Source organism: Streptomyces sp. CB02923 (assembly GCF_001905005.1).
Taxonomy (GTDB): Bacteria; Actinomycetota; Actinomycetes; order Streptomycetales; family Streptomycetaceae; genus Streptomyces.
In genome coordinates, this window is sequence record NZ_LWKZ01000002.1 from 54808 (window position 1) to 110889 (window position 56082).

Below are 56082 nucleotides of genomic sequence, written 5' to 3' on the forward strand. Positions count from 1 at the left end.
AGGACGGCACGGTGCTGCACGCCGAGCTGGCCTTCGGCAACGGTGTGGTGATGCTGGGCTCGAAGGGCTCCGGCGGAGCGTATGAAAAGGCACTGGGAGACGGCAGCCCGGTTGGTGTGTACGCGACCGTCGCGGACCCGGACGCCCATCACCGGAGGGCCGAGCAGGCCGGGGTGGAGATAGTGCTGCCGCTCACGGACCAGGACTACGGCTCCCGTGAGTACACGGCCCGCGATCTGGAGGGCAATCTCTGGACCTTCGGGACGTACGCGCCCGCGGCGCCGCAGGGCTGAGGGGGCGCCGCAGGGCTGAAGGGGCGCCGCAGGGCTGAAGGGGCGGGGCGCCGGTCGCCGCGGCCCGGTCCCGGACGCCCATGCCGGGCCCCCACACCCGGGGGCGTGACGCCCCCGGGAGCGTCACGCTCCGCCGGTGTGGACCTGGAAGGCGGCGCGGCGGACGGCCTTGGCGAGGGCCGGGTCGGGGTGGGCGGCGGCCAGGGCGACCAGTACCTGCACGGTGCGCGGGTGGCCGACGGCCCGTACCTCCTCCAGTAGGCGCGGGACCGAGCCCTGGACGGCCGAGTCGAGGTGGCGGACCAGCAGCTGGCTCTCGCCGTGGTCGGCGACGGCCGCGGCGGTGTCCACCCACAGCCAGGTGGACTCCTCGCGGGTGAGCACGTCCGGCGCGGTCTCCGGGTCGCCGCCCTCGTGCTCGACCAGCCAGAGCAGGGCGTACGGCCGCAGGGCCGCCTCGTCGGCGGCGGCGCGCACGGCCGGCTCGGCGGGCGCGCCGACGGCGCGCAGCGCCTCGAAGGCGAGGCCGCGCAGCAGTGCGTCCTCGCCGCGGGCGACGCCGAGGAGTTCCTCGACCGCGCTGCCCGCGGACCGGGCGGCGAGCCAGGCGCGGTATTCGGCGCGTGCCGGGCCGGGGGTCAGCCGGGCGCAGCCGCGCAGCATCGCCTCGGCGGACTGCTCGATGTTGCCCGCCGGGCTCTGTGCGGCGACGCAGATCTGCTCCAGTTTGACCCAGACCGACCAGTTCCCGAGGGGGGTGAGCAGGGCTTCGCGTTCGGCGGGCACGCCGGTCTTCGCGCCGTCGCGTACGACGAGCGCTCCCACGGCGGCGAGGCCGTCCAGCGACCAGTCCAGGAGCACCGCGAGTGACACCCCCGCGGTGTCACCCGCCGCTCCGGCCCGGTCCGGCTTCGGGCCGTCCGGTTTCGGGCCGTCCGGCTTCGGGCCGTCCGGTTCGGGGCTGTCCGCTTGGGGGCCGTCCGCCTTGAGGGCGCCCACTTTGGGGCCATCCGCTTCGGGGCCGTCCGCTTTGAGGCCATCCGCTTTGAGGCCATCCGCTTTGGGGCCGTCCGGCGCCGGGTGCGGTTCCCGTCCGGTCCGGGCGGGGCCCGGGTCCGCGCCGCGGTCCGGTCCGTACGGCACCTCGCAGCGCTCGGTGCGGAGTTCGGCGACGCGCTGTTCCAGCATGTCCAGCAGGACCGGGAGCCGGACCGGACCGGCCGACAGGTGGAGCAGGGACAGCAGTTGCGGCACGGCCTCGACGACCTCGGCGACGGCGGTCGGCCCGGCGCCGGGCGGCGCGGGGCGCGCCAGCGACCAGGCGTCGAAGAGGGCGACCCAGCCGCGCAGGGCCGCGGTGTCGTCGCGCTCCCAGGCGCGCAGCCGCCAGCCGGGGCGGGCCACGCCGCCGTGCAGTTCGACGAGTCCGGCGAGCCGGGCCAGGTCCCAGTCCGTACGGACCTGGTCCGGTGTCAGCCGCAGGTCGTGCGCCGCCTGTTCGGCGACGTCCGCCGGGAGGGCGCCGTCCGTTCCGGCCCGCAGCCCGGCGCCCGCGCCGTGCTCGCCGTCGGCCCAGCGGGCGAGCCGTACGGCGCCGGCCAGGCCGGCGCGGGCCTGCCGCGCCAGTTCCGCGGGCGGCGGGGTGCCCTGGGGCGGCCGGGGCGCCGGCCGGGCGGCCCGGGTGCTCACCGCTCGGCGGGCGGCGGCAATCGGTTGACGGGGGACGAGTCGGAGCCGGGAGTCGCGCGGAGTACGGGACGTCACAGGGTGCAGTCTTCCCGCTGACGGCCCGAAAGCCCAATCGGAACGGTCGGTACGTTCCGGCGGCTCGTCGCACGAGGGGCGCACGGGGCGGTCGGCGCGGGCCGTACGGGCGGGTCACCGGAGGCTGTACGGGGAGTGGCCGCAGGCCGTACGGAGGGTCGTCCCAGGGTGTGCCGGGTGTGGCCACCGGCTGTACGAGCAGGTCCGCACGGGCTGCCCCGGGTCCTGCGGGCCACATGGACAGTCCGCCACATCACGGGCAGGGCACTATGGACCATGCCGGACACGGCAGATCGTACGTCAGGCGACAGACCGGTCAAGGTGCGGCGGGCCGTGCGGGACGCGGGTGCCCGCCCGTGCGGATCAGCTCTGCGGCCTCCCCGAAGGCACGTGACAGCGGCTCACATGAGGGGTGTGAGAAAGCGGCGCAAAGTCTCCTCGTACGTGGCCGGATCGGCGTTCCACATGGCGGCGTGCGGGGCGTGCGGCACCGGGTGAAGCGTGATCAGGTCCGGACGGCGGGCCGCCAGTTCGCGGGAGGCCGCCCAGGGGGCGAGGGTGTCGTGCGGCCCGTGGATCAGCAGGGTCGGCACGGTGAGCAGGTCCGGGGCCCCTGCTTCGGCCGGACGGCCGGCGTGCAGCCCGGTGCTGCCCTCGGCGGCGCGGACGGCCAGCGGGAGCAGCGGGCGGGGGACGTGGCGGGCGGCGGCCAGGGCGCGGACGGTGGCCCGCCAGTCCAGGACCGGCGAGTCCAGGACAAGGCCGGCGATGCGGTCGCGCAGCGCGGAGCCGGCGGCGGCGCGCAGGGCCATGGACGCGCCGGTGGACCAGCCGTGCAGGACGACACGTTCGGCGCCGTACTGGACGGCGTAGCGGATCGCGGCGTCCAGGTCGCGCCACTCGGAGTCGCCGAGGTGGCTGATGCCGTCGGCGGTGGGCGGGGCCCCGATGTCGTTGCGGTAGGCGAGGTCGAGGACGGGCAACTGCTGGTCGGCGAGGAACGGCATGACCACCATGGGGTGTTCCCGGGTGGTGCCCAGGCCGTGAGCGGTGATGACCCAGGTGTCCCGGATGCCCGGCACGAACCAGGCGGGCAGGGCGCCCAGTTCCCCGGGGATGTCGACGTCGGCGCAGTCGATGCCGAGCGCGTCGCGTGGGTTGCCGATGTGCACCTGGGGGGTCAGGCGCATCCGGGCGCCCGGCTGGAGGGTGCCGTGGGTGACCCCCTCCAGGCGGCGGACGACCGTGTCCGCCGGGTGCGGCACGTCGTCCAGGAGGGGGCCGACGACGGCGTGGCTGCCCGCTCCGGTGAGGCCGTAGGTGCCGGGCCGCAGCGAGGCGAGGCTGCGGGTCAGGGTGATCCGCCCGGGGCCGGTGGCGTGCACCGTGAGCCGGGGGTCGCCCGGCAGCGGCCGGTCGAGAGCGGGTTTGAGGACCATGTCGCTGGCGTACCGGCCGGCCGCCACCGCGGCCGCGCCGGTACCGATCACCGTGGTGGCGGCTGCTGCCGCGGTACCCAGACGCATCCTCCCCAGTGTGGGCGGGCACCGCGGCCGCGGCCAGTGGGCGGGAGCGGCCGGGTGACGGCGGGCGCGGCGGCACGCGGCCGGATGCGGCCGGATGCGGCCGGGCCGGGCGGAAACCGGGCAGGCGGAGACGGGACAGGTGGAAACAGGCGGGCGGAAACCGGGCAGGCGGAAACGGGCGGGCGGAGACGGGACAGCCGGGTCCGGCGGCGTGCGTCAGCAGCGGCGTACGCCAGCAGCGGCGTGCGTCAGCGGCGCTGCCCGTAGCCGCGCAGCCGCTCGCCGGCCGCGTCGACCTGTTCCGGCGTGAGCAGGGCGGGTTCGCGGCCGGGCAGCGAGCTGGCGGCGAGCCAGACGCGGCACATCCACTCCAGCTGGGCGGTGCGGTCGTACGCCTCGTCAAGGGTGTCGCCGTACACGATGGTGCCGTGGTTCCGCAGGAGGCAGCCGGTGCGGTCGCGCAGTGCGGCGAGCATGTTCCCGGCCAACTCCTCGGTGCCGTAGAGGGCGTACGGGGCGACGCGCACGGGGCCGCCGAGGGCCGCGGTCATGTAGTGCACCGGCGGGAGTTCGGTGACGAGGGTGGAGACGGCGGTGGCGTGCGCGGCGTGGGTGTGCACGATCGCGGTGGCGCCGGTGGCGCGGTAGACGGCCAGGTGCATGGGGAGTTCGCTGGTGGGCCGCAGCGTGCCGTGGGCCGGGCGCCCGTCGAGGTCCACCGCGGTGAGGTCGCCGGGCCCGAGCCGGTCGTAGCGGACGCCGCTGGGGGTGACCAGGACGAGGTCTCCGACGCGGACGGAGACGTTGCCGGAGGTGCCGACGACGAGCCCGTCGGTGACCGTGCGGCGGGCGGTGGCGACCAGTTCGTCCCAGGCGCGGCCGATGGCTTCCCGGTCCGTCATCGTGTGCCTCCGGTGTGCGGTGCGGGCGGGGCCCGGCGGGGGGCGCGCGGATGTGGTGCGCGCGGGGCTGCCGACACCGTACGGGCCGGGTGCGGGCCTGTGGGGCGGATCCTCGTCCTCCGGTATCCCCCATGTCCGACTGGGGGCGTACGGGCACGGATTGACCGAGCATCAACCGTCTTGCGGGGATCTCCCGGTACCCTTCCGGAGATTTGTCATGCACGTTGCCATCCGGGGGAATTCCGGGGGGAACCATGGCCCGTGACCGCAATCGCCTGCCCGGCCCGCAGCACCCGTCCAGCCGTCCGGACGCCCCGCTGCGCGCGCTCCGCCATCCGCGCGGCCTCCGCCGTCCACGCGGCCACCTGCGCCGACTGGCCGCCGGAGCCCTGGCCCTGGGCACGCTCACCGGCACTCTGTACAGCGCCCTGCCCACAACGCCCGTCGCCGCAGCCGCCGGAAAGCCGACCGGGCACGACATCTCCTCGCACCAGGGGAACGTCGACTGGAGAGACGTCCGGGCCAAGGGCGGCCGGTTCGTCTACGTGAAGGCCACCGAGTCGACCTGGTACCGCAGCCCGCACTTCCCACGGCAGTACCGCGGCGCGCGCAAGGCCGGTCTGCTGCACGGCGCCTACCACTTCGGCGTGCCGAACGCTTCCTCCGGCCGCGCACAGGCCCGGCACTTCCTCCGCAACGGCGGCCGCTGGAAGGCGGACGGCTGGACGCTGCCGCCCGCGCTCGACATCGAGCACAATCCGTACGACCGGGAGCACGCCTGCTACGGGATGAGCGGGACCGCGCTGGTCCGGTGGGTCCGCGGGTTCAGCAACGAGGTGCTGCGCCAGACGGGGCGGCGGCCGGTGATCTACACGACGGCCCGGTGGTGGAACGGCTGCACCGGCGGCAGCCGGGCGTTCGCCGTCACCCACCCGCTGTGGCTGGCGAACTGGCACAGCACTCCGGGTCCCCTGCCGTCCGGCTGGGCGTACCCGAGCTTCTGGCAGTACGCCGGGGCCGGTGCGCTGCCGGGCGACCAGAACAAGTGGAACGGCACGGCCGCACAACTCAGGCGCTTCGCCCGGGGCTGACACATCGGGAACCCGGAGCCGGCACGCCGAGAACCCGGGGCTGACACACCGGGAACCCGGAGCTGACACGCCGAGAACCCGGAGCCGGCACGCCGGAAACCCGGCCCTGGTACACCTGGAACACGCGGGTCTGCTGTGCTGGTGCGCATGGGGCCCGGGTGACGGTATGGACGCCTCCGCGCTACCCCTGCGGGGGCGTCACTGCGGCGCCCGTTCCAGTTCACCTTCCGTTCACCCGTCGTCCGTACGGTCCCGAGCGTTACTGACCATCGAACTGATTGCCTGGGTGAATGGAACACATCACGCTTCTCATCGGGATCGTGATCGTCACGGCCTTGGTGTTCGACTTTACGAACGGCTTCCACGACACGGCCAACGCCATGGCCACCACCATCTCCACCGGGGCGCTCAAGCCCAAGATCGCGGTGGCGATGTCGGCGGCCCTCAACCTGGTCGGCGCGTTCCTGTCCGTGGAGGTGGCCAAGACCATCTCCGGCGGGATCATCGACGAGACCGCCGGCATCAGACCAGAAGTGATCTTCGCCGGGCTGGTCGGCGCCATCGTCTGGAACCTGGTCACCTGGCTGGCCGGGCTCCCCTCCAGCTCCTCGCACGCCCTCTTCGGCGGTCTGATCGGCGCCACCCTGGTGTCCGTCGGCGCGAGCGGCGTGCACGGCGGCGCCGTGGTCATGAAGGTCCTCATCCCGGCCGTCGCCGCCCCGATCGTGGCCGGTCTGGCCTCGATGGCCGCGACCCGGCTGACGTACCGGCTGGCCCGCAACCGCGCCGAGGAGGACACCGCCAAGGGCTACCGCGCCGGGCAGATCGCCTCGGCCGCGCTGGTCTCCCTCGCCCACGGCACCAACGACGCCCAGAAGACGATGGGTGTGATCACCCTCGCGCTGATCACCGGCGGTGTGGTCGCCCCGCACGCCGACCCGCCGCTGTGGGTCATCGCCTCGGCCGGTCTGGCCATCGCGCTCGGTACGTACCTGGGCGGCTGGCGGATCATCCGCACGATGGGCAAGGGCATCACCGACATCCGGCCGCCGCAGGGCTTCGCCGCCCAGACCGGCGCCGCGGCCACCATCCTGGCCTCCTCCCACCTCGGCTTCGCGCTCTCCACCACCCAGGTCTGCTCCGGCGCGGTCATGGGCTCCGGGCTGGGCCGCAAGGGCGGCGTCGTGCACTGGTCCACGGCGGGCCGGATGGCCGCCGCCTGGGGCCTGACGCTGCCGGCCGCCGGGCTGGTCGCGGCGGGCGCCGCGCTCCTGGCCGACCAGGGCGACTGGGGCATCGCGGCCGTCGCCGTCCTCGCGCTCGCGGTCTGCGGCGCGATCTGGGTGGCGTCCCGGCGCAAGCCGGTGGACCACACCAACGTCAACGAGGGCCCTGCGGCGGAGCCCGCCGGTGTCGTCACCGCCGCTCTGCAGGCCGTCTCGCCGCCGCCCGCCGGCCCGGTCGTGGCGCAGCCCGCGACGGCCGTCGTCACGGTCCCCGCGCCCGCGGTGGCCGGCGCGCCGCTCGCGGACCCGGTCGGTACCGCCCCGGTGATCGCCGAGCCGGTGGCCGCCCATCCGCACGACACACACGCCCAGCGCCGCGCCAAGGCCGGCTCGGCCGCCGGCTGACCGGGCCGTACGGCTCCCACGAAGGAACGAGAACGCAATGAGCATCGACTGGGCAGCTCTCGGCGAGGTCTTCGGCGTCACGCTGTTCGTGACGGTCGGGATCGTGGGCCTGTTCACCCTCGGCATCGTCGGCACGTCCCGCACGCCGCGGACGGAGGGCGCGCCGGCCACCGGCGGCGGCGCGGCGCGGGCCGGGGCGTACGCCTGCTTCGCGCTGTGCGCGGCGGCCGTGGCGTACGGGATCTACCTGATCGTCGCCGCCTGACCCGACGGCACGGCACACCGGGGCGTCCGGTGGGCGCGGCATCCCGCCGCGGCCACCGGGCGCCCCGCCTTCGTGCCCCGGTGCCGTGCCCCTCGCCGTGTCCCGTCGCTGTGTCCTTGGACACAGGCGCTGCCACAGGTCTGCGCCGCAGGTCAAGCGCGAGTTGACGGGCTTCGCGGAGCGTGGTGGACTGCCGGAGCCATTCGGCGACAGATGAGGAAGTCCGGTGAGAATCCGGCGCGGTCCCGCCACTGTCACCGGGGAGCGCCCCTCCACCAAGGGCCACGGTCCGCGTCCCGCGACGCAGGTTCCCGTACGGACTGGAAGGCCGGGGGAAGCGCCGATCCGGGGAGCCAGGAGACTCTCGTCGCCGTACCCGTCGAACCAGGGCGCGGACCCTGAGTGAGGACCTACCGCCATGCCCGGCCGCAGTTCGAGATCGCTTGAACCTTTCCCCGTACTGCCCCTCCGAGGCGTGACGGCGGTCTGATCCGATGCGTGCCGAACACGCCGGCTACGCGTGCGGCGCGGCCCTCGGTTTCCTCGGCGACCTGGTCGTGGGCGACCCCCGGCGCGGTCACCCCGTGGCCGCCTTCGGGCGGGCAGCGGCCGCCGTGGAACGCCGTCTGTGGCGCGACGACCGCGGGCGCGGCGCCCTGCACACCGCGCTGTGCGCGGGCGGGACCGCCGCCGGTGCCGCGCTGCTCGACCGCGCCGTACGCCGCTCCCCCGCCGCCCTGCCCGTCTCCGTCGCGCTGACCGCCGCCGCCACCTGGGCCGTCCTGGGCGGCACCTCGCTGGGCCGCGAGGCGCGGGCCGTCGGCGGCGCGCTCGCCGCGGGCGACCTCGACGTGGCGCGCGAGCGGCTGCCGCACCTGTGCGGACGTGATCCACAGGCCCTGGACGGGCAGCAGATGGCGCGCGCGGTGGTCGAGTCCGTCGCCGAGAACACCTCGGACGCAGTGGTCGGTGCCCTGGTGTGGGGCGCCGTCGCCGGTGTGCCGGGCCTGCTGGCCTTCCGCGCGGTCAACACGCTGGACGCGATGGTGGGTCACAGGTCGCCGCGCTACCGCCGCTTCGGCTGGTCCGCGGCCCGCCTCGACGATGTGGCCGGCTGCCCCGGCTCCCGGCTGACCGCCGCGCTGGCGGTGCTGGCGGGGCCGGACCGGCGGGGCGCGTGGCGCGCCTGGCGGCAGGACGGCCCGTCCCACCCGAGCCCCAACGCGGGCCCGGTGGAGGCCGCGTTCGCGGGAGCGCTGGGCGTAAGGCTGGGCGGCACCCTGGCGTACGGCGGCCGGGTCGAGCACCGGCCGGTGCTCAACGGCGCCGCCGGGCGGCCCGTCGCGGTGCCGGACATCGAGCGGGCCGTGACACTGTCGCGCCGGGTGAGTGTGCTGGCGCTGGCGGCCACGGTCGCGGGCCGGTGCGCGGCGGGGGCCGTGCGGCGGGCCCGTACGGCCGGGAGGGCCAAGTGAGCAGCGTACGGCGGACGGCGAGGAGTGCCACGTGAACGGACCGGGTCAAGCAGCGCTCGGCGGCGGGCTGCTGGTGGCGGGCACCACGTCCGACGCGGGCAAGAGCGTGGTGACGGCGGGCATCTGCCGCTGGCTGGCCCGCAAGGGCGTCAAGGTGGCGCCCTTCAAGGCGCAGAACATGTCGCTGAACTCGTTCGTGACGCGCGAGGGCGCGGAGATCGGGCGGGCGCAGGCCATGCAGGCCGCGGCGGCGCGCGTCGAGCCGAGCGCGCTGATGAATCCGGTGCTGCTGAAGCCGGGCAGCGACCGCAGCAGCCAGGTCGTGCTGATGGGCAGGCCGGTGGGCGAGCTGAGCGCGCGCGGCTATCACGCGGGGCGTCAGGAGCAGCTGCTCGGTACGGTCACGGACTGCCTCCAGGAGCTGCGGCGTACGTATGACGCGGTGATCTGCGAGGGCGCGGGCAGCCCGGCGGAGATCAATCTGCGGCGTACCGACATCGTGAACATGGGCATCGCGCGGGCCGCCCGGATACCGGCCGTGGTGGTCGGCGACATCGACCGGGGCGGGGTGTTCGCCTCGTTCTTCGGCACCACGGCGCTGCTGTCCCCGGAGGACCAGGCGCTGGTGGCGGGCTATCTCGTCAACAAGTTCCGGGGCGATGTGACGCTGTTGGAGCCGGGCCTGGACATGCTGAAGGAGCTGACCGGGCGGCCCACCCTCGGGGTGCTGCCGTTCGCGCACGGGCTCGGCATCGACGAGGAGGACGGGCTGCGGGTGTCGCTGCGCGGCGCGGTCCGCGAGAGCGTCGTCGCGCCGCCGCACGGTGCGGACGTGCTGCGCGTCGCCGTGGCCGCCGTGCCGCTGATGTCGAACTTCACGGACGTGGACGCGCTTGCCGCCGAACCGGGCGTCGTGGTGCGGTTCGTGGACCGCCCGGAGGAGCTGGCCGACGCCGACCTCGTCGTGCTGCCCGGCACCCGCGGCACCGTCCGCGCGCTCCAGTGGCTGCGCGAGCGCGGCATCGCCGACGCGGTACGGCGGCGGGCCGCGGAAGGCCGCCCGGTGCTCGGCATCTGCGGCGGCTTCCAGATGCTGGGCGAACGCATCGAGGACGAGGTCGAGTCGAAGGCCGGAACGGTCGACGGGCTGGGCCTGCTGCCCGTACGCGTACGGTTCGCGGCGGACAAGACCCTGGCCCGGCCGTCCGGCGAAGCGCTGGGCGAGCCGGTCGAGGGCTACGAGATCCACCACGGCGTGGCCGAGGTCACCGGCGGGGAGCCCTTCCTGGAGGGCTGCCGGTCCGGAGCGGTCTGGGGCACCCACTGGCACGGCTCCCTGGAGAGCGACGGCTTCCGGCGGGCGTTCCTGCGGCGGGTGGCGGCCGACGCGGGCCGCGCGTTCGTCCCGGCGCCCGACACCAGTTTCGCCGCGCTGCGCGAGGAGCAGCTCGACCGGCTGGGCGACCTCATCGAGGAGCACGCGGACACGGAGGCGCTGCTGCGGCTCATCGAGGACGGCGTACCGGCGGGACTGCCGTTCGTACCACCGGGGGCGCCGCCGATACCGCCACCCCGCACACCGGCCGCACCCGGCTCCGACGCACCAAGCGCGGTCTCCCCCGCGCCCGCACACCGCACGTCCCTCGAAGGGGGTACTTCTTAATGGCATCGGTCCCTTACCCGTTCACCGCGGTCGTCGGCATGGCCGACATGCGGCTGAGCCTGCTGCTCAACGCCATCTCGCCGGCCATCGGCGGGGTGCTCGTCCGCGGCGAGAAGGGCACCGCGAAGTCGACGATCGTGCGGGGCCTGACGGCGCTGATGCCGGACGTTCCCGTCGTCACCGGCTGCCGCTTCTCCTGCGACCCCGCCGCGCCGGACCCGGCGTGCCCGGACGGCCCCCACGAGTCGGGCGGCGCCGAGGAGCGCCCGGCCCGCATGGTCGAACTCCCCGTCGGTGCCTCCGAGGACCGGCTCGTCGGCGCGCTGGACATCGAACGGGCCCTGTCGGAGGGCGTGAAGGCGTTCGAGCCGGGCCTGCTGGCGGACGCGCACCGCGGCATCCTGTACGTCGACGAGGTCAACCTCCTCCACGACCACCTCGTGGACCTGCTGCTGGACGCCGCCGCCATGGGCGCCTCCTACGTGGAGCGCGAGGGCGTCTCCGTACGGCACGCCGCGCGCTTCCTGCTCGTCGGCACCATGAACCCCGAAGAGGGCGAGCTGCGCCCGCAGTTGCTGGACCGTTTCGGGCTGACCGTGGAGGTCGCCGCGTCCCGCGAGCCGGACCAGCGGGTGGAGGTCGTCCGGCGGCGGCTGGCGTACGACGCGGACCCGGCGGGTTTCGGGACGCGCTGGGCCGTCGAGGAGGGCGAGCTGCGGGAGCGCATCGCCGCCGCGCGGGCGCTGCTGCCCGACGTGGTCCTCGGGGACGCGGTGCTGCGGCAGATCGCCGCGGTGTGCGCCGCGTTCGAGGTGGACGGCATGCGTGCCGACATCGTGATGGCGCGCACCGCCTGCGCGCTGGCCGCGTGGGCGGGCCGTACGGACGTCCGCGAGGAGGACGTACGGCAGGCCGCCCTGCTGGCGCTCCCCCACCGGCGCCGCCGCAATCCCTTCGACGCCCCCGGCCTGGACGAGGACAAACTCGACCAGACGCTGGAGGAGTTCGCCGCGGACCAGGACGACGACCCGGAGCCGGACCCGGACGGCGGCCCCGACGGGCCGGGCGGCGGGCAGCCTCCGCAGGACGGCGACGGCGGTACGGACGGGCCACAGGGCGAGGACGCCCAGGCACCGCAGGAGCAGCCGCAGGAACAGCCCCACGACCAGCCGCAGTTGCCCGAGCAGCCGCAGGCCCCCGAGGCGGACCCCGCACCGGCCGACCCCCGGGCCCGGAGCGAGGAGCGCGGCGAGGACGCGCCCGGTGAAGGCGGCGAGACGGCCGCCGTCGGCGCGGGCGAGCCGTTCCGTACGCGGCGGCTGGACGTGCCGGGGCTCGGCGAGGGCGCGGACGGCCGGCGTTCGCGGGCCCGTACCGCGCACGGCCGGACCACCGGTGCCCGGCGTCCGCAGGGCACCCTGACCAAGCTGCACCTGGCCGCGACCGTGCAGGCCGCCGCGCCGCACCAGATGGCGCGCGGGCGCAGCGGCCGGGGGCTGGTGGTGCGCCGGGACGACCTGCGGGAGGCCGTGCGGGAGGGCCGTGAGGGCAACCTCGTGCTCTTCGTCGTGGACGCCTCCGGTTCGATGGCGGCGCGCAAGCGGATGAGCGCGGTCAAGGGCGCGGTGCTCTCGCTGCTGCTCGACGCCTACCAGCGGCGCGACAAGATCGGCATGATCACTTTCCGCGGGTCGGAGGCCGAGCTCGCGCTGCCGCCGACCTCGTCGGTGGAGGCGGGCGCCGCCCGGCTGGAGACGCTGCCCACCGGCGGCCGGACGCCGCTCTCGGCGGGCCTGCTCAAGGCCCACGAGGTGCTGCGCGTGGAACGGCTGCGGGACGCCTCGCGCCGCCCGCTGCTGGTCGTCGTCACCGACGGGCGGTCCACCGGCGGCCCCGAACCGCTGGTGCGCACGTCCCGCGCGGCACGGCTGCTGGGCGCGGAGGGCGTCGCCTCGGTGGTCGTGGACTGCGAGGCGGGGCCGGTACGGCTGGGGCTGGCGGGCGAGCTGGCCCGTGACCTCCAGGGCACCGCCGTCACCCTCGACGAGCTGCGCGCGGACAGCGTCTCCGCGCTCGTCCGCGACGTCCGCGGGCAGGGCAACCACCACACCACCCGGAGGGCCGCGTAATGCCGCAGGGACAGCCGACCGTCGTACCGGACGACGGACTCACCACACGCCAGCGCCGCAACCGCCCGCTGGTCCTCGTGCACACCGGCCCCGGCAAGGGCAAGTCCACCGCCGCTTTCGGGCTGGCGCTGCGGGCCTGGAACCAGGGCTGGCCGGTCGGGGTGTTCCAGTTCGTGAAGTCGGCGAAGTGGAAGGTGGGTGAGGAGCGGGCGCTGCGGGTACTCGGCGACACCGGCGAGGGCGGCACGGTCGCCTGGCACAAGATGGGCGAGGGCTGGTCATGGGTCCAGCGCGACTCCCAGTTCAGCAACGAGGAGGCGGCCCGCGAGGGCTGGGAGCAGGTCAAGCGGGACCTGGCCGCCGAGACGTACAAGCTGTACGTGCTCGACGAGTTCGCCTACCCGATGCACTGGGGCTGGGTGGACCCCGCCGAGGTCGTGTCCGTCCTGCGCGACCGGCCGGGCAACCAGCACGTCGTCATCACGGGCCGCAACGCGCCGCAGGTGCTGTGCGACCACGCGGACCTGGTGACCGAGATGACCAAGGTCAAGCACCCGATGGACGCGGGCCAGAAGGGCCAGCGGGGCATCGAGTGGTGAGCGCGGCACCCCGCCGCGCGGCGACCCGAAGGACGGCGCCGGGCACCCCGGCGCCGGGCACAGCAGGACCAGGAGCAGTCACCCCGTGAGCACGATCCCCCGGCTCGTCATCGCCGCGCCCGCCTCGGGCAGCGGCAAGACGACCGTCGCCACCGGCCTGATGGCGGCCTTCACCGAGGCCGGGCTCACGGTCTCCGCGCACAAGGTGGGTCCCGATTACATCGACCCGGGCTACCACGCCCTGGCGACGGGCCGGCCGGGCCGCAACCTGGACGCGTACCTGTGCGGCCCCGACCAGGTGCCGCCGCTGTTCCTGCACGGGTCGGCCGGTGCCGACCTGGCGGTGATCGAGGGCGTGATGGGGCTGTACGACGGCGCCTCGGGGCTCGGCGAACTGGCCTCGACCGCGCAGGTCGCCAAGGTGCTGCGGGCGCCGGTGGTGCTGGTCGTGGACGCCTCGGCGCAGTCCCGGTCGGTGGCGGCGCTGGTGCACGGCTTCGCGTCCTGGGACCCGGAGGTGCGGCTGGCCGGGGTGATCCTGAACAAGGTCGGCTCGGACCGGCACGAGGAACTGCTGCGCGCGGCGCTGGACGAGGCGGGCGTGCCGGTGCTGGGCGCGCTGCGCCGGGCGCCGCAGGTGCAGACGCCGTCGCGGCACCTGGGCCTGATCCCGGTCGCCGAACGGCAGGCCGACGCGGTGGAGTCGGTACGGGCGCAGGCCGCCCAGGTGCGGGAGGGCTGCGACCTCAAGGCGCTGCTGGCGCTGGCGCACAGCGCGCCGGAGCTGCCCGGCACGGCCTGGGACCCGGCGCTGGCCGTCGCCCGGAGCACGGACGGCGCGGCCACCGTCCCCGGCAGGCCCGTGGTGGCCGTCGCGGGCGGCGCCGCGTTCACGTTCTCGTACGCCGAGCACGCCGAACTGCTGACGGCCGCCGGGGCCGAAGTGGCCGTCTTCGACCCGCTGCGCGACGAGCGGCTGCCGTCCGGGACGCAGGCGCTGGTGATCGGCGGCGGCTTCCCCGAGATGTACGCGGCCGAACTGTCGGCCAACGAGCCGCTGCGCCGCGCCGTGGTCGACCTGGCGGCCTCCGGCGCGCCGGTCGTCGCGGAATGCGCGGGGCTGCTGTACCTGTCGCGGTCCCTCGACGGCAGGCCGATGTGCGGGGTGCTGCCCGCCGACGCGCGGATGTCGGAGCGGCTCACGCTGGGCTACCGGGAGGCGGTGGCGCTGAGCGACAACGCGCTGGCGGTGGAGGGCACACGGGTGCGCGGCCACGAATTCCACCGTACGGTGCTGGAACCGGGCGCGGGCGCGTCCCCCGCCTGGGGCATGACCCACCCCGCGCGCCGGGTGGAGGGCCACGTGCAGGACGGGGTGCACGCCTCGTACCTGCACGTCCACTGGGCGGCCGAGCCGTCGCTGGCCCGCCGCCTGGCCGCGAGCGCCGCTGTCCGCCCGCCGCTGGAGGCCCGCTGTGGCTGACGCCGTACTGGACCATCTGGTCCTCGCCACGCCCGACCTGGAGAGCACCGCCGCCGAGGTCGCCGCGCTGACCGGCGTGCGGCCGGTGCCGGGGGGCGGCCATCCGGGCCTCGGCACCCGCAACGCGCTGCTGGGCCTGGGCAACGGCGCCTACCTGGAGATCATCGGTCCCGATCCCGCGCAGCCCGCCCCCGAGGCGCCGCGCTGGTTCGGCATCGACGTGCTGCGCGGGCCGCGGCTGGCCCACTGGGCGGTACGGGTACACGGCATCGCCGGGCACGTCGCGCGGGCCCGCGCGCTGGGTTACGACCCGGGCGAGCCGGTGGCGATGTCCCGCCGTACGCCGGACGGCGGGACCCTCTCCTGGACGCTGACGCCGCCGCGTACGGGCGGCGGGCTGGTGCCGTTCCTGCTGGACTGGGGCGACGCGCCGCACCCGGCTTCCGGGCAGGGGCTGCCGGTCGTGCCGCTGCGGTCGCTGTGCGGTACGCATCCCGACCCGTCGACGATCCAGGCCGAGCTGACCGCCCTGGGCGCCACGCTCAGGGTCGAGGCGGGTGACGAGCCGGGGCTGACGGCCGTGCTGGACGGGCGCAACGGGCCGGTGTCGGTCGGTGTGGGAGCCGGCGCGCCGTGACCGCCGTTCCCGGTGCCGTGCACGCCCGGCGCACCGGCTCAGCCCGCGAGGCCGACCACCAGCCAGATGAACCCGACGCCCGCCACGGTGCACAGCAACGTGGACAGCGCCGGGTGGTCGTGGTGCGCCTCCGGGAGGATGTCGGAGGTCGCCAGGTAGAGCAGGACGCCGCCGAAGAAGCCCAGGTAAATCCCGAGCCATTGCTCCGGAAGGGTGAACAGCAGCGTGGCGGCGGCACCGGCCAGCGGGGCGAGCGCGTCCGCGCCGAGCATGGTCAGCGCCCGGTTGCGGGCGTTCCCGTACAGGCTGGTGATCGTGTACGTGTTGAAGCCGTCCGCGAAGTCGTGGGCGATGACGGCGAGCGCCACGGCCACCGCCATCTCCCGGCCGACCTGGTAGGCCAGGCCTATCGCGAAGCCGTCCATGAAGCTGTGCACCACCATGGCCGCGGCGGCCGTCAGACCGACCTGCGGCACCCGTTCCTCCGGGTCCATGCCGTGTGCCGCCTTGCGGACCGCCAGCAGCCGTTCCACCGCGTGCGCGGCGAGGAAGCCCAGGACGAAGCAGAGCAGCGCGGCCGGAACGCCGTGCACCTCGCCGCCCGCCGCCTCCAGCGCCTCGGGCAGCAGGTCGAGGCCGACCACGCCCAGCATCAGGCCGCCGGCCAGCCCCAGGACCAGGTGCCGGCGGTCGGTGACCCGGTGGGCGACCCAGCCGCCGACCAGGGTCATCAGGAACGCGCCCAGCGCGATGACCACCGGCACGGTCTCACCCCTTCCCCGGGGTTCCGGACCCCCTCACTCCTGCTTACTGACCGGCCGCGCATCCCGCATGTCCGGAACGCGGGGCGGGCCCGGTGAGCGCCGCACCGGTCGTCGTCGGCGTCGGCGCCCGCCGGGGCGTCCCGGCCGCCGAGGTGCTGGCGCTCGTCCTGGACAGCCTCGCCGCCGCGGGTCTGGCGCCGGACGCGGTCACCGCGCTCGCGACGGTGGACGCCAAGGCGGCGGAGCCGGGGCTCACCGGGGCGGCGGAACGGCTCGGTGTGCCGCTGCTGGTGTATCCGGCCGCGGTGCTGGCCGCCGTACCCGTACCGCATCCGTCCGCGGCGGCGCTGGCCGCCACCGGGACACCGAGCGTCGCGGAGGCCGCCGCGCTGGCCGGCGCGGGCGGCGGTCCCGGCGCCGCCCGGCTCGTCGCCGGCAAACGCACGTCGGTGCCCGGGGCGCGGGCCACCTGCGCCGTGGCGCGGGGCGGCGCCGTGCCCGCACCCGGCCCAGTACGTACCAAGGAGACGTTGTGACCACCCCGCCGTCCGCCGCCCCCTGCGGCATACCCGGCCCTCACCTGCACGAACCGGACCTGCGCCATCACGGGGACGCCGAAGTGCGCGGCGCGGACGCGGCGCTGACCGATCTCGCGGTCAATGTGCGCGCCGGTACGCCGCCCGCCTGGCTCAAGGCGCGCATCGCGGCCTCGCTGGACGGGCTCGCCGCGTATCCGGACGGCGGCCCGGCCCGCCGGGCGGTGGCGGCGCGGCACGGCCTGCCGCCGGAGCGGGTGCTGCTGACGGCAGGCGCGGCGGAGGCGTTCGTGCTGATCGCCCGTGCCGTGCGGGCCCGGCGGCCGCTCGTCGTGCACCCGCAGTTCACCGAGCCGGAGGCGGCGCTGCGCGACGCCGGGCACACGGTGCGGCGGCTGCTGCTCACCGAGCGGAACGGCTTCCGGCTGGCCGCGGACGCGGTCCCCGACGAGGCGGACCTCGTCGTCGTCGGCAACCCGACCAACCCCACCTCCGTCCTGCACCCCGCCGAGGAGATCGCCCGGCTGGCGCGGCCCGGCCGCACGCTGGTGGTGGACGAGGCGTTCATGGACGCGGTCCCCGGCGAGCACGCGTCGCTGGCGTCGCGTACGGACGTGCCGGGGCTGGTGGTGCTGCGCAGCCTGACCAAGACGTGGGGCCTGGCGGGGCTGCGGATCGGGTACGTACTGGCCGCTCCGGAGATCATCACGGACCTGGAGCGGGCCCAGCCGCTGTGGCCGGTCTCGGCTCCCGCGCTGGCCGCGGCCGAGGCGTGCTGCGAGCCTCCGGCGCTGGCCGAGGCGGCGGACGCGGCCCGGCGGATCGCGGCGGACCGGGACCATCTGCTGGCCCGGCTGGCGGCGGTGCGCGGGCCCGACGGCCAGGGGGTGCACGCGGCGGCCCCGGCCGAGGGGCCCTTCGTCCTGGTGCGGCTGCCGGACGCGGCGGCCGTCCGCACCCGGCTGCGCACGCTCGGCTTCGCGGTGCGGCGCGGCGACACGTTTCCGGGGCTGGGCCCGGAGTGGCTGCGGCTGGCGGTGCGGGACCGGACGACGACGGACCGCTTCACGGAGGCCCTGGAGAAAGCCCTGACGGGCTGACCCCCGGCCGTCGGCAGCCCCCGGCAGCCTCAGCGCATCAACGCGCCGCCGTTGACGTCGTACGTGGCGCCGGTGACGAATGTTTCCTCCGACGCCAGGAAGACGGCGACGCGGGCGACCTCCTCCGGCGTGGCGATCCGGCCGAGCGGCACCTGCGCGGTCAGCCCGGCCAGCGATTCGGCCGGGACGGACCGGACCATCGGCGTGTCGATCATCGCGGGCGCGACGGTGTTGACGGTGATGCCGTCACCGGCCAGCTCGGCGGCGAAGACCCGGCTCAGTGCGATCAGGCCCGCCTTGGAGGTCCCGTACGCGGCGCCGGTGGGCCGGGGGGTCTGCCCGGCGATCGAGGCCATGTTCACGATGCGTCCGTAGCCGCGCTCGCGCATGTCCCCGGCGACGGCCCTGGTGAGGAAGAAGACGGCGCGCAGATTGACCGTGAACACCTCGTCCCACTCCGCCGGGGTGATCTCCCACAGGGACGCGGCCAGGGGCCGGGCCGCGTTGTTGACCAGGACGTCCACGGGGCGCCAGGCGCGGACCGTGCGGTAGGCGGCCTCGGTGGCGGCGAGGTCGCGCAGGTCGGCGTGGACCGGCAGGACACGTTCGCCGTCCGGGTCGAGGCCGGTGGCCAGCGCGCGGTTGGCGGTGTCGTCGCGGTCCAGGGCCGCGACGTACGCGCCTTCGGCGTGGAAGGCGCGGACGAGGGCGGCGCCGAGGCCCTGGGCGCTGCCGGTGATCAGTACGGTGCGGCCGGAGAGGCCGGTGTCGAGCACGGTGTGCTCCTTCCGGGAGTCGGACGGACGGGGGTGATCACTCGGTGCCGAAGAACAGCGGGCGCCCGGCCCGCGCCTCGACGCGCAGGTAGCGCCACAGGCGTACGCCCCCGGCGCCCACCTCCGTGTCGCGCACGATGCCGCAGATCTTCGACACGGTGTCCAGGTCGGGGACGTCGGCGAGGATGTACGAGGTCCAGGGCCAGGCGGTGGAGGCGCCGACCATGAGCTGGTCGTCGTCGAGGGTGCCGAGGACGCGGACGCCGAAGCGGTCGGCGAGCCGGTCGAAGGCGGGCGGGATGGCGGCGGCCACGGCGGCCCGCTCCTCGTCCCCGGCGTTGAAGAACTCCTGGGTGACGCCGATGCAGAAGAGCGTGCGCAGCGGGGTCGGTGCGGCGGCTGACATGGTGGGACCTCGTCTCGTACGGCGGCGGGAGGACGCGTGCCCGAAGGGGGCGGGCGGCGGAGGCGCGGCGGCTTGCCTCGCGCAAACAGTTAGAGGATCGTCGAAGCGTCGACGGTCCGGACCGTATCACTCACTTAGAAGGCTCTCTAAACATGGCTCCCTCGGAGACCGCCCGCAGCACGCCCCCCACCGCCTCTCCCCCGGCCGATCCCGACCAGCCGGACACCACCGCCATCCGCCTCGGCCCGCTCCTCCAGGCGTTCGGCGACCCGTTGCGCCAGCACATCGTGCGGCGGCTCGCGGCGGACGGCGAGGCGGGCTGCGGCGACATCGACCTGCCGGTGACGCGGGCCACCGGCTCGTACCACTTCCGCGTGCTGCGGCAGGCGGGCTGGACGCACACCCGCCGGATCGGCCGGGAGCGCTACATCTCGCTGCGCCGCGAGGACCTGGAGACGCGCTTCCCCGGCCTGCTGACGGCACTGCTCAAGGCGGCGGATGAGGACGCCGCCTGACCACCTCGCCCGTACGCACGAAGGCCGCCCCGTCCACCATCCGAAACCGGTTGTCTCGTACACGCAGCCCGGCGCTAAGGTGCCGCCGTGCCGACCGAACAGCTGAGCCCGCGCCCCGCACCCGCCGGTGACCTGCCCGCCTCCGACCGGGCGGCGCGGCGGGCCGTCACCGTCTTCCCCCTGCTGGTCATAGCGGCCGGCGCGGCCGGGCTGCTGTGGCCCGCCCCGTTCACGGGCTGGGCGCCCGCGGTGCCGTGGCTGCTCGGCGTGGTGATGTTCTCAATGGGGCTGACGCTGACGCCGCCGGACTTCACGGCGGTCGCCAAGCGGCCCTGGGCGGTGGGCCTGGGCCTGGTCGCCCACTACGTGATCATGCCGGGACTCGGCTGGCTGATCGCGACCGTCCTGGACCTGCCGCCGCAGCTCGCGGCCGGCGTGATCCTGGTCGGCTGCGCGCCCAGCGGCACCGCCTCCAACGTCGTGACCTACCTGGCCCGCGGCGACGTCGCCCTGTCCGTCTCGGTGGCGACGGTCTCCACCGTCCTCGCGCCGCTGATCACACCGCCGCTGACGCTGCTGCTCGCCGGGCAGTTCCTGGACGTGGACGCCGGGGTCATGGTCACCGACATCCTCAAGACCGTGCTGCTGCCGGTGCTCGGCGGGCTGCTGGTCCGGTTCGTCGCGGGCCGCTGGGTCGACCGGGCGCTGCGCGCACTGCCGTGGCTGTCCGCCGTGACGATCGCGGCGATCGTGCTCGTCGTCGTGTCCGGCAGCGCCGCCCTCATCAAGGACGCGGCCGCGCTGGTCATGGTCGCGGTCGTCCTGCACAACGGCCTGGGCCTGGCCCTCGGTTACGCGGCGGGCCGGCTCGCCCGGCTGGGCAAACCGGCCGGACGGGCCATGGCCTTCGAGGTCGGCATGCAGAACTCCGGCCTCGCGGCATCCCTGGCCACCGCCCACTTCAGCCCGGCAGCGGCACTCCCCGCAGCCGTCTTCTCCGTATGGCACAACATCTCGGGCGCGGTGGTGGCGGCATGGATGGCCCGCAGCGAACGCGAACGCTAGCCGCCACACCACACGGACCCGGCCCTCCGGACTCCGTCCTGCGGCCCGCCCCCTCCCGCCGTACAGCGACCAACAGCCGGTGGGGGCAGGCGTCCCCCACCCCCGTACGTGTCAGCCGAACACGCACGGGAGGGTCCGGAACCGTAGGACGAAGTCCGTAGGGGCCGGACCCGCACCACTCCCGACCCGCCCGCAGTCCAACGGACTTTCGGAGCCCGACGGCGGGCCGAACTCCGTGGCCGACTGGCCCCCACGTGCCGGGCGACGCCCGCCGGAGACCGGACACGGGAACGGCCCTCCGGACTCCGTCCTACGGCCCGCCCCCTCCCGCCGTACGGCGATCAACGGCCGGTGGGGGCAGGCGTCCCCCCACCCACGCCGCGAAAGCCGAACACGTACGGGAGGGTCCGGGACCGGAGGACGAAGTCCGCAGGGCCCGGACCCGCGCCACGGCGGGTGACCGCCACACCCGGCCGGCCCCCGGCCACCGCACACCGGAAAAACCGACCCGCAAGCGGGTCATCCCACCACCCGCCCCCGCAACACCACCCGCTTCGGCGCAGCCAGAACCCGTACGTCCGAGCGCGGATCCCCCTCGTAGACGACGAGGTCCGCCGGGGCACCTTCCTCCAGGCCCGGCCGCCCCAGCCACCGCCGCGCGCCCCACGTCGTCGCCGCGAGCGCGTCCACCGCGGGGATTCCGGCCTTGGTCAGTTCGGCGACCTCCTGCGCGATCAGGCCGTGTGCGAGCGATCCGCCCGCATCGGTGCCGGCGAAGATGGGCACCCCGGCGTCGTACGCCGCGCGTACGGTGTCGTAGCGGCGCTCGTGCAGGCTCCTCATGTGGCTCGCCCAGGCGGGGAACTTCTTTTCACCACCGGCCGCCAGGGTGGGGAAGGTGGCGATGTTCACGAGCGTGGGGACGATCGCGACGCCGCGTTCGGCGAACAGCGGGATGGTCTCCTCGGTGAGGCCGGTGGCGTGTTCGATGCAGTCGATGCCCGCTTCGACCAGCGGGGCGAGGGTTTCCCCGGCGAAGCAGTGGGCCGTCACCCGGGCCCCGAGGCGGTGCGCCTCGGCGATGGCCGCCTCGACGGCGCCGCGCGGCCAGCAGGCCGACAGGTCGCCGGTCTCGCGGTCGATCCAGTCGCCGACCAGCTTGACCCAGCCGTCGCCGCGCCGGGCCTCCCGCGCGACGTAGGCGACCAGGTCCGCGGGCTCGATCTCGTGGGCGTAGTTGCGGATGTAGCGGCGGGTACGGGCGATGTGCCGGCCGGCCCTGATGATCCGCGGCAGGTCCTCGCGGTCGTCGATCCAGCGGGTGTCGGACGGCGAACCGGCGTCCCTGAGCAGCAGCGTTCCCGCCTCCCGCTCGGTCAGCGCCTGCTTCTCGCTCGTCGCCTCGTCGACCGGCCCGTGGGCGTCGAGCCCGACGTGGCAGTGGGCGTCGACCAGGCCGGGCAGCGCCCAGCCCTGAACGGTCGTCACCTCCCGCGCGCCCGTCGGCCGTTCGTACGTCACCCGGCCGTCGACGACCCAGAGTTCGTCGCGCACGTCGTCCGGCCCGGTCAGGACCCTGCCCTTGATGTGCAGCACCACGCTCTCACTCATGGCCGCACTGTATGACGCGCGGTACGGCGGGCGGCACGGGGACCGGTGCACGGGCCACGGGTCCCGGACGGGGCCACCGGCGGAAGCGGAACGCACCCGTACCGCGCCCCTGACGCCTCACCCCGCACTCCGCTTCACAGAAACACCGTGGACGCCCGGCCTTTTCTTGCGGTACACCTTTTACCGGCGAATTTCCAATTCTCCAGTGCGCAGCTTCCCGTATTCTTCTGCCCGCTTTTTCGCAGCTCAAACGCCAAGATTTCGCTACCGCCGGAGTAGGTAATTCCGAGCGGTCACCAGGACGTTACGGGGTTGTGACCGACCACACAAGCAGTCCGCTTCGCCCCGTATTTTCCGGGCAAACCGGCACATAATGCGGTCGATTCGCGCGCTCGTGCGCCCCCGCGCGGTAACACAAGAACCCCACGCCACGTAACCCCTCCCCGCGATGCATTTTCCTTTTTCCCTGGGTAAATTGAATTCGCATGACCGCCGCACAAGCAGACCATGCAGGTGCCCGAAGCGATATCAGAGAAATGCCGGAGGGATTCAAGCTCGACACACCGCGCGTGGAGGACGGAGCCGCGATCTGGCGCATCGCCCGCGACTCCAGGACCCTGGACCTGAACTCCTCCTACAGCTACCTGCTGTGGTGTCGCGACTTCGCCGCCACCTCCGTCGTCGCCCGCGACGGCGAGGGCGAGCCGGCCGCCTTCGTCACCGGCTACCTCCGCCCCGAGTCCCCGGAGACGCTCTTCATCTGGCAGGTCGCCGTCGACGAGGCGCACCGCGGCCACGGACTGGCCGCCGCCCTCCTGGACGGGCTGGTCGCCCGAGCCGCCGTGGAACTGGGCGTGTGTCGCATCGAGACCACGATCACCGAGGACAACGCGGCGTCCAACCGTCTCTTCACCTCGTTCGCCGAGCGCCACGGAGCGTCCCTGACCCGCGAGGTCCTCCTCGACGCCGGGCACTTCCCGGAGCAGGGGCACCACGCCGAGGTGCTCCACCGCATCGGCCCGCTCGGTCCCCCTGCCGGGCACCGGCCCTGACCGACCACCCCGCAGCCCCCGCAGACTTCTCCCCGCTCACGCCACTCATCTCCCAGGAGCATGTTGTGACCATCACCCAGCCCGACCTGAGCGTCTTCGAGACCGTGGAGTCCGAGGTCCGCAGCTACTGCCGCGGTTGGCCCACGATCTTCGACCGCGCGCAGGGCAGCCACATGTACGACGAGGACGGCCACACGTACCTCGACTTCTTCGCCGGCGCCGGGTCGCTCAACTACGGGCACAACAACCCCGTACTCAAACGCGCCCTGATCGACTACATCGAGCGGGACGGCGTCACGCACGGCCTGGACATGTCCACCACGGCCAAGCGCGCGTTCCTGGAGACCTTCCAGAACACCATCCTGCGCCCGCGCGACCTGCCGTACAAGGTCATGTTCCCGGGCCCGACGGGCGCCAACGCCGTGGAGGCCGCGCTCAAGCTGGCCCGCAAGGTCAAGGGCCGCGAGTCGATCGTCTCCTTCACCAACGCCTTCCACGGCATGTCGCTGGGCGCCCTCGCGGTCACCGGCAACGCCTTCAAGCGCGCCGGTGCCGGCATCCCGCTCGTGCACGGCACGCCCATGCCGTTCGACAACTACCTCGACGGCACCTACCCGGACTTCCTCTGGTTCGAGCGCCTGCTGGAGGACAGCGGCTCCGGCCTGAACACGCCGGCCGCCGTGATCGTCGAGACGGTGCAGGGCGAGGGCGGCATCAACGTGGCCCGCGCCGAGTGGCTGCGTGCCCTGTCGGAGCTGTGCAAGCGCCGCGACATGCTGCTGATCGTCGACGACATCCAGATGGGCTGCGGCCGTACCGGCGCGTTCTTCTCCTTCGAGGAGGCGGGCATCGTGCCGGACATCGTCACCGTCTCGAAGTCCATCAGCGGCTACGGCCTGCCGCTCGCGCTCACCCTGTTCAAGCCGGAGCTGGACGTGTGGGAGCCGGGCGAGCACAACGGCACCTTCCGCGGCAACAACCCGGCCTTCGTCACCGCCGCGGCGGCCCTGGACACGTACTGGGCCGACGGCCAGATGGAGAAGCAGACGCTGGCCCGCGGCGAGATCATCGAGTCGCATCTGCGCGCCATCGTCGAGGAGCACCCCGCCTCCATCGCCGAGTACCGCGGCCGCGGCATGGTCTGGGGCCTGGAGTGCTCCGACAAGCCGCTCGCCAACAAGATCGCCAAGCGCGCCTTCGAGCTGGGTCTGCTCATCGAGACCTCCGGCCCGGAGAGCGAGGTCGTCAAGCTGCTGCCGGCGCTGACGACCACCCCCGAGGAGCTGGACGAGGGTCTGCGCATCCTCGCCCGCGCGGTCCGCGACTGCGCCTGAGCGCACCGCGCAGACCGACCGCACCATTCCTGGTCCGCACCACAGAAAGGTACGAGAACACCGTGATCGTCCGATCCTTCAAGGACATCGAAGGCACCGACCGCCACGTCAAGGCCAAGTCGGGCACGTGGGAGAGCAAGCGCATCGTGCTCGCCAAGGAGCGCGTCGGCTTCTCGCTGCACGAGACCACCCTGTACGCGGGTACCGAGACGTCGATGTGGTACGCCAACCACATCGAGGCCGTGCTGTGCACGGAGGGCGAGGCCGAGCTCACCAACGACGAGACCGGTGAGAAGCACACCATCACCCCGGGCACCATGTACCTGCTCGACGGGCACGAGAAGCACACCATGCGCATCAAGGAGGACTTCCGCTGCGTGTGTGTCTTCAACCCGCCGGTGACAGGCCGCGAGGACCACGACGAGAACGGTGTGTACCCGCTGCTCACCGAGCCCGAGCCGGAGCCGTCGGCGCAGCACGCCTGACGCGCTCGGCGCGAACCCCTGCCCCGTCCGGCAGCTGAGGAAGGCGCGAGAAGGAAAGCACGTACGAGAGGAGAGGAAGGCAACACCATGACCACCGCACCCGAGCGCACCGCCGACCTGTATCCGACCCGGGGAGCCACCGAGGTGATCACCCCGCGACAGGACCCGGTGGTGTGGTCGCAGCCCGGCACGGAGGGACCCTTCCAGCCGGCCGAGCTGAGCGACTTCGAACGCGACGGTTTCTTCGCCATCGGGGAGCTGCTGACGGCGGAAGAGGTCGCGGTGTACCGCGCCGAACTGGACCGGCTGGTCAACGACCCGGCGATGCGGGCGGACGCCCGCTCCATCGTCGAGCCGCAGTCCCAGGAGATCCGGTCCGTCTTCGAGGTGCACAAGATCAGCGAGGTGTTCGCCAAGCTGGTCGCCGACCCGCGCGTGGTGGGTCGTGCCCGTCAGATCCTCGGTTCGGACGTCTACGTCCACCAGTCCAGGATCAACGTCAAGCCGGGCTTCGGTGCCTCCGGGTTCTACTGGCACTCCGACTTCGAGACCTGGCACGCCGAGGACGGGTTGTCGAACATGCGGGCCGTGTCGGTCTCGATCGCGCTGACGGAGAACTTCGACACCAACGGCGGCCTGATGATCATGCCGGGGTCGCACCGGCACTTCCTCGGGTGCTCCGGCGAGACGCCGCGGGACAACTACAAGAAGTCGCTGCAGATGCAGGACGCGGGCACGCCCTCGGACGAGGCGCTGACCAAGATGGCCGACGCGCACAGCATCAAGCTGTTCACCGGCAAGGCCGGTTCGGCCACCTGGTTCGACTGCAACTGCATGCACGGTTCCGGCGACAACATCACGCCGTACCCGCGCAGCAACGTCTTCGTCGTGTTCAACAGCGTGGAGAACACCGCGGTGGACCCCTTCGCGGCGCCGGTCCCGCGCCCGGACTACATCGGCGCGCGTGACTTCACGCCCGTGAGGTAGCGCCCACGCCGTACGGTGCCGGCGGGGCACCACGGCACGGCGTCACAGCCAGGCCAGCGACGTGGCCGTCTCCAGCAGCCGCTGCGAGGCGGCCGCGTCGCCTGCCTGGCCGCGCGCGATCTCGTCCGGGCTCTGCCGCCCGCCGACGAGCAGCAGGAAGTCGGTGGCCTCCAGGACCAGTTCGGCGGCGATCGGCTCGGCGTCCGAGCCGAGCACCCAGTCGCCGCCCGCCTCGCCCTCCACCGACAGCAGCACCGGCCGCGCGTCCGGGCCCAGCGCCAGGTCCAGGATGCGCACCGCCAGCCCCAGGAACCGCTGGAGGTGCGTCGGCAGCGGCGGCGGTACGGTACGGCCCAGCGCCCGCCCGATGTCCCGGGTGTGCACCCAGGTCTCGAACGCGCGGATCACGTAGTGGTCGGCGACCGGCAGCCGCAGGCCCATCAGGGTCGTGGCCATGGCGGCCAGCTGCTCGTCGCCCGCCTCGGGCAGCGCGAGCAGCCCGTGTGCCTGGGTACGCCACGCCTCCCGGGTCTCGGCGGGCGGCCGGGTGTGCTCGTAGGCCACCACCTCGTTCGTACGGGCCGCCCAGCGCGCCTCCCAGGGAGCACCCGCACCGGCCGCCCGGCCCGTGGGCAGCTCGCCCGGCCCGGTACCGGCCTCCGGGCCCTCCGGTCCGAAGCCCCCTTCCGGCCGTGCCCCGGGCACCGGCCCCAGGCCCGTGCCCGCCTCCGTCACCGGCGCCAGCCCCAGCCGCTCGGCCAGCACTTCGTCGGCCGCGACCAGGTGCGCGACGGTGCCCTGGACGTCCCAGTCGTGCACGACGGGGGTGCCCCAGCGGGCGGGCGCGCGGTCCAGCTCCCGCAGCAGGGCGTCCAGGCAGGCGACCGCCCCGGCGTACGGGGCGGCGTGCGCGGCCAGGGGTACCTGGCCCGGCCTGGCGGCACGGGCGGCGGCCATCAGCCGGCCGCGCGCCATCCCCGCGTTCGCCTTGCGTCCGGCTCCGCGGCCCGTCCCACCGGGCGCCGGTTCGTCCAGCAGCCGTACGGTCTCCCGCAGCCGCCGCGCCTCGGCCGCGCAGGGGGCGCAGTCGTGCAGGTGGCCGTGGACCCGCGCGTCGTCGCCCGGCATGCCGGCGCCGAGCGCCCATGCCGCGAGCAGCGCGCTGACCTCTTCGTGTGCCGCGGACGGGCCGCCGGGTTCGCCGAGGCCGTCCGGACCGGTCGGGCTTCCCGGGTCCTCCGGCCCTCCGCTCCCGCCCGCACCGCCCGTACCGCTCCGGCCGTTCCTGCCTCCAGCAGCCATCGCACGCCCCTTTTCCCTGTTCCGCCGCCCGGCCGGTCCGCGCGCGCACCCTGTCGCTTCCCTAGTTGCCCGCGGGCGCCGCCCGGCATTCAGCACTCGTCCCGTGCTTCGTCGGCCGGGCTGCCCGGACCGGCGGGCGGCTCGGTGAGCCGGTCGGCCAGGCCGCACAGGGCGTTCCGCAGCCGGGCGGTGGCCGCCGCCTCCGCGATGCCCAGCTCCACCGCGACCTGCCGGTACGTGCGTCCGGCGAAGCACGCCAGGTGCAGTGCTTCGCGCTCCGGCAGGGGCAGTTCGGTGAGCGCGGTGTGCAGGGCCGCCCGCGCCTCCTCGACGGATTCCGGCGCCGCCTCCGGTTCCGTACCGCCCGCCGCGCGCTCCGCCTCCGCCTCCCTCGCCCGGATCACCGCGCCGTGGTGCCCGCGGATGCTCAGCCAGGCGCGCAGCGAGCCGTGGCCGGGCTCGAAGGCGTACGGGCACGTCCACAGTTCGATGAAGACGCGCTGCGTCACCTCGTCGGCGACCGCCGCACTGCCGGTGACCCGCCGGGCCACCGCCCTCACCAGCGCTCCGTAGGCGTCGTACGCCTCGCCCAGCGCGGATTCGTCGCCGTACACCAGCCGCCGGTGCAGCTCCCGGTCGCGCGGCGGGTACCTGGTTGTCCCGTCCACCGGCACCACCTCGTGAGTGTGTGGTGACATTCCTAGCCTTTCGCCCTCCTTCGCGGTAGCCGTCCGTCCGGCCGAATTGCGCGGCGCCCGGCGGGTGCCGCACGATCCCCAGGGCGTCCGAGGGACGCGCGGTTCGAAAAGACCAAGGAGCGTACATGAGCGTCGACCGGCTGCCCGGTGTCGTACTGACCGACCACTTCCTGGACGTGCCGCTGGACCACGCCGCCCCGGACGGCGAACGGCTGACGGTGTACGGACGCGAGGCCGTCGCCCCCGGCCGGGAGGACGAGGCGCTGCCCTGGCTGCTCTTCCTCCAGGGCGGCCCCGGCTGCGCGTCGCCGCGCCCGCTGGGCCGGGACTCCTGGCTGGTGCGCGCACTGGACCACTACCGGGTGCTGCTGCTGGACCAGCGGGGCACCGGCCGCTCCGCGCCGGCCAACCGGCAGACGCTGGCGCTGCGCGGCGGCGCGCACGAGCAGGCCGCGTATCTGGCGCATTTCCGCGCCGACGCGATCGTGCGGGACGCCGAGATGTTCCGCCGCGAGCTGGCCGGTCCCGGTGAGCGGTGGAGCGTCCTGGGGCAGAGCTTCGGCGGCTTCTGCGCCATGACCTACCTCTCGTACGCGCCCGAGGGCCTGCGCGAAGTCATGATCACGGGTGGCCTGCCGGGGCTGCGGGCGAGCGCGGAGGACGTCTACCGGGCCGCGTACCCGCGGGTGGCCCGCAAGAACGCCGCGCACTACGCGCGCTACCCGCAGGACATCGAGCGCGCCCGCCGCATCGCCGCGCACCTGCGCGAACACACGGTCCGGCTGCCCGGCGGCGGCCGGCTGACGACGGAGGCGTTCCAGGCGCTGGGCAAGATGCTGGGAACGGGCACCGGCTCGTACGTCCTGCACTACCTGCTGGAGGACGCGTGGGTGACCGGCCCCACGGGCCCCGAACTGGCGGAATCCTTCCTTCAGGCCGTACAGAGCCACCTCTCCCACACCGCCGTCCCGCTGTACGCCGTCCTCCACGAAGCGATCTACGCCCAGCGGTCGGTGGACCCCAAGAGCACCGGCTGGGCGGCCCAGCGCGTCCGCACCGAGTTCCCCGCGTTCGACGTGGACACTGCGCTGGACGGCGGGCGGCCGGTCCACTTCACCGGTGAGATGGTCTACCCGTGGCTGTTCGACACCGACCCGTCGCTGCGCCCCCTCAAGGAGACCGCGGAGGCCCTGGCCGAGCGCACCGACTGGCCCGATCTGTACGACGCCGACCGCCTGGCGGCCAACGACGTCCCGGCCGCGGCCGCCGTCTACGCCGATGACATGTACGTCGACGTCGCCCACTCCCTGGAGACCGCGCGGGAGACCCGCGGGCTGCGGACCTGGGTGACCAACGAGTGGGAGCACGACGGGCTGCGGGTCAGCGACGGCGCGGTGCTGGACCGCCTGCGGCGGATGGTCCGCGGGGAGATCTGAGGCGGGGGAGATCTGAGGCGGGGAAGATCCGCGACCGGGGAGATCCGCGGCCGGAGAGATCCGCGACCGGGGAGATCTGAGTCGGGCAGAGTGGGGCGGGCCAGTGGGGCGGGCTCTCCCCGCCACCTCCCCGCTACCGCCCCTCCCCCGCCACCTCCAGCAACCGGTCCACATCGTCCGACGAGTTGTAGAGATGGAAGGCGGCGCGGAGGCTGCCCGCGCGCACGGAGACCCGTACCCGCGCCGCCTCCAGCCGGTCCGCCGCGTCCGCGAGCCCCGGCACGGACACGATCGCCGAGCCGGGTGCGGGCAGCGGGGTGTGGCCGAGCGCCCTGACCCCCGCGCGGTACCGGTCGGCGAGCGCGGTGTTGTGCGCGTGCACGGTCTCGACACCGATCTCGTTCAGCAGGGCGAGGGACTGCGCGGCGCCGACGTACGAGTAGTTGGCGTGCGGCTCGTCGTAACGGCGCGCGCCGGGCGCGAGTTCCTTGATCGGCCCGTAGTTGGACTCCGCCGGGTCCGCACCGGCCACCCACCCGGCGTGCAGCGCTTCCGGCCCGTCGTCCCCGCACACCAGGAAGGACGCGCCGCGCGGGCACAGCAGCCATTTGAACGCCCCGCACACCACGTAGTCGAAGTCGCCGGCCCGCAGCGGCAGCCAGCCCGCGGCCTGCGTGACGTCCAGGAGGGTGCGCGCCCCATGGGCACCGGCGGCGGCCCGCACCCCCTCCAAGTCGGCGATCCGCCCGTCCAGGGCCTGTACGGCGCTGAAGGCGACGAGCGCGGTACCGGGCCGCACCGCGTCGGCCAGCCGCGCGAGCGGCGCGGTACGCAGCTTGATCCCGTGCCGGGCGGCGAACGGGTTGACCAGCGAACTGAACTCCCCCTCCGGAACCAGCACCTCGGCCCCGTCCGGGAGCGACCCGGCGATCAGCGCGGCGTGCACCGCGACCGCGCCGCCGATCGCGACCCGTTCCGGCGCCACCCGCACCAGCCGGGCGAAGGCGGCCCGGGAGGCGTCCGCCGGTCCGAAGTAGTCCCGGCCCATGCTCCCGTAGGAGACGGACTCCTCGACGGCCGCCCGCAGAGCGGCGGCGGCACGGGCGGGGATCAGGCCGCTGGACGCGGAGTTCAAGTACGTCGTCAGGGGCGCGAACTCGTCCCCGCCGAGTGGTTCGATTCGCTGCATGTCCCCACTGTGGCCGCCCGGCCGCCCGCCGTCCATGGCGAATGTTCTTGGAACGGCGCCAAGCGGCCCTTATCCGCGCAGCTCAGCGCCTACCCGATGCCCGGACCCGGCCGGGAATGACTTCTCCGTACCGGGCCGGGGATCACTTCTCCGTACCGGGCCGGCACACGTCGCCTTCGCACCCCGGCGCGTCCGCCTGGCCGCCGCCGTCCACCGGCGCGGACGTCTCCCCCTCTTCCCACGCCCGCTCCAGCGCCTGCCGGAACACCTCGGCGGGCTGCCCGCCGGAAATCCCGTAACGCCGGTCGATGACGAAGAAGGGAACACTCCGGGCCCCCAGCTCCGCCGCCTCCCGCTCGTCGGCCCGCACCGCCGCCGCGTAGGCGTCCCCGTCCGCCAGCACCCGGCGTACGTCCTGCTCCGCCAGACCCGCGGCCACCGCGACGCCGGTCAGCGCCTCCGTGTCCCCCAGCGGACGCGCCTCCGCGAAATTGGCCCGGTACAGCGCGCCGAGCAGCGCGTCCTGCACGCCCCGCTCCTTGGCCAGGTGCAGCAGCCGGTGCAGGTCAAAGGTGTTCCCGTGAATCCGGTCGGACCGGTATCCGAGCCCCTCCCCCGCAGCCGCCTCGGCCACCCGCGCCTCCATGGCCTCGGCCTGCTCCCGGGACACCCCGTACTTGCTCGCGAGCATCTCCAGCACCGGCACGCCGTCGGCGGGCGCCGCGCCCGGGTCGAGTTCGAAGGACCGGTGGACGATCTCCACCTCGCCCCGGTGCGCGAACCCGGCCAGCCCCTTCTCGAAGCGTGCCTTTCCGATGTAGCACCAGGGGCAGGCGATATCGGCCCAGATCTCGACGCGCATGTCAGGTGTTTCCTCAGATGATCGGTACGAATGCGGACAGTCGCGGAAAACCTTCGGAGGGCGGCGGCTATTCCCCGGCGCGGCGGCGTGTACGGGTGTGGGGCGTCACATGGCAGAGCCCCGCCGCCCCCGTTACGGGGATGACGGGGCTCGCGGGCCGACCTGCCGAAGTCAGGCGGCACCTTGCCGAGCGAACCGGACGAGCCCGGCAAAGGCCTCACCAGTGAGCGTCAGGCGGGGACCGTCCGGGACCTTGCTGTCCCGCACCAGAAACTCACCCGTGACCACCGCATGCTCCGGCGCCCACTCGATGCACTGGCCGCCGTCCCCGCTGCTGTAGGTGCTCTTCACCCAACGGATGGGCTTCGTTATCTTCATCGCGCGTACTCCTTGATCGCTTCGCGCGGTGCCGCACGGTACAGCGCTTCGGCGTAGCGGAGCCCCGCCGCCCCCGTTGCGGGGAGGACCGGGCTCGCGGGCCGACCGGCCGAGATCAGACGGTGCCCTGCCGAGCGAACCGGACGAGCCCGGCAAAGGCCTCACCAGTGAGCGTCAGGCGGGGACCGTCCGGGACCTTGCTGTCCCGCACCAGAAACTCACCCGTGACCACCGCATGCTCCGGCGCCCACTCGATGCACTGGCCGCCTTCGCCGCCGCTGTAACTGCTCTTGACCCATCGCGTAGCGCGTACGGGGCCTGGGGTGCTGCTCATCTGGTGTATTCCTCCGCAAGGCTACGGAAGAGAGCCACGGATTCGTCAGGTGGCGACGCGGCAGCACGAAGGGGTTCGCACGTGCCCGCGCGCTGCCTACCGCTGCCACCGGGTCGTATACGTGCCCCTGTTCCTTGGTCTCCGAGTACAGGACAGTTGCCCCTCGTCTGGCATAAGCAGCGTAAAGGCTGAGGAGGACGCGGGGAAGTCCGCCTTGAAGCGCAGGACTTGCAACGTGAAGTGTGGGTTTGCTGCGGCTTCCACAAGGTGGTGCATCTGCGATCTGCACCGCTTTCGATTCAAGGTCGAGGTACGGCGCGAACCAGTCAGGGGGCACCGCACTTGCTGAGCGTGGCCCGTAGCCGGGCGTACCGGGAGCACTTCGCCCGCCTCATGCGCCCGCACGGACGCGCAGGCGTGCTTCATTTGCGTACCGGTGAAGGCGGTTCTGTTGCCCTCGACAACCCGTGATCCGAAAGCCGGAAGCACGTCGCCAGCTGCGTGACCGAAAGCGAAGACAAGAAGTGCGGTATGTGTTCCAGCCCTTGGGACTCCCCCGCACAAATGAACAATTGGATCCGAGCGCACGCGGACGAGACCGGACACACGAAGTACAAGAAACACACGGAAGAGCGCGTCAACACCGCCTCGAAGCACGGTCGCTGAAATCACCGAACCCCCGGCCCCCGGATGCGGCAGTTGCCGAAACGAGTGGCTGACCGCCGCGCCCGGAGTAGCGTCCGCCCATGGAGATGCCGCGGGAAGTGCTGGGATTCTGGGAGCGTGCCGGGGCCGTCAAGACGTTCACGCATCCGCTGGACGCGGATCTGCTGGACGCGTACGTGCCGCGTGCGGTGCCCGTGCTGGACTACGGGTGCGGGTACGGGCGGCTGACCGCCGAGCTGGTGGCGGCCGGGTACGCGGACGTGTGCGGGGTGGACGTGTCGCGGGCGCTGGTGGAGCGGGGCGGGCGGGAGCATCCGGGGGTGCGGCTCGTGCACGGGCCGGGGCTGCCGCTGCCGTTCGGGGACGGGGCTTTCGGGGCCGCGCTGCTGTTCGCCGTACTGACGTGTGTGCCCGGTTCCGGGGCGCAGCGGGAGATCGTCGCGGAGCTGGGGCGGCTGGTGCGGCCGGGCGGAGTGCTGTATCTCAGCGACGTGCCGTTGCAGAGCGACCGGCGGAACCTGGCGCGGTACGGGGAGTACGCGGACCGGTACGGGACGTACGGCGTGTTCGAGACGCCCGACGGCGGCGTGTTCCGGCATCACGAGCCGGACCGGCTGCGCGGGCTGGTCCGTGCGCACGGCTTCACGGTGGAGGCCGAGCGCACGGACACCGTCGCGACGCTGGACGGCCATACCGTCGAGCGGCTTCAGATCATCGGGCGGCGACAGGGCTGAGCGGCAGCACGAGGTCGAGGTGGGTGGCGTCCGGCGCGGGACGGCGGGACGCGTCGGGCTGCCAGCCGTGCCGGGTGTAGAAGGCGCGGGCCCGCTGGTTGTGCCAGTACACCTCCAGGCGGGCGGTGGTGACGCCCGCCTCCTGCCACCCGGCCACGCACGCGCGGTGCAGGGCGGTGCCGATGCCGTCGCGCCAGTTGTCGGGGTCCACGTGGAGCTGGAAGAGCGTGACGGTGTCTTCGGGCGCGCCGTCCTCGCGGCGGTAGAAGGCGACACCGACGACCGCGTCCGCCCGTTCGGCGCACAGCACGGTGGCGTCCATACGGGCGAGTGAGCGCTGCCAGCCGTCGCGCCAGCGGTCGCGGTCGGCCGGGTCGTCCAGCTGCGCGTCGGGGACGCGGCCGCGGTAGTACATCACGCGGGCGCGCTGGTGCAGGTCGGCTATGGCGCCGACGTCGGCGGTGGTGGCATCGCGGACGATGGTGGCGTGGGTCATGTGCGCGTGCGTCACCTTTCGGCCCGGCCGTCGACGCGACGGGGGAGTTTCAGCGGGTTGTCCTCGCGCAGTTCCTGCGGGAGCAGGGCGGGCGGGGTGTCCTGGTAGGCGACCGGCCGCAGCCACCGTTCGACCGCCGTGCCGCCGACGGAGGTCGCGGTGGAGGTGGTGGCCGGGTAGGGGCCGCCGTGGTGCTGGGCGGGGGCCACGGCGACGCCGGTCGGCCAGCCGTTGACGAGTATCCGGCCGGCCAGCGGGGTGAGCGCGGCCAGCAGCCGCGCGCCGCGCCCGCCGCCGTCCCCGGCCGGTCCCGTACCGCCTTCAGCCACATCCGCACCCGCGTCCGTCCCCACACCCGCGTCCGCATCCGCATCCGCATCCGGCCGCGCGTCCCCGCCCTCGCACTCCGCCGCTCCCAGTTGGAGGGTCGCGGTGAGGTTGCCGGGCAGCCGGGCCAGTACGGCGCCGATCTCGGCGTCGTCGGTGTAGCGCGCGAGGACGGTGACCGGGCCGAAGCACTCCTCCAGGAGCAGGTCGTGGGTGCCCTCGTCCCCGGCGAGCCGGGCGGCCGGGACGGTGAGGAAGCCCGCGCTGACGGTGTGCGCGCCGCCCGCGCCGGGCGTCACGGGCGCCTGCACGTCCGGCAGCGCGGCACGTTCCCGTACGCCGTCGATGAAGGCGTCCCGCATCCGGTGGTCCAGGAGCACCCCGGCCTCGGTGTCGCTGACGGCTTCCGTCAGGGAGCGCGCCAGGCGGTCGCCTGCCGGGCCGTGCGGGGCGAGGACCAGCCCCGGCTTCACGCAGAACTGGCCGGTGCCGAGGGTCATCGAACCGGCCAGGCCGGTACCGATCTGCTCGGCGCGCTCGTCGGCGGCTGCCTCGGTGACCACGACCGGGTTGAGGCTGCCGAGTTCGCCGTGGAAGGGGATGGGGCGGGGGCGGGCGGCCGCCGCGTCGTACAGGGCGCGGCCGCCGCGTACCGATCCGGTGAAGCCCGCAGCGGCGACGAGCGGGTGCCGGACCAGGTCGAGGCCCGCGTCGAAGCCGTGCACCAGGCCGATCACGCCGACGGGCAGGCCGACTTCGGCGGCGGCGCGGCGCAGCAGTGCGGCGCTCAGTTCGGAGGTCGCCGGGTGGTCGGGGTGGGCCTTGACGACGACCGGGCACCCGGCGGCGAGCGCGCTGGCGGTGTCGCCGCCGGGCACGGAGAAGGCGAGCGGGAAGTTGCTGGCCGCGTAGACGGCGACGACGCCGAGCGGGATCTTGTAGCGGCGCAGGTCGGGGCGGGGCGGGGTGAGCGCGGGGTCGGCGTGGTCGATGAGGACGTCGAGGAAGGCGCCTTCCTCGACCACGTCGGCGAACGCGCGCAACTGGTACGTGGTACGGGCGAGTTCACCGGTGAGCCGGCCGGGGCCGAGTGCGGTCTCGGCGTCGGCGGCCTCGACGATCCGTTCACCCGCGCCGTCCAGCAGGTCGGCGGCGCGGCGCAGCAGAGCGGCCCGGACGCCGCGGTCGGCGAGCGCGCCCCCGGCGTCGTGTGCGGCCCGTACGGCGGCGTCGACTTCGGCCGCCGTGGCCTCCACCGCAACCTGCTCGCGCCGCTTCCCGGTCCGGGGGTCGGCACTCCAGACTGGTGCTGCTGCCACCGCGCATTCCTCCCAGCGAACTCTTGCCGCGCCCGGGACGCCGTTCGGTATGCTGAACGCTGTCCCAGCTGGTGAATGGTCCCGCTGGGACTCTATGGCTGTCCGAACTGAGGGGTCAAGGCCGATGTCCGCTGCCGAGACCACCGGAGCGCAGGTCAAATCCGCTGTGCGCACGGTGGAGTTGCTGGAGTACTTCGCGGGCCGCCCCGGTATGCACAGCCTGGCCTCCGTCCAGGAGGCCGTCGGCTACCCGAAGTCCAGCCTCTACATGCTGCTGCGCACCCTCGTCGACCTGGGCTGGGTGGAGACCGACGCCACCGGCACCCGGTACGGCATAGGCGTCCGCGCGCTGCTGGTCGGCACCTCGTACATCGACGGCGACGAGGTGGTGGCCGCCGCCCGCCCCACCCTGGACCGGCTCTCCGACGACACCACCGAGACCATCCACCTGGCCCGGCTGGACGGCACCAACGTCGTCTACCTCGCCACCCGCCAGTCCCAGCACTACCTGCGCCCCTTCACCCGCGTCGGCCGCCGCCTGCCCGCCCACTCCACCTCGCTCGGCAAGGCGCTGCTCGCCACGTACACCGACGAGCAGGTACGGGCGCTCCTCCCGGAGAAGCTCGACGCCCTCACCGAGCACACCATCACCGACCGCGAGCAGCTCATCGCGGAACTGCGCCTGGTGCGCGAGCAGGGCTACGCCGTGGACCGCGAGGAGAACACGCTGGGCCTGCGCTGCTTCGGCGTGGCGATCCCGTACCGCACCCCGGCACGGGACGCGGTCAGCTGCTCGGTGCCGGTGGCCCGGCTGACGCCGGGGCACGAACAGCTGATCAAGGACGCGCTGTTCGACGCCCGGGACCGGCTGACGCTGGCGACGCGCCGCCTCTGAGGACGGGCGGGCGGCGCGGACGGGCGGCACAGGCGGACGGGCGGGCGGCGCGGGCGGCCGACGGCACCCACGCCGCCCGTGAGCCTGGCCTACGCTGTGCAGATGTTCGCCGGGATGCCCGTCGCCGTCACCGGCACCACCACGGAGGCCGCACGATGCGGGTGACCTTCCGCCGCTGGGTGCACCTCGTGCTCGGTGGCGCCCTGCTGATGCCGTACTTCCTCCTGGCGACGGTCTTCACGATGCTGTTCGTCCGCGATGTGACAGCGTTCACCGAAGCCCCGTGGCAGTTCGTCGCGTTCGGCGCCGCGCTGCCGCTCGGCGCCCTCAGCGCCCTGCTCTTCCCTGCGCTGCGCACCCTGGAGTCGACCGCGACGCGGTCCCTGTGCGGCCTGACCCCGGCGGTGGCGGCCGAACTCGCCGAGGAGCCCGCCGATTCGTGGGCGGCCCGGCGGCGTACGGCTCTGTGGTTCGTGGCGCACCTGACCGCAGGCGGCATCGTCAGCGGCATGACGCTGGCGGCACCGCCCGCCGCCGTGGTGCTGCTCCTCCTGCCGGTCGCGGACCCGCTGCGGCACGAGGAACAGGGCTGGCCCGCGATGGAGGGCGTCCTCGGCCCGTTGGCCGGGCTCGGGCTGCTCGCCCTGGTGGCGGGCACCTCCTGGCTGGCGGGCACGCTGCTGGCCCGCCTGGCGCCCGTACTGCTGGGCCGTACACCCGCCGACCGGCTGGCCGCCGCCGAACGGCGGGCCGCCGACCTCGCCTCCCGCAACCGGCTCGCCCGCGAACTGCACGACTCCGTGGGACACGCGCTCAGCGCGGTCACCCTCCAGGCGGGCGCGGCCCGCCGGGTGCTGGACTCCGACCCGGAGTTCGCGCGGCAGGCGCTCACCGCCATCGAGGAGACGACCCGTGGCGCGGTCGCCGAACTCGACACCGTACTGGGCCTGTTGCGGGAGGACGGCGACGACCGGTCCATGGCCCCCGCACCGACGCTGGACGATCTGGACGGGCTGTTGGACCGTTCCCGCGCCGCCGGGCTGCGGATCGACGCGGACATCGACGACGGCTGCGGGCGGCTGCCGCCGCTGGTCTCGCGGGAGGCGTACCGGATGGTGCAGGAAGGTCTCAGCAACGCACTGCGGCACGCCGGAGCCGTTCCGGTCCGGCTGCGGATCGCCCTGGAAGCGGACGGGCTGAGGATCATGGTGGAGAATCCGATGGAGAACGCGGTGGGGGGCATGGTGGGGGACACGGTGAAGACCGCGAAGGGCGCGAAGGCGGACGCGGGGAGCGATACGGCCGCGGGCGCATCCCGCCCCGGCGGCGGCCGCGGCCTGCGCGGCATCGCCGAACGCGCACGGCTGCTGGGCGGCGAGGCACGGGCCGCGGGCCAGGACGGCGTGTGGCGGCTGACCGTACGGCTCCCCCTGGGGTCGGACCGATGAGCGGCCCGGACGAGCGGCACACGGACACCCGAACCGACACCACCGATACCGCTGGCACCACCGGCACCACCACACCCCCGCTGCGCATCGTCCTCGCCGACGACGAACGGATGGTGCGTACGGCGCTGCGCGCGATCCTCGGCGCCGAGCCGGACATGGAGGTCGTCGGCGAGGCGGCCACCGGCGCCGAGGCGGTTCCGATGGTCCGCGAACTGCGCCCGGACATCGTGCTGATGGACGTACGGATGCCGGAGATCGACGGCATCCGCGCGACCGAACAGGTGCTGGCGGGCATGGCGGAGCCGCCCCGCATCATCGTGGTGACCACCTTCGAGAACGACGCGTACGTGTACGACGCGCTGCGCGCCGGCGCCAGCGGCTTCCTGCTGAAGCGGTCCGGCGCGGAGGATCTGGTGCAGGCGGTGCGGATGGTGGCACGCAGCGACTCGCTCCTGTTCCCGGCGGCGGTACGGGAACTGGCCGCCCGGTACGCGGGGGCGCGGACCGCGCGGGAAACGGCGCGGGCCCTGCGGGCGCGCCTGTCCGACCGCGAGGCGGACGTACTCCGGCTGATGACCAAGGGCCTGACCAACGCGGAGATCGCGGACCGGCTGACGGTCGGCCCCGCGACGGTCAAGACGCACGTCGCGGGCGTGCTGGCCAAGCTGGGGGTACGGGACCGGACCCAGGCGGTGATCACGGCGTACGAGAGCGGGTTCGTGCGGCCGGGGTGAGGCGGGGCGAGACCGGGGGGCGACGCGAGAGCGGCCGGAGGACGGAGCGAGCGTGGCCGGGGGACGGGGCGGCCGCGGCCGGGATGCGGCGCGAAAAGTCATGACCCCCAGGACCCCCACCACCCACCGCGACCACCCTCGGTAACACCCGATTACGCAGCGCCACTACCACATCTCGCGCGAAATATCCGTCACCCGTTCATCGCAATCCGCAACATCACCGAACGTCACGACCACCCCGCCGCTGACCTGCCAAAACGTAACCGATCATGCGCGACACGCCGACCGGGCGCGGGAGTTCTGACATCGCGTCAACAGGCTCGCGGCGCGCCCGGCCGTTTACCTCGGATGCAGGAGGCGCGGAACTCCCCTCAACTTCCTTTGCGGCGCAGTGGCGTGCCGCGGTCCGCGCTTCGTGGAGGTTCGTCACATGCGTTCCACTCGCGTTCTCACCGGTGCTGCCCTGTCCGTGGCCGCCCTCGGCCTCTCCACCTGCGCGGCCTTCGCCGCCACCGGCAGCATCGAGGTGACGCCCAACCCGGTCCAGGCCGGCAAGACGGTCAACCTCAACAGCAGCGCCTGCGGCAAGAACGGCTCGGCCACCGTCGACGCCAGCACCCTGGGCGCCGGGAAGATCATGCTGTCGTCGAAGGGCCAGACGCACACCGAAAACGTACAGGGCTCGCTGCGGGTTCCGACCAGCACGAAGCCGGGCCACTACGGCATCGGCGGCAAGTGCTCCAACGGCGCGGAGATCTCCGGCACGGTGCGGGTCACCGCCGGCACCACCCCCCACGGCAAGACCAGGACCGGCCTGGGCACCACCAGTGAGAACTCCAACACCACGGAGATCATCGCGGGTGCGGGCGTCCTGCTGGCGGCCGCCGCCGGTGGCGTGTGGATGGTACGCCGCCGTCGCGCGGACGACTCGGCCTGATCCGGTACGCCCGGAGCCTCATCCGGTACGCCCGGAAGCGGGGGCCGCGCTCCCGGCCCGGCCCCCGCCCGTCCGCAGAAGACCCGGAGGCACGACCGCCATGGAACACACCCCCCGCTCCCGCGGCGGCCAAGGCGTCATAGCCCTGCTGACCGCGGGCGCGATGTGTACCGGCATCTGGCTGATCGGCCACGGCGCCCAGGCCCAGGCGCCACCGCCGCAGCCGTCCGCCGACCAGGGGTTCGCCGCCGGCCCGCCGGGCTCCCGGCCGTCCGCGACCCCGGCGCCCCCGCCCCCGCCGATGCCGGCCTCCCGGCCCCTGCGGGTACGCATCCCGTCGATCAGCCTGGACGCGCCGCTGACGGGCCTGGGCCTCGACGACAACGGCGGCCTGGCGACCCCGCCGCAGGAGGACGAGAACCTGGCGGGCTGGTACCAGGACGGCAACACCCCCGGAACCACCGGCACTTCGCTGATCGCGGGACACGTCGACAACCGTTCCGGGCCCGCCGTCTTCTACAACCTCGGCTCCCTGAAGAAGAACCACACGGTGGAGATCGCCCGCGCGGACGGCCGGACCGCCGTCTTCTCCATCGACGCCGTCGAGGTCTACGACGGCGACGACTTCCCGGACAAGAAGGTCTACGACCCGGCCCCCCGCCCCGAACTACGGCTGATCACCTGCGGCGGCGGCTACAACAAGTCCCGGCAGGAATACCTCGGCAACGTGGTCGTCTTCGCCCACCTCACCGGCACGAAACGGGAACCCGCCCCGCGCGGCGACGGCGGCTGAGCCGTACGGCACATACGGCCCATACGTCCCATACGGCACGCATGGCGGGCTGAGCCGTACGGCCGGGGTCATGGCGCAGGCTCTCCGCACGGCCCCTCAGCACAGAGCCTGTCAGCACGGACCCTCAGCACCGAGCCCCTCAGCCCGGAATCCGGTTGCCGCGCCCGTTGAGCGCCATCCGGTTCCAGGTGTGCCGCCGGCCGCGGACCGCCACGGAGTAGGCGTAGAGCAGTTCCGGATCGCACATGCCCGGCAGGAACGCGTCCCCGAAGTGGTGCGCGTCCACGCCGATCTCCTTCGCGGTCAGCGCCAGTTGGGGCACGATGTCTGCGTGCGCGCCCTCCTGGCTCGTGCCGATCGCGCCCATCACCACCGCGCCCGCGTCCTGGACGGCGGCGACCGCCTCGGCGGCCCGCTCCTTGGTGAGGCCGGGCATGGTGCCGGGCAGCGGCAGGACGACGCCGTCGGCGCCCGCGTCCACCAGCGCGGTCAGCCGCCCGGTGGTGATCCGCTCGGGGTGCCCCGCGTGGTGCATCTTGCCGGACCACAGCGCCACGTCGTCGCCGAGGCCCCGGCGCAGTTCGTCGGTGACGCGGGCCAGGCCCTCGAAGCTGCCGCCGGTGCCGGGGTTGGCGGTCAGACAGAGCATCGCGGCGCCCATGTCGACCAGGCGGCGGGCCTGCTCGGGGCCGGCCCGGCGGATCTCCGGTACGTCGCCCGGTTCGAGGTTGACGCCGACCGGGCGGCCCACGTACGAGGCGAGGTCGGCGAAGCTGGTGAACGTGCCCAGGCCGGGCAGGCGTAGCCGCTCCCCGTCCCAGGCCCGTTCGATGAGGTTGAGGATCACGATGTCCGCGCCGAACGCGGAGACCAGCTCGATGTTGTGCACTCCCGCGTCGCCGCCGGGGTGCGGGGAGAGCGCCGCGCGCTCGGCGAAGACCTCGGCGATCATCGTGCGGCCCTCGGCGGCCGCGACCGCCTCGGTCAGCTCCCGGCCCCGCAGCGATGCCAGTTCCTCCCGGTCGAGGTCGAGGATGCGCTGTGTCATGACGTTCCTTCCAGGGTCTGCTCGTGGTCGTGCTCGCGGTCGTGCGCGCGGCACACGCTCGGGTGCACGCGGCGGCGAGCACGGTGACGTCTCCGGTGCGCGGCCCTGGGCCGTACCGCGGGAACCACGGCCGCGCAACGGAACGCGTTGTAGTAGATCACCGTGCGGTGCGGGCCGACCGGAATGGGCGGGACGCCTGTCGGCGCTGTTCAGCGCGGTGCGGCCGGTACGTCGTCCGGCCCGCGCGGTACGTCGGCCGCCCCACTCCGTACGTCGGCCGCCCCACTCCGTACGGCTGCCAGTCCACTCCGTACGGCAGCCAGCCCGCGCCGTACGGCTGCCAGGTCGCTGTTGCCCGCCAGGCCCGCGTGATACAGGCGCAGCTCACCGGCGCCGAGGGCGGCGGCGTGCGCGGCGTCGGCGGCGAGGGTGCCGGGGCTGCCGCCCATGGCGGTGACGACGGTGAGGTTGGCGGCGACGACGGGGGCGGGGGGCGCGTCCGGCGTGGCCGGGCGCGCCCCGGCTTGCGGACGTCCCGCCGCGCGGGCGTGCACGCCCGCGAACGGCGCCAGCGCATCCGTACGGGCAGCATCGTCACCTGCGCACGGGACCACCACCCCGTCGGCGTGCGCAAGGACGTCCGCCGGGTCGACGCCCGCGTTCGCGCCGCAGCGGTGCGGCGCCGGGTCGGCGTGCAGCAGCACGCGAAACCCGTCGCCCGCGGCAGCCCGTACGGCCGCCACGACCTCCCGCTGAAGCGTGCGCGCGGCCCCGTCGCGCCAGCGCCGTACGAGCCCTGACAGCTCGCCCCCCAGCAGCTTCTCGACGGCGCGCCACTCCCCCGCCCGGCCCCCGCCTGCCTCCTCACCGCTGCCGTCCGCCCCCGCCCACACGGGCTCCAGCGCCCGTACGACCGCTCCCCTGACCTCCGCCGCCGCCACCCCCAGCTCCGCGTACCCCGTCTCGCAGACCTCGCAGAAGCACAGCGACATCAGGTACCGGGCGGCGCCGGAGAGCGGCACGCCGCCGGTCTTGTCGTGCGCGTGCAGATGCGTCAGCCCGTACCAGCCGCAGGATTCCAGCTCGGTGCCGCGCGCGCCGGGGCGTGCGGCCGCCTCCGCGGCCAGGTCCCGCAGGTAGGTGCGGACCTCGGGGCGGGCGATGCAGGGCGCCCACGGGTACCGGTCGCCGTAGGCGTTGCGTACGGCGATCGAGGGGTGCTCGGCGCCGAGGCGCGCGTTGTGGGCCAGCACGACCCAGCTGTGCACTTCCAGGCCCGCGTCCGTCAGCGCCCGCGCCGCCTCGCCGAAGGGGTCCGGGCCCGCCACCCAGTCCTGCGTGTACGGGCGCAGGGCGCGGCCCGCCCAGCGTTCGGTGTCGTGCGGGTACAGGACGGCCGCGTGCCGGGCGGTGACGACGCGGTGGCGGGGGTGGCGCGGGGTCAGCGCCCGTGTGGAGTGGTAGGCGGCGGCCAGGGTGACCTGCTGGACGCCGAGGTCCGCGACGCGGCGGGCCGCCTCCGGGTCGCCCGCCACGTCCCACGGGTACAGGAACGCGGCGGCGCGCATCACCGGCCGCCCGCCGGGGCGCCGACCAGCGCCAGGCCCTGTTCGATCAGCGCGGCCAGCGCCTCGACGTGCTCCGGAGCCGGTTCGCTGAGCGGCGGCCGGACCGGCCCGACGTCCGTCCCGCGCAGCCGTACCCCCGCCTTGACCAGTGAGACCGCATAGCCGCGGCCCTGGTTGCGCAGCTCGACCAGCGGCCGGTAGAAGCCGTCCAGCAGCCGGGTGACCACCTCGTCGTCGCCGTCGGCGAGGGCCCGGTGGAAGGCGGTGGCGATCTCCGGGGCGAAGGCGAAGACGGCGGACGAGTACCGGCGGACGCCGAGGCCGCGGTAGGCGAGGCCGGTGAGTTCGGCGGTCGGCAGCCCGTTGAAGTACAGGAATTCCCGCTCCGGCGCCTCGGTCCGCACGGCGCTGATGGTCCGTTGCAGCAGGTCGAGGTCGCCGAGGCCATCCTTGAGGCCGATGATGCCGGGGGTGCGCGCGAGGGCGACGACGGTGTCCGGGGTGAAGACGGCGTTGTCGCGCTGGTAGACGATGACGGGCAGGGAGGTGGCGGCGGCCAGGTCGGTGTAGTGGCGCAGCAGGCCCGCCTGGTCGGCGGCGACGAGGTACGGCGGCATGGCCAGCAGCCCGTCGGCGCCCGCTTCCTCGGCGAGCCGGGCGTAGCGCGCGGCGAGCGCCGTGCCGTACCCGGCGCCGGCCAGCACCGGGACCCGCCCGGCCGTTTCCTGGACGGCGGCGGCCACGCAGTCCCGGAACTCCTCGGGGGTCAGCGCGTGGAACTCGCCCGTACCGCAGCAGGCGAAGACGGCGGCCGCGCCCGCGTCGACGCCGGCGCGTACGTGGGCGCGGAAGGCGGTCGGGTCCAGGGCGCCGTCGGGGCCGTAGGCGGTCACCGGGAAGAACAGCAGTCCGTCGAGGCGCTCGGCGAGCGGCGGGGCTGAGGTCACGGGCTCTCCCTGACATGCTCGTGCAGGAGGCGCGCACGTCACGGCGCCACCGCTGCGCGTACACGTCCCTGACTGGTGTCCATACTCATGAACGTATGCACGCTAGGGCAGCGCTCCCTGGCCGGTCAAGGGCCGGAAACTCCCGCCGGACACCCGAAAATCCCGCCCCGCAAGCGGATTTGGCCGGTCCGTCAAGCATCTTGACCCTGTCCGGCGCGCCTTCCTACGGTGACTTCGCCCGTCCACTTACCTGAACGTCCACTTACCTGAACGCCATCCGCGGATGAAGCCGTACGACCGAGCCCGCCCGGAGGAGCCCCCATGCCCGTACCCCGCACCGTCCTGCTGACCGGCGCCGCCGGAGGCCTCGGCACCCTGATGCGCGACCTGCTGCCCCCGTACGGCTACCGCCTCCGCCTCCTCGACCAGCGGACCATCGAGGACGAACCGGAGGCCGTTACCGCCGACCTGGCCGACAAGGAAGCCCTGCGCGAAGCGGTACGCGGCGTGGACGCGATCGTCCACCTCGCCGGAATCTCCCTCGAAGCCCCCTTCGAGAAGATCCTGCGCGCCAACATCGAAGGCACCTACAACCTCTACGAGGCGGCACGCGAGGCGGGCGTGCGCCGCGTCGTCTTCGCCTCCTCCAACCACGCCGTCGGCTTCACCCCGCGCCCGGCCGACGGCTCCGGCGCGATCCCGGTGGACGCCCCGCGCCGCCCCGACACGTACTACGGACTCTCCAAGGGCTTCGGCGAGGATCTCGCCTCCCTCTACTGGGACGTGCACGGGATCGAGACGGTCTCCGTCCGCATCGGCTCCTGCTTCCCCCGGCCCACCACCGTCCGGATGCTGTCGATCTGGCTGAGCCCGCCCGACTGCGCACGCCTGCTGCACGCCGCGCTCACCGCCGAAGGCGTCGGCCACACCGTGGTCTACGGCTCCTCCGCCAACACCCGCCTCTGGTGGGACCTGACCACGGCCCGCTCGCTCGGCTACGCGCCGCAGGACGACTCCGAGCCGTACGCCGCCGAACTCGTCGGCGCCCACGGCGCGCTCGACCCCGAAAATCCCGAACACGCGCACCTCGGCGGCGCCTTCTGCGTGGACCCGCCCATCTGGCCGTACTGAGCGGCCGTGGCCTCGGCCACGCCGGGCCGGCCGACGCAACCCTCACCCGCCTCACGGCGTCCTTGTGTGCGTATCAATCATTTGCGCAACCGTGCAGGAACGAGGAACGCACCATGGGTATCGTCAGCTGGCTCGTACTGGGACTGATCGCAGGCGTCATCGCCAAGGTCCTGCTGCCCGGACGGGACCCGGGCGGGCTCGTCGGCACCACCCTCATCGGCATCGTCGGCTCCTTCATCGGCGGCTGGCTCTCCACGAAGATCCTGGACAAGCCGATCCCGAAGGACTTCTTCGACCCGTCGATGTGGATCGCCGCCATCGCCGGCTCCCTGGTCCTGCTCATCGCCTACCGCCTGCTGTTCGGCAACAGCCGCGAGCGCCGCTGAGGGCCCGCGGGGCAGCCGCCCCGACCGGCCCTCGGTAATGGAACCGCAAAGGAAGGCCACTCGTTATCCCCGGCATGACCGCTATGACTCCTGGCTCGAACCTCCCACTCACCGCTTCGCGGGTGGCGGTGGACGTCACCGCGCCCGTGCGGCTCGATGTGTCGGGCCTGCTGCTCACCGCCGACGGCAAGGTGCGTTCCGACGACGACTTCGTGTTCTACAACCAGCCGGCCGGTCCGGGCGTGACCCACACGTCCGGCGCGAGCGGCGCGGGCGACACGATCACGGTGGACACCGCGGCGGTGCCCGCCGGCATCGAGAAGATCGTCGTGACCGCCAGCCTGGACGCGCCCGGCGCCACCTTCGCCGGCACCGAACCGACCGGCACGGTCCGCAGCGCCGACGACGGCAGCGTCATCGCCTCCTTCACCCCGCCCCAGCTCGGCGCGGAGACCGCCCTCGTGGTCGTCGAGATCTACCGGCGCAACGGCGCCTGGAAGGTCCGCGCGGTCGGCCAGGGCTATGCGAACGGACTGGCCGGCATCGCCACGGACTTCGGCGTCAGCGTCGAAGAACCCGCCGCACCCGCCGCACAGGCGCCCCCGGCCCCTCCGGCCGCGGCCCCAGCCGCGCCTCCCGCCCCGGCCGCGCCTCCCGCCGCCCAGTGGGGCCCGCCTACGGGCGCCCCCGCGCCCATGGCCCCGCCGCCCGCCGCACCCCCTGCCGCCCCGGCGCCCGCGCCCGGCACCGGCAAGATCAACCTCGACAAGGGCCGCGTCAGCCTCCAGAAGAACCAGACCGTCTCCCTGGTCAAGGGCGGCCGGCCGCTCCTGTCCTCGGTCCGCATGGGCCTCGGCTGGGAGCCCGCCTACCGCGGCAAGGACATCGACCTGGACGCGTCCGTGATCGCCTACGGCCCGGACCGCAAAAAGGTCGACAACTGCTTCTTCGGCAAGCTCCAGATCCTCAACGGCGCCATCCAGCACTCCGGCGACAACCTCACCGGCGAGGGCGCGGGCGACGACGAGGCCATCACCGTCCACCTCGGCGGCATCCCCCCGCAGGTCACCGGCCTGGTCTTCACGGTGAACTCCTTCTCCGGCCAGAAGTTCTCCGACGTCGCCAAGGCCTACTGCCGCCTGATCGACGCCCAGACCGGCGAGGAACTGGTCCGCTTCGACCTCACCCAGTCCGAACCGCGCACCGGCGTCATGATGGCCAAACTCATCCGCCAGTTCTCCGGCGAATGGGAAATGACCGCCATGGGCGAATTCGTCGACTCCCGCACCGTCCGCGGCATGGTCAAGCCGGGCGGCGCGGCGCTCTGACCATTCCGACTCCCCCAGGGGCGGCCCCGCGCACGCGGGTGCCGCCCCTGGGGCGTTTCTTCCGCTGACGGTCACATCCCCGTACGGGGTGTGCCCGAGATACGTGCCATTGCGCGAGCAGGACCTGACCGCTGCCGGCCCCGGCCAAGCTGCTTGAGCACCGAAGGACTCCGCCTTGCCCGCGCCACAGCCGGTTTCTCGAATAGCTACAACAGACGGACATGCAGCTGAGAGTGACGAGCCATCAGGATCTGTCAGGGTAAAGACCTGTCGGGGTAGAGACCTGTCGGGGTAAAGGGGAACGCCTCACCCGTGGAAACGTGATCGGGGCGATCCGCTGTCGCAACGAATGCGCTGATTACCGCGACAGCGGAGCGGGCCACCGAGCAGGACGGATGGGCACAGGCGCCGGGGATTCGGGCATCGGCACTCGGCACTCGGCACTCGGCACTCGGCACTCGGCACTCGGCACTCGGCACTCGGCGACAAGTGTTCCCGTGAACTTGGGCGAACGCGCACCGGTTTCTCGGTATTGGGGACACGGATTCGAGGCTGTCAGCCGTTGGCCGGCCGAGATGCACCGAGGGGGGAACGGTGCCGATCCACGATCCCCTCGACGATTCTCATCAGGCGGTCCCCCGCCTGATCGATGCTTCCGTTCTGCGTGCTGACCTGCGCGCCTTCGAGTACGAAGGTGATCTCGGCGGCGGCCTGCTCGGGGTCGGGCAGCCCGGCCTCGGCGCACATGCCCACCAGCCTGCGGGTCTGGTGGGCCTTGTGCTTCTCGATCACTTGCCGTGCGGGATGGGAGCGGTCGGGCAATTCGGCGAGGGAGTTGATGAACGGGCAGCCCCGGTGCGAGGTAGCCGGCAATCCCTCGGCGATGAAGCGGGCCAAGCCCATGATCTGCTCCCTGGGCCGGCCGGGGTATTCCATCTGGACCCGGTCGAAGGCCGCCTGGTAGTCGGCGGCGACGATCCGCATCCACTCCGCGACCAGCGCGTCCTTGGTTTCGAAGTGCCGGTAGATCGCCATTTTGGTGGTCGCGGCCTTCTCGGCGATCGCCTGGACGCCCACTCGCCGGATTCCCTCGTTCTGGAAGAGCTCTTCCGCCGCGTCGAGGATGCGCTCACGAGGCGGCAGCTTCGCCACTCTGCTCGGCCTTCTGGTGGTCGATGCCATGACTGCTCCGTGACGTCCGGTCGGGTGCGGGACCCCTTACCTCATTGCCCTTACGGTACCAGTCCGCTCCATACGATACCGTTGGGTATCGTCAGAGACTCAGCAGTATCGCTCTTTCCGCTAGGAGATGAGAGTGAGAGTTACCGAGTACGTCAACTTCGACGCAGTCGGGCTCGCGGAGCTGGTGGCCAAAGGCGAGGTGCCCCCCGCCGAGCTGCAAGCAGCCGCACGCGAGGCCGCGCACGCGGTCAATCCGCGGATCAACGCCATCGTGGAGACATGGCCGACCGACGACGAGCCCAACCCCGGCAGCACACCGCTGGCCGGGGTCCCTTTCCTGATCAAGGACATCGGAGTCGCCATGGCCGGGCGGCGCATGGAGCTGGGCAGCCGACTTGCGGCCGGCGGCGTCGCGCGCGCCGACTCCTCCCTGATGCTGCGCTTGCGTCGCGCCGGCCTCGTGACGTTCGGGCGTACCGCGACACCAGAGATGGCTTACGGCATCACGACGGAACCAGTGCTGTACGGCGCGACCCGCAACCCGTGGAACCTTGAGCGGAGTGCGGGCGGATCCAGCGGGGGCGCGGGCGCGGCTGTAGCGGCCGGAGTGGTCCCGATCGCACACGGCACCGACGCCGCCGGCTCGCTCCGTATCCCCGCCGCCTATAACGGCCTCTTCGGGCTGAAGCCCACCCGTGGCCGGGTCTCCATGGGCCCCGACTTCGACGAGCTCTTCAGCGGCCTGGCCGTGCACGGCAGCGTCAGCCGCACGGTACGCGACAGTGCGGCCCTGCTCGACCAGATCCGCGGCCCGGAACCGGGTGACCCCTACTTCGCCCAGCAGCCGTCCCGGCCGTACACGGAGGAAGTCACCCGCCACCCGGGCCTGCTGCGGATCGGTGTCCTCACCCAGGCATGGGGCGGACGCCGCACCACCACGCCGGTGGCCGACGCCCTCTCTCGCACCGTCCGTCTGCTCGAATCCCTCGGCCACCGGGTGGAGGAGGCCGAGGTCGGCCTCGGAGCCGACTGGGAGGAGTACGTCCTGGCCAACGCTCACCTGTTCACGGCGAACCTCGCGGCCTCGCTCGACGAACTGGCTGCCGCCTTCGACCGGCCCATCGATTCCTCCACCCTCGAACCGGCGACCCTGGCCGGCTACCACTACGGGCAGCGGATCAGCGGCGCCCAGTTCGTCACCGCTCTCACGATCCGCAACCGGGTCGCCCGCAGCCTGGCACGGCACTTCGACACCTACGACATATTGCTCACCCCGACCGTGCCGGAGCTTCCCGCGCCCCTGGGCGCCGATACCGAGAGCGCGCAGACGCTGGACGGCCTCGGCTGGATCGACCGCGTCTTCGACCGCTCGCCGTTCACCATGCCTTTCAACATGACCGGCACACCCGCCATGTCCGTGCCGGTGACGGCGGACGCCGAGACGGGACTTCCGATCGGTATGCAGTTCGCCGCCGGATACGGCCGCGAAAGCCGCCTCTTCCGCCTCGCCGGCCAGCTCGAACAGGCAAGCCCGTGGACGGGCCGAATTCCCCCGGTGTGGGCAGGGAATCGCACGGGCCACTGAGGAGCGTTCCTGGAGCCGGGAGCCCACGAGCCATGCGCTGAGCAAGCGGAAGAAACACCTCGCGCATGAGAGGCATCAGGCAAGGCCTGCATACGCCACCGTCCACCCCGGCTCCAGCGAACAGGCGACCCGATAAGCCAACTCCTCGCCCCTGCCTTCCAACTCGATACGCCGAGCGTCATTCCCTTCTTCGTCGCGCTCCGCCACGTAACGATTCATCGTGACTCCAGAGTCCAGTGCAGGCGTGAGCACCCCCAGCACACGAACATCGCCGTGCCGTGCCGCGCGTCCCAGTAGCGCACGACCCACTCCGGCCCCAGGCGCCGCGCCACGGCATGGTCAAACCGGGCGGCGCGGCGCTCTGACCGCCTGCCTTCCCTCAGGGGCGGCCCCGCGCGTGCGGGTGCCGCCCCTGAGGCGTCTTTCCCGCTTCTCATCGCACCGCGCACACAGCCCGATGTCGGCCCCACCCCCACTGGCCGCGTGCACGGTACCGATGACGGTCACGTTCCGTACGGCACCACAGTCCGCACACCCGATCACAGCACGCCCTCCACGGCAATAACCGCCGCCCGCAAGGCCACCGCACTCGTGACCAGCGCCCCCACCTCCGGCCGCACCCGCCACCACAGCCGCTCACTGCACATCTCCAGCCCCGGCACATACAGGGCCGCACCCACCCCCGCATCCCCCCACAACGGCAGCCGCCCCCCACCGGCCGTACCGGCAGGCACCATCCAGCACATCCCGGCCGGACGCCGGTGGTCCTCGATGACCGCCCCGGACCTGCCACCCAGCTGATCCAAGACCCGCTTCCCCGTCGGCAGCCCCAGCCACACCACATCCACCCCGAGCGCGGCCACGTCGCGCACCACTCGCAGCCCCGCTCCACGGGGAATCCAGTCGGGGAGGGAGACGGAGGCGCTGCTCTTCGCGGAAATCGTCATGCTGCCAAGAACACCGCTTCCACCACTCTCGTACGAGGCAGCACGAGAGGCAATCCTTCAGGACATTTGCCAGGACATTCACGTCCCGGCCATCACTCCGCGCCCTTACTCTGGGCCGAGACGCAGCACGCGGAGGTACGCCATGCCGGCCCCACCGGGGAACCCGCTTCTGGTCAGGGCCCGTATCAGGGCCGGCCTGCACACCCAGGATGACTTCGTCATCGCGTTCCAGGACAAGGCATTCGAGCTGGGCACCGACGCGACGGTGACGGTACGCCAAGTACGACGGTGGGAATCCTTGGCGCCGGGATGGCCCCACCCCACAGCACGGACCGTACTCACAGCTCTCTTCGGATGCCCGCCCGAGGCTCTCGGTTTCCGGCGCCGCGTCCGGCCTCTGCCCCTTGAGGCGAATGGCGCTTCCGCACGTCCCCAGGACGAAGGAGAGATGCTGCGGCGGACTTTCGTGTCCCACTCTCTTGCCGTGGTCGGCTCAGCAGCGATCCCCGCCGGCCCCGACGATGTGCTTCACGTCCTCGGTGCCGATCCACTGGACGGCATCCGGGACGTTCTCACCGGCACGGTAGGTGCACAGGAACCGGGCACCATCGAGTCACTGCGCCGGGACATCGCGGAAGCCAAGCGGCTCGTTCAAGCATGTGGCTACGCGCGGCTCGCACGGCAATTGCCCGCTCTCCTCGCCCGGTTCGAGTGCCCCGGGTCCGCACGGCCCGAGCAGCGCGCCATGGACCTGCTTGCGGTCCATGGCTATCACGTGGCAGCAACCCTGCTCCTCAAGTACGACGACGCGGCTTCGGCCTGGATCGCGGCCGAAAAGGCAGCGACAGCCGCCCGGCGGACCGAGGCCCCGGCGGCCATCGCCTCGGCATACCGGATCCTGACCCATGCTGTCGCCGGTGTCGGCCACCGAAGGCAGGCGGTGCGCGTGGCGGTAACAGGTGTCGACCATCTCAGTGGGCGGGTGTCCAGATCAGCCCCCGACAACGTCGCGGTCTTCGGCGCGCTGCTGCTACGCGGAGCATGGGCCGCCGCGCTGGACGAGGACCGGGACGCGGCAGCGGAGTTGCTCGACGAAGCTGAACGAACCTCAGCGCTGCTGCAAGAGGCGACGAACCGTCAGTGGACCGCGTTCGGAGCGAACAACGTAGCGCTGCACCGAATGTCGATCGCTCTCGCACTCGGCGACGCAGGCCACGCCCTGCAAGCGGCCAAGACCGTCGTTCCTGCCCAGCTCGCCGTGGCCGAGAGGCAGGCCACGTACTGGTCGGACGTAGCTCGCGCTCTGCACATCTGCGGCCGTACGGAAGCGGCGGCCCGTGCGCTGCTGGCCGCGGAGAAAGCCGCTCCGGAGGAGGTACGGTCCCGTTCTGTGACGCGCGCACTGATCAGAGAATTGCTGCAACGTGACCGCGCTGGACGCGCTCCCTGGCTCCGCGCGCTGGCGAACCGGGCACAGGTACCGGTATGAGCACACCGCGAGTGCTCTACATCATCGCCTGCGCCGCCGGCCCCGCGTCCCAACTCGTCCGCCTGGTCGAAGCCGCCGTAGCCGACGGCTGGGAAGTGTGCGTCATCGCCACGCCCGCGGCCGAGGCAGGCGCGTTCATCGACGTACCCGCGGTGGAGGCCGCCTCCGGCCGGCCCGTGCGGAGTGACTGGCGTCGAGCGGGCGAGGCGAAGCGCAATCCACCGCCCGATGCCGTGATCGTCGCGCCCATGACGATGAACTCCGTGAACAAGTGGGCCGCGGGCATCGCCGACACGTACGCGCTCGGTCTGCTCACCGAGGCGGTGGGGCTCGGGCTGCCGGTGGTCGCGCTGCCGTTCTGGTCGACGGCGCTGGACGCGCACCCGGCCACCCGGCGGTCGGTGCGGGTGCTGTGTGACCTGGGCGTGCGTGTGCTGTACGGGCCGGGCTCCTGGGAGCCGCACGCGCCCGGCACCGGTGGTGATCAGTTGGACAGGTATCCGTGGCGGCTGGCGCTGGAGACGGTCGAGGAGTTGGCCGGGAGCGGTCCGTGAGGCGCTCCCCGCTCCCGCTCCGGCGACCCTCTCACGCTCCGGCCGCCCGCCCCGCTATCCCGCCACCCCCACCACCCTCGCCAACCGCTCATAGGACTCCATCAGCCCCACCCGGTCATACGTGCTGGTAGTCACCAGGAATTCGTCGGCGGCGGTTTCGGTGAGGAGGGTGTCGAGTTGGGCAGCCACCTCCGGCTCGGTGCCGTGGATGTGGCCGGTGAGGGCGGATTCGTACAGGTCGCGTTGTTTCGGGGGCAGGGAGGGTTCGCGGGCGGAGATTGACTCGGCTGGTTCCAGGGGCGGGAAGACGCCGTGGGTGCGGGAGTAGGCCATCGACCAGGCTTCGGGGAGCAGGAGGGCGCGGGCCCGGTCGCGGGTTTCGGCCACGGCGACGGTGCCGGAGACGATGACGTACGGGTGGGGCCAGAGCGGGGAGGGTGCGAAGGTGGAGCGGTAGCGGTCGATGGCGGCCCGCATCGCGTCGCGGCCGCGCAGGTCGGCGATGACCAGGGCCAGGCCCGCGCGGGCGGCGATGTCCGCGCCCGCGCCGGTGGCCAGGACGAACGCGGGGACGTGCAGGCCCTCCGCCGGGCGGGCGTGCACCTGGGGGTGGGGGCGCGGGCCGTCGGTGAAGTAGGCGGTCAGTTCGGCGAGTTGGGCGGCGAAGGATTCGGCGGCGTCCTTGTCGGTGCCCAGGGCGCGGCGGATGCCGTCGGTGAAGCCGACGGACCGGCCGAGGCCCATGTCGATGCGGCCGGGGAAGAGGGACGCGAGGACGCCGAACTGTTCGGCGATGACCAGCGGGCGGTGGTTGGGCAGCATGACGCCGCCCGTGCCGACCCGGATGCGGGAGGTGGCGGAGGCCACCGCAGCGGCGAGCACGGTCGGTGCCGACCCGGCGACGCCCGGCACGCTGTGGTGCTCGGAGACCCAGAAGCGGTGGTAGCCGAGTGCTTCGGCGTGCCGCGCGAGGTCCACCGTGTCGCGGAGTGCCTCGGCCTCCGGGTGGCCCTGGCGGGTGCGGGAGCGGTCGAGGAGGGAGAAGGGGGTGGTGCGGAGGCGGTCGGCCCGGTCGCCGGAGGCGCTGGACGGGTTTCCGGGCCCGGCCGCCGTCGTCTCGGGTGTCTGTGTCGTCGTGCTGCTCCGCGTGCTCACCCTCGGTACAACGTGCGCGTTCCGGTCGGGATTCCTGGAGGGGCGCGCCGATCACCGAACGTACCTGGCACACGGCCCGCCCCATACGCCCCGTCGCCCGGGGCACGCCCCGTCCGCCCCTACGACCGCGCAGCGGTCACCGCTGCCGCCGCCAGGGCCCCGTGATCGCCAGCATGATCCCCGGTTCCTGGATGTTGGCGAACAGGGTGCGGCCGTCGGGAGAGAAGACCGGGCCGGTGAATTCGCTGTACGCGGGGTCGTCGGCGGTGCCGGTGTTCAGTTCGTTGCGGGCGATCGGGTACGTACGGCCGTCGTCCGTGGCGCCGAAGAGGTGCTGGACGCCTTCGCCGTCCTCGGCGATGATCAGGCCGCCGTACGGGGAGACGGTGATGTTGTCGGGGCCGTCGAAGGCGCCGTCCTCGCCGGGGTCGGGGTTGACGCCGAGCAGGACCTTGAGGGTCAGGGTGCGGCGGCGCGGGTCGTAGAACCAGACCTGGCCGTCGTGGCGGACCGGGCTCTCCTCGCGGGCGAAGGAGGAGACGAGGTAGGCGCCGCCGTCGGCCCACCACATGCCTTCCAGCTTGCGGGCGCGGGTGACGTCCTGGTCGCCGAACTGTTTGCGTACGGGGGTGGTGCGCGCGTCGCGGTCGGGGACCTCGGCCCAGTCGACGCCGTACACCGTGCCGGGCCTGGTCGCGCGGGAGAGGTCGTCGACGAACCGGCCGCCGGAGTCGTAGCAGCGGGGCGCGGCCAGTGTGCCCGCGTCGTCGGCGAGCGTGCGCAGCCGACCGCGGCCGTGCCGGAAGCCGTGTGGCGGGGTCCAGCGGTAGAAGAGGCCGTTGGGGCGGTCGGCGTCCTCGGTGAGGTAGAGGTGGCCGCGCTTGGGGTCGACGACGACCGCTTCGTGGGCGTACCGGCCCAGGGCCTTGACGGGGCGGGGGTCGCGGGCGGCGCGGATGTCGTGGGGGTCGACTTCGAAGACGTAGCCGTGGTCCTTGGTCATACCGTTCTGGCCGGCCTTGTCCTCGGTCTCCTCGCAGGTCAGCCAGGTGCCCCAGGGGGTGCGGCCGCCCGCGCAGTTGGTGGAGGTGCCCGCGATGCCGACGCGTTCGGTGACGTGCGTGCCGTCCCGGGAGACCTCGACGACGGTGCAGCCGCCGGCCGCCGCCGGGTCGTAGACGAGGCCGTCGGCGAGCGGTACCGGGTGCGGCCACTTCGCACGCGGGCCCTTCAGCTCGTGGTTGTTGACGAGGAGGGTGGTGCCGCGCGGGCCCTCGAAGGCGGCGGTGCCGTCGTGGTGGGAGGGGGTGGATTCGCCGCTCTCCAGCTTGGTGACGCCGGTCCGGGTGATGATCCGGTACGTGAATCCGGCGGGCAGGGCCAGGAGGCCCGCCGGGTCCGGGATCAGGGGCCCGTATCCCGGTCCGCGCCCGCGTGCGCCGGCGGCCGGGGCGGGCGCGTCCGCTTCCGGGACCTCCTGTCCGATGGCGCCGGGCGCGGTGGCCAGGACACCCACACTGCCGGTCAGTGCGACGCCGGCACCGGCGACGGCGGAGCGTTTGGCGAAATCTCTGCGGGTGAGCGGCATGTCATCTCCTGGACGGCGGGTTCGATGTGCCCTGTCCCGGGCGTGCCCGTACGGTTCCGCCCTCCGGCGGACGACGGCACGGTACGGACGCGCCCCTGCGCCGCACACCCTCGCGCGCCGCGGCGAACAGCGGTTGAACCCCGCACAACGCCGCGATGTCGGGAAGCGATTCTCCCCGGCCCGGAAAACCATGGCAAACAAGGTCATCAGCCGCATCTGCGCAGTAAGCGCAAGATTTATCGCGTACCTCCTTGACCGCCGCCCGGCACGGCAATAGACAGTCCCTACCTGCATCACCCGTAGGGAGTGCGGAGGACCCGCGGCTGCACGGAGTTGCCCGGGGAGCAGTCCGTGCCGGGTTTCCCGCCCTCCCCTGAGAGCCCGCCGCCGTGGGCGGCCCGGGCTCGTGAAGCGAACGCGGTCCCGCCCGCAGCCGTACGCGCCCGTACGCAGGAGCACTCCCGCTCACAGGAGCGCTCCCGCTCGAACGGTCCGGGCGCACGGCTGAGAGCCGCGCGGGACGCCCACCGGGGAAGA

General features: G+C 73.3%; 54 protein-coding genes, 1 pseudogene and 1 riboswitch (1 of these 56 only partly in view). Of the genes and pseudogenes, 32 read left to right on the forward strand and 23 right to left on the reverse strand.

Annotation, left to right across the window (positions count from 1 at the left end; all coding sequences use genetic code 11):
* Positions 1–293: the 3' portion of a VOC family protein gene (locus tag A6A06_RS06565; protein ID WP_073759987.1), read on the forward strand. Its footprint begins 124 nt before the window's first position; 293 of the gene's 417 nt are visible here — the last part of the coding sequence; its start codon lies beyond the left edge, outside the window; the stop codon is at positions 291–293.
* 123 nt (positions 294–416) lie between these two features.
* Here the strand turns inward: A6A06_RS06565 and A6A06_RS42555 are convergent, their stop codons facing one another.
* The 3 genes from A6A06_RS42555 to A6A06_RS06585 all read right to left on the reverse strand — a co-directional run bounded on the left by A6A06_RS42555 (position 417) and on the right by A6A06_RS06585 (position 4485).
* On the reverse strand, positions 417–2057 hold the full coding sequence (locus A6A06_RS42555; RefSeq protein ID WP_443333720.1) for a hypothetical protein: 1641 nt from the start codon (positions 2055–2057) through the stop codon (positions 417–419).
* Between the two features lie 401 nt (positions 2058–2458).
* Positions 2459–3583: an alpha/beta hydrolase gene (locus tag A6A06_RS06580; RefSeq protein ID WP_073759989.1), complete on the reverse strand. Its 1125-nt coding sequence runs from the start codon at positions 3581–3583 to the stop codon at positions 2459–2461.
* Between the two features lie 248 nt (positions 3584–3831).
* On the reverse strand, positions 3832–4485 hold the full coding sequence (locus tag A6A06_RS06585; RefSeq protein ID WP_073759991.1) for a class II aldolase/adducin family protein: 654 nt from the start codon (positions 4483–4485) through the stop codon (positions 3832–3834).
* A 254-nt stretch (positions 4486–4739) separates the two neighbouring features.
* On the opposite strand from A6A06_RS06585, the gene A6A06_RS06590 reads away from it, so the two are divergent.
* The 9 genes from A6A06_RS06590 (at position 4740) to A6A06_RS06630 (ending at position 15458) form a co-directional block, all read left to right on the forward strand.
* Positions 4740–5576, forward strand: a complete 837-nt coding sequence (locus A6A06_RS06590; protein WP_079193846.1) for a lysozyme — start codon at positions 4740–4742, stop codon at positions 5574–5576.
* A gap of 290 nt (positions 5577–5866) precedes the next feature.
* Entirely contained in the window at positions 5867–7207 is a 1341-nt protein-coding gene (locus A6A06_RS06595; protein WP_073759993.1) for an inorganic phosphate transporter, read from the forward strand.
* 37 nt (positions 7208–7244) lie between these two features.
* The gene (locus tag A6A06_RS06600) at positions 7245–7472 is read left to right on the forward strand and encodes a hypothetical protein (RefSeq protein ID WP_073759995.1); all 228 of its coding nucleotides are present in this window, start codon (positions 7245–7247) and stop codon (positions 7470–7472) included.
* Positions 7473–7660: 188 nt separating this feature from the next.
* A riboswitch (cobalamin riboswitch) is annotated at positions 7661–7838 on the forward strand.
* 128 nt (positions 7839–7966) lie between these two features.
* A complete protein-coding gene (locus A6A06_RS06605) occupies positions 7967–8947 on the forward strand; it encodes a cobalamin biosynthesis protein (RefSeq protein ID WP_073759997.1) in 981 nt (326 codons plus the stop codon).
* 31 nt (positions 8948–8978) lie between these two features.
* Complete coding sequence (locus A6A06_RS06610) at positions 8979–10610, forward strand: cobyric acid synthase (RefSeq protein WP_073759999.1); 1632 nt, start codon at positions 8979–8981, stop codon at positions 10608–10610.
* A complete protein-coding gene (locus A6A06_RS06615; protein ID WP_073760001.1) occupies positions 10610–12739 on the forward strand; it encodes a putative cobaltochelatase in 2130 nt (709 codons plus the stop codon). Before A6A06_RS06610 ends, A6A06_RS06615 begins: the two co-directional genes overlap by 1 nt.
* Positions 12739–13338, forward strand: a complete 600-nt coding sequence (gene cobO / locus A6A06_RS06620; protein WP_073760003.1) for a cob(I)yrinic acid a,c-diamide adenosyltransferase — start codon at positions 12739–12741, stop codon at positions 13336–13338. The genes A6A06_RS06615 and cobO overlap by 1 nt, the downstream gene beginning before the upstream one ends.
* 85 nt (positions 13339–13423) lie before the next feature.
* On the forward strand, positions 13424–14821 hold the full coding sequence (locus A6A06_RS06625; RefSeq protein WP_073760005.1) for a cobyrinate a,c-diamide synthase: 1398 nt from the start codon (positions 13424–13426) through the stop codon (positions 14819–14821).
* A complete protein-coding gene (locus A6A06_RS06630) occupies positions 14814–15458 on the forward strand; it encodes a VOC family protein (protein ID WP_073760007.1) in 645 nt (214 codons plus the stop codon). The genes A6A06_RS06625 and A6A06_RS06630 overlap by 8 nt, the downstream gene beginning before the upstream one ends.
* Before the next feature lie 38 nt (positions 15459–15496).
* Here the strand turns inward: A6A06_RS06630 and A6A06_RS06635 are convergent, their stop codons facing one another.
* Complete coding sequence (locus A6A06_RS06635; protein ID WP_073760009.1) at positions 15497–16222, reverse strand: ZIP family metal transporter; 726 nt, start codon at positions 16220–16222, stop codon at positions 15497–15499.
* Between the two features lie 92 nt (positions 16223–16314).
* Between A6A06_RS06635 and A6A06_RS06640 the strand changes: the two genes are divergently transcribed.
* Together A6A06_RS06640 and cobC are read left to right on the forward strand one after the other, a co-directional pair.
* The gene (locus tag A6A06_RS06640) at positions 16315–16758 is read left to right on the forward strand and encodes a cobalamin biosynthesis protein (protein ID WP_073760011.1); all 444 of its coding nucleotides are present in this window, start codon (positions 16315–16317) and stop codon (positions 16756–16758) included.
* Positions 16755–17858 (forward strand): Rv2231c family pyridoxal phosphate-dependent protein CobC, encoded by a 1104-nt coding sequence (gene cobC, locus A6A06_RS06645; RefSeq protein ID WP_073760013.1) that lies wholly within the window; start codon positions 16755–16757, stop codon positions 17856–17858. Before A6A06_RS06640 ends, cobC begins: the two co-directional genes overlap by 4 nt.
* A gap of 29 nt (positions 17859–17887) precedes the next feature.
* Here the strand turns inward: cobC and A6A06_RS06650 are convergent, their stop codons facing one another.
* A complete protein-coding gene (locus A6A06_RS06650) occupies positions 17888–18634 on the reverse strand; it encodes an SDR family NAD(P)-dependent oxidoreductase (RefSeq protein WP_073760015.1) in 747 nt (248 codons plus the stop codon).
* A 37-nt stretch (positions 18635–18671) separates the two neighbouring features.
* On the reverse strand, positions 18672–19040 hold the full coding sequence (locus A6A06_RS06655; RefSeq protein ID WP_073760017.1) for a hypothetical protein: 369 nt from the start codon (positions 19038–19040) through the stop codon (positions 18672–18674).
* A 152-nt stretch (positions 19041–19192) separates the two neighbouring features.
* On the opposite strand from A6A06_RS06655, the gene A6A06_RS06660 reads away from it, so the two are divergent.
* Entirely contained in the window at positions 19193–19555 is a 363-nt protein-coding gene (locus A6A06_RS06660; protein WP_073760019.1) for an ArsR/SmtB family transcription factor, read from the forward strand.
* Between the two features lie 87 nt (positions 19556–19642).
* On the forward strand, positions 19643–20620 hold the full coding sequence (locus A6A06_RS06665) for a bile acid:sodium symporter family protein (RefSeq protein WP_073760021.1): 978 nt from the start codon (positions 19643–19645) through the stop codon (positions 20618–20620).
* 519 nt (positions 20621–21139) lie between these two features.
* Here the strand turns inward: A6A06_RS06665 and A6A06_RS06670 are convergent.
* The gene (locus A6A06_RS06670) at positions 21140–22231 is read right to left on the reverse strand and encodes an amidohydrolase family protein (protein ID WP_073760023.1); all 1092 of its coding nucleotides are present in this window, start codon (positions 22229–22231) and stop codon (positions 21140–21142) included.
* A 536-nt stretch (positions 22232–22767) separates the two neighbouring features.
* Here A6A06_RS06670 and ectA point away from each other — a divergent pair.
* The 4 genes from ectA to thpD all read left to right on the forward strand — a co-directional run bounded on the left by ectA (position 22768) and on the right by thpD (position 26089).
* Positions 22768–23283: a diaminobutyrate acetyltransferase gene (gene ectA, locus A6A06_RS06675; protein WP_073760026.1), complete on the forward strand. Its 516-nt coding sequence runs from the start codon at positions 22768–22770 to the stop codon at positions 23281–23283.
* Positions 23284–23348: 65 nt separating this feature from the next.
* Positions 23349–24617, forward strand: a complete 1269-nt coding sequence (ectB, locus tag A6A06_RS06680) for a diaminobutyrate--2-oxoglutarate transaminase (RefSeq protein WP_073760028.1) — start codon at positions 23349–23351, stop codon at positions 24615–24617.
* A 62-nt stretch (positions 24618–24679) separates the two neighbouring features.
* Entirely contained in the window at positions 24680–25102 is a 423-nt protein-coding gene (locus A6A06_RS06685) for an ectoine synthase (RefSeq protein ID WP_073760030.1), read from the forward strand.
* 87 nt (positions 25103–25189) lie between these two features.
* Positions 25190–26089, forward strand: coding sequence for an ectoine hydroxylase (gene thpD / locus A6A06_RS06690; RefSeq protein ID WP_073760032.1), 900 nt, complete (start codon positions 25190–25192; stop codon positions 26087–26089).
* A gap of 42 nt (positions 26090–26131) precedes the next feature.
* On the opposite strand, the gene A6A06_RS06695 is transcribed toward thpD, so the two are convergent.
* A complete protein-coding gene (locus A6A06_RS06695) occupies positions 26132–27391 on the reverse strand; it encodes a maleylpyruvate isomerase family mycothiol-dependent enzyme (RefSeq protein ID WP_079193847.1) in 1260 nt (419 codons plus the stop codon).
* Between the two features lie 89 nt (positions 27392–27480).
* Positions 27481–28059 (reverse strand): RNA polymerase sigma factor, encoded by a 579-nt coding sequence (locus tag A6A06_RS06700; protein WP_242440603.1) that lies wholly within the window; start codon positions 28057–28059, stop codon positions 27481–27483.
* A gap of 155 nt (positions 28060–28214) precedes the next feature.
* On the opposite strand from A6A06_RS06700, the gene A6A06_RS06705 reads away from it, so the two are divergent.
* Positions 28215–29525, forward strand: a complete 1311-nt coding sequence (locus A6A06_RS06705) for an alpha/beta fold hydrolase (protein ID WP_073760037.1) — start codon at positions 28215–28217, stop codon at positions 29523–29525.
* 133 nt (positions 29526–29658) lie between these two features.
* Here the strand turns inward: A6A06_RS06705 and A6A06_RS06710 are convergent, their stop codons facing one another.
* The 5 genes from A6A06_RS06710 to A6A06_RS43690 form a co-directional block, all read right to left on the reverse strand.
* Entirely contained in the window at positions 29659–30714 is a 1056-nt protein-coding gene (locus tag A6A06_RS06710) for an aminotransferase class V-fold PLP-dependent enzyme (RefSeq protein ID WP_242440604.1), read from the reverse strand.
* A 142-nt stretch (positions 30715–30856) separates the two neighbouring features.
* Positions 30857–31576, reverse strand: coding sequence for a DsbA family oxidoreductase (locus A6A06_RS06715; protein WP_073760042.1), 720 nt, complete (start codon positions 31574–31576; stop codon positions 30857–30859).
* Positions 31577–31747: 171 nt separating this feature from the next.
* Positions 31748–31954 (reverse strand): DUF397 domain-containing protein, encoded by a 207-nt coding sequence (locus A6A06_RS06720; RefSeq protein ID WP_073760044.1) that lies wholly within the window; start codon positions 31952–31954, stop codon positions 31748–31750.
* A gap of 115 nt (positions 31955–32069) precedes the next feature.
* Positions 32070–32288, reverse strand: a complete 219-nt coding sequence (locus tag A6A06_RS06725; RefSeq protein ID WP_073760046.1) for a DUF397 domain-containing protein — start codon at positions 32286–32288, stop codon at positions 32070–32072.
* Between the two features lie 96 nt (positions 32289–32384).
* On the reverse strand, positions 32385–32714 hold the full coding sequence (locus A6A06_RS43690) for a Scr1 family TA system antitoxin-like transcriptional regulator (RefSeq protein WP_338015854.1): 330 nt from the start codon (positions 32712–32714) through the stop codon (positions 32385–32387).
* 72 nt (positions 32715–32786) lie between these two features.
* Here A6A06_RS43690 and A6A06_RS43870 point away from each other — a divergent pair.
* Positions 32787–32954: pseudogene (locus A6A06_RS43870) on the forward strand (DUF7848 domain-containing protein); the annotation flags it as partial.
* Between the two features lie 80 nt (positions 32955–33034).
* On the forward strand, positions 33035–33688 hold the full coding sequence (locus tag A6A06_RS06735) for a class I SAM-dependent methyltransferase (RefSeq protein WP_073760048.1): 654 nt from the start codon (positions 33035–33037) through the stop codon (positions 33686–33688).
* Here A6A06_RS06735 and A6A06_RS06740 read toward each other — a convergent pair.
* Positions 33666–34184, reverse strand: a complete 519-nt coding sequence (locus A6A06_RS06740) for a GNAT family N-acetyltransferase (protein WP_073760050.1) — start codon at positions 34182–34184, stop codon at positions 33666–33668. The genes A6A06_RS06735 and A6A06_RS06740 overlap by 23 nt on opposite strands.
* 11 nt (positions 34185–34195) lie before the next feature.
* Positions 34196–35830 (reverse strand): aldehyde dehydrogenase (NADP(+)), encoded by a 1635-nt coding sequence (locus A6A06_RS06745; protein ID WP_073760052.1) that lies wholly within the window; start codon positions 35828–35830, stop codon positions 34196–34198.
* 124 nt (positions 35831–35954) lie between these two features.
* Between A6A06_RS06745 and A6A06_RS06750 the strand changes: the two genes are divergently transcribed.
* From A6A06_RS06750 to A6A06_RS06770, 5 genes are all read left to right on the forward strand, one after another.
* A complete protein-coding gene (locus tag A6A06_RS06750; RefSeq protein ID WP_073760054.1) occupies positions 35955–36725 on the forward strand; it encodes an IclR family transcriptional regulator in 771 nt (256 codons plus the stop codon).
* Between the two features lie 155 nt (positions 36726–36880).
* Positions 36881–38173 (forward strand): sensor histidine kinase, encoded by a 1293-nt coding sequence (locus tag A6A06_RS06755; RefSeq protein WP_073760056.1) that lies wholly within the window; start codon positions 36881–36883, stop codon positions 38171–38173.
* A 110-nt stretch (positions 38174–38283) separates the two neighbouring features.
* Positions 38284–38907, forward strand: coding sequence for a response regulator (locus A6A06_RS06760; protein WP_242440611.1), 624 nt, complete (start codon positions 38284–38286; stop codon positions 38905–38907).
* Between the two features lie 430 nt (positions 38908–39337).
* Complete coding sequence (locus tag A6A06_RS06765; RefSeq protein WP_073760061.1) at positions 39338–39844, forward strand: hypothetical protein; 507 nt, start codon at positions 39338–39340, stop codon at positions 39842–39844.
* A gap of 100 nt (positions 39845–39944) precedes the next feature.
* A complete protein-coding gene (locus tag A6A06_RS06770; protein WP_073760063.1) occupies positions 39945–40637 on the forward strand; it encodes a class F sortase in 693 nt (230 codons plus the stop codon).
* Between the two features lie 139 nt (positions 40638–40776).
* On the opposite strand, the gene A6A06_RS06775 is transcribed toward A6A06_RS06770, so the two are convergent.
* The 3 genes from A6A06_RS06775 to A6A06_RS06785 form a co-directional block, all read right to left on the reverse strand.
* On the reverse strand, positions 40777–41685 hold the full coding sequence (locus A6A06_RS06775; protein ID WP_073760065.1) for a DUF7916 family protein: 909 nt from the start codon (positions 41683–41685) through the stop codon (positions 40777–40779).
* Between the two features lie 209 nt (positions 41686–41894).
* Complete coding sequence (locus A6A06_RS06780) at positions 41895–43253, reverse strand: hypothetical protein (RefSeq protein WP_242440606.1); 1359 nt, start codon at positions 43251–43253, stop codon at positions 41895–41897.
* A complete protein-coding gene (locus A6A06_RS06785; RefSeq protein WP_073760067.1) occupies positions 43253–44200 on the reverse strand; it encodes a 5-dehydro-4-deoxyglucarate dehydratase in 948 nt (315 codons plus the stop codon). The genes A6A06_RS06780 and A6A06_RS06785 overlap by 1 nt, the downstream gene beginning before the upstream one ends.
* Before the next feature lie 321 nt (positions 44201–44521).
* Here A6A06_RS06785 and A6A06_RS06790 point away from each other — a divergent pair, with 321 nt between their 5' ends.
* The 3 genes from A6A06_RS06790 (at position 44522) to A6A06_RS06800 (ending at position 47045) form a co-directional block, all read left to right on the forward strand.
* Positions 44522–45331, forward strand: a complete 810-nt coding sequence (locus tag A6A06_RS06790) for an NAD-dependent epimerase/dehydratase family protein (RefSeq protein ID WP_073760069.1) — start codon at positions 44522–44524, stop codon at positions 45329–45331.
* A gap of 113 nt (positions 45332–45444) precedes the next feature.
* Entirely contained in the window at positions 45445–45717 is a 273-nt protein-coding gene (locus A6A06_RS06795) for a GlsB/YeaQ/YmgE family stress response membrane protein (RefSeq protein WP_073760071.1), read from the forward strand.
* A gap of 83 nt (positions 45718–45800) precedes the next feature.
* On the forward strand, positions 45801–47045 hold the full coding sequence (locus tag A6A06_RS06800) for a TerD family protein (RefSeq protein WP_073760073.1): 1245 nt from the start codon (positions 45801–45803) through the stop codon (positions 47043–47045).
* A 555-nt stretch (positions 47046–47600) separates the two neighbouring features.
* Here A6A06_RS06800 and A6A06_RS06805 read toward each other — a convergent pair.
* Positions 47601–48227, reverse strand: a complete 627-nt coding sequence (locus A6A06_RS06805) for a TetR/AcrR family transcriptional regulator (protein WP_073760075.1) — start codon at positions 48225–48227, stop codon at positions 47601–47603.
* A 133-nt stretch (positions 48228–48360) separates the two neighbouring features.
* Here A6A06_RS06805 and A6A06_RS06810 point away from each other — a divergent pair, with 133 nt between their 5' ends.
* Positions 48361–49812: an amidase gene (locus A6A06_RS06810; protein WP_073760077.1), complete on the forward strand. Its 1452-nt coding sequence runs from the start codon at positions 48361–48363 to the stop codon at positions 49810–49812.
* A gap of 539 nt (positions 49813–50351) precedes the next feature.
* On the opposite strand, the gene A6A06_RS06815 is transcribed toward A6A06_RS06810, so the two are convergent.
* Positions 50352–50759 carry a hypothetical protein gene (locus tag A6A06_RS06815; protein ID WP_073760079.1) on the reverse strand — a complete coding sequence of 136 codons (408 nt, stop codon included), beginning with the start codon at positions 50757–50759 and terminating at the stop codon, positions 50352–50354.
* Positions 50760–51243: 484 nt separating this feature from the next.
* Between A6A06_RS06815 and A6A06_RS06820 the strand changes: the two genes are divergently transcribed.
* Together A6A06_RS06820 and A6A06_RS06825 are read left to right on the forward strand one after the other, a co-directional pair.
* Entirely contained in the window at positions 51244–52248 is a 1005-nt protein-coding gene (locus A6A06_RS06820; protein ID WP_199930732.1) for a hypothetical protein, read from the forward strand.
* Positions 52245–52802, forward strand: coding sequence for a flavoprotein (locus A6A06_RS06825; protein ID WP_073760083.1), 558 nt, complete (start codon positions 52245–52247; stop codon positions 52800–52802). The genes A6A06_RS06820 and A6A06_RS06825 overlap by 4 nt, the downstream gene beginning before the upstream one ends.
* A gap of 54 nt (positions 52803–52856) precedes the next feature.
* Here A6A06_RS06825 and A6A06_RS06830 read toward each other — a convergent pair whose 3' ends face one another.
* Together A6A06_RS06830 and A6A06_RS06835 are read right to left on the reverse strand one after the other, a co-directional pair.
* Positions 52857–53957, reverse strand: coding sequence for an LLM class flavin-dependent oxidoreductase (locus A6A06_RS06830; RefSeq protein ID WP_079193848.1), 1101 nt, complete (start codon positions 53955–53957; stop codon positions 52857–52859).
* A 136-nt stretch (positions 53958–54093) separates the two neighbouring features.
* The gene (locus A6A06_RS06835; RefSeq protein WP_073760085.1) at positions 54094–55545 is read right to left on the reverse strand and encodes an alkaline phosphatase PhoX; all 1452 of its coding nucleotides are present in this window, start codon (positions 55543–55545) and stop codon (positions 54094–54096) included.
* Positions 55546–56082: the final 537 nt, after the last annotated feature.

Bases quoted from the DNA above. Each gene is read 5' to 3' on its own strand.
- A6A06_RS06580 (WP_073759989.1), bottom strand. From the start codon at position 3,583: ATGCGTCTGGGTACCGCGGCAGCAGCCGCCACCACGGTGATCGGTACC.
- A6A06_RS06585 (WP_073759991.1), bottom strand. From the start codon at position 4,485: ATGACGGACCGGGAAGCCATCGGCCGCGCCTGGGACGAACTGGTCGCC.
- A6A06_RS06590 (WP_079193846.1), top strand. From the start codon at position 4,740: ATGGCCCGTGACCGCAATCGCCTGCCCGGCCCGCAGCACCCGTCCAGC.
- A6A06_RS06595 (WP_073759993.1), top strand. From the start codon at position 5,867: ATGGAACACATCACGCTTCTCATCGGGATCGTGATCGTCACGGCCTTG.
- A6A06_RS06600 (WP_073759995.1), top strand. From the start codon at position 7,245: ATGAGCATCGACTGGGCAGCTCTCGGCGAGGTCTTCGGCGTCACGCTG.
- A6A06_RS06605 (WP_073759997.1), top strand. From the start codon at position 7,967: ATGCGTGCCGAACACGCCGGCTACGCGTGCGGCGCGGCCCTCGGTTTC.
- A6A06_RS06615 (WP_073760001.1), top strand. From the start codon at position 10,610: ATGGCATCGGTCCCTTACCCGTTCACCGCGGTCGTCGGCATGGCCGAC.
- cobO (WP_073760003.1), top strand. From the start codon at position 12,739: ATGCCGCAGGGACAGCCGACCGTCGTACCGGACGACGGACTCACCACA.
- A6A06_RS06655 (WP_073760017.1), bottom strand. From the start codon at position 19,040: ATGTCAGCCGCCGCACCGACCCCGCTGCGCACGCTCTTCTGCATCGGC.
- A6A06_RS06660 (WP_073760019.1), top strand. From the start codon at position 19,193: ATGGCTCCCTCGGAGACCGCCCGCAGCACGCCCCCCACCGCCTCTCCC.
- A6A06_RS06670 (WP_073760023.1), bottom strand. From the start codon at position 22,231: ATGAGTGAGAGCGTGGTGCTGCACATCAAGGGCAGGGTCCTGACCGGG.
- ectA (WP_073760026.1), top strand. From the start codon at position 22,768: ATGCCGGAGGGATTCAAGCTCGACACACCGCGCGTGGAGGACGGAGCC.
- thpD (WP_073760032.1), top strand. From the start codon at position 25,190: ATGACCACCGCACCCGAGCGCACCGCCGACCTGTATCCGACCCGGGGA.
- A6A06_RS06695 (WP_079193847.1), bottom strand. From the start codon at position 27,391: ATGGCTGCTGGAGGCAGGAACGGCCGGAGCGGTACGGGCGGTGCGGGC.
- A6A06_RS06705 (WP_073760037.1), top strand. From the start codon at position 28,215: ATGAGCGTCGACCGGCTGCCCGGTGTCGTACTGACCGACCACTTCCTG.
- A6A06_RS06710 (WP_242440604.1), bottom strand. From the start codon at position 30,714: ATGCAGCGAATCGAACCACTCGGCGGGGACGAGTTCGCGCCCCTGACG.
- A6A06_RS06715 (WP_073760042.1), bottom strand. From the start codon at position 31,576: ATGCGCGTCGAGATCTGGGCCGATATCGCCTGCCCCTGGTGCTACATC.
- A6A06_RS06720 (WP_073760044.1), bottom strand. From the start codon at position 31,954: ATGAAGATAACGAAGCCCATCCGTTGGGTGAAGAGCACCTACAGCAGC.
- A6A06_RS06725 (WP_073760046.1), bottom strand. From the start codon at position 32,288: ATGAGCAGCACCCCAGGCCCCGTACGCGCTACGCGATGGGTCAAGAGC.
- A6A06_RS43690 (WP_338015854.1), bottom strand. From the start codon at position 32,714: ATGAAGCACGCCTGCGCGTCCGTGCGGGCGCATGAGGCGGGCGAAGTG.
- A6A06_RS06735 (WP_073760048.1), top strand. From the start codon at position 33,035: ATGGAGATGCCGCGGGAAGTGCTGGGATTCTGGGAGCGTGCCGGGGCC.
- A6A06_RS06740 (WP_073760050.1), bottom strand. From the start codon at position 34,184: ATGACCCACGCCACCATCGTCCGCGATGCCACCACCGCCGACGTCGGC.
- A6A06_RS06750 (WP_073760054.1), top strand. From the start codon at position 35,955: ATGTCCGCTGCCGAGACCACCGGAGCGCAGGTCAAATCCGCTGTGCGC.
- A6A06_RS06755 (WP_073760056.1), top strand. From the start codon at position 36,881: ATGCGGGTGACCTTCCGCCGCTGGGTGCACCTCGTGCTCGGTGGCGCC.
- A6A06_RS06760 (WP_242440611.1), top strand. From the start codon at position 38,284: ATGGTGCGTACGGCGCTGCGCGCGATCCTCGGCGCCGAGCCGGACATG.
- A6A06_RS06765 (WP_073760061.1), top strand. From the start codon at position 39,338: ATGCGTTCCACTCGCGTTCTCACCGGTGCTGCCCTGTCCGTGGCCGCC.
- A6A06_RS06770 (WP_073760063.1), top strand. From the start codon at position 39,945: ATGGAACACACCCCCCGCTCCCGCGGCGGCCAAGGCGTCATAGCCCTG.
- A6A06_RS06775 (WP_073760065.1), bottom strand. From the start codon at position 41,685: ATGACACAGCGCATCCTCGACCTCGACCGGGAGGAACTGGCATCGCTG.
- A6A06_RS06780 (WP_242440606.1), bottom strand. From the start codon at position 43,253: ATGCGCGCCGCCGCGTTCCTGTACCCGTGGGACGTGGCGGGCGACCCG.
- A6A06_RS06790 (WP_073760069.1), top strand. From the start codon at position 44,522: ATGCCCGTACCCCGCACCGTCCTGCTGACCGGCGCCGCCGGAGGCCTC.
- A6A06_RS06795 (WP_073760071.1), top strand. From the start codon at position 45,445: ATGGGTATCGTCAGCTGGCTCGTACTGGGACTGATCGCAGGCGTCATC.
- A6A06_RS06800 (WP_073760073.1), top strand. From the start codon at position 45,801: ATGACTCCTGGCTCGAACCTCCCACTCACCGCTTCGCGGGTGGCGGTG.
- A6A06_RS06805 (WP_073760075.1), bottom strand. From the start codon at position 48,227: ATGGCATCGACCACCAGAAGGCCGAGCAGAGTGGCGAAGCTGCCGCCT.
- A6A06_RS06815 (WP_073760079.1), bottom strand. From the start codon at position 50,759: ATGACGATTTCCGCGAAGAGCAGCGCCTCCGTCTCCCTCCCCGACTGG.
- A6A06_RS06825 (WP_073760083.1), top strand. From the start codon at position 52,245: ATGAGCACACCGCGAGTGCTCTACATCATCGCCTGCGCCGCCGGCCCC.
- A6A06_RS06835 (WP_073760085.1), bottom strand. From the start codon at position 55,545: ATGCCGCTCACCCGCAGAGATTTCGCCAAACGCTCCGCCGTCGCCGGT.